Origin of the sequence: Nocardia sp. NPDC050713, from assembly GCF_040654315.1 — a bacterium.
Classification (GTDB): Bacteria; Actinomycetota; Actinomycetes; order Mycobacteriales; family Mycobacteriaceae; genus Nocardia.
In genome coordinates, this window is sequence record NZ_JBFAHS010000012.1 from 39,637 (window position 1) to 95,551 (window position 55,915).

Sequence of the window (55,915 nt, forward strand, 5' to 3'; positions counted from 1 at the left end):
CCCCGAATACCCCCCCGCGCCGGTCCACACCATTTCCGGATGACGCACGGCCCGTTCGCTTTCGACGCTGCCGCCCCTAGCCGCGCACGACCGCAACGGAGGTACGCACTTCGTGCGCTACAGCTTGCTGACGGTGGAGTTGTCCGAGCCCGACACCGCCTTGTACAGCAGGTACAGGCCGAACACCACGGCGCTGATCACCAGGATCGGGAACAGCCCCTTGATCAGCGCGCCGATGATGGCGAGCGCGATCCATACGACCGCGACGACACCGATGATCTTCCACAGCATTTCCAGCCTCCTGGACGTTTCTCCCGAACCGCCCGTCCGGCGATCCGATATCTCCATGCTGGCAGCCGCGAGACCGGAAATCACCAGGTCAGGCGCGATATCCGGGTGTAAATCAGGGTTCACCCCGACACCGCGCGAACGCGGGACGCTCAGTTCGGCAGTCCGGGAGGCGGCGGGGAGACGGTGAGGGTGGGGCGATCGGCGATCTCGGTGAGCGCCTGCGCCCAGCCGTCCAAGCGGTCCGCGGCGTGCCTCAGCTCCGCGACGATGCCGTCGAATTGGTGTGCGACGACAGTGGTTTCGGGCACCGCGAGCACACCGCTGGCCGCGGCGACGACCTGCTCGTATTCGGCGATACCGGATTCCAGCCTGGTCATCGCGAACCGCACGTTGCCGGTGAGAGCGGCGGTGGCCTCCGGATTGGTCCGGCCGACCACGGCGGCGGCGCGCTCCATCTGGACGATGTCGGCCGCGAGCGCGTGCAACGCGGCGGCGCCGGAGGCGGCCGTCTCGATCATCTCGGCGAGTTCTTCGTGGGGCAGCCTGCGCGAGGCGGCGATCTGCGCGGTGAGCCCGTGCAGCGCCCGTTCGGCCTGCATCAGGCGCGCGATCGGGGCGCGGGCGGCCGAGCGCAACGGCGGCTGCTTGCGCGGCAGGAAAGCGGCCTGCGGCAACGGAGTTCGGCGCAGCCGCAGGTAGCGCCGCGCGCTGAGCGCGGCCCCGGTGACGAACGCGACCGCGCCGCCGCCGAGGACGACCACCGCCCAAGCAGGCGCCGAGACGACGACCAGACCGACGGCGCCCGCGGTGGTCAGCCCGGAGACGGTGCCGAGCTGATAGCTGCGCCGCCGGGCGCGGCGGCGTTTACGGAGTTCCCGCTCGCGGGGGTCGGCCCAGCGGCGCACCGCGACGAGCGCGTGTTCGCCCATGTCGCGCAACGTGTCCGGGAGCGGGCCCTGCGGCATCCCGAACGTCGGCTGCGACGGTACCGCCGGAACACCGGTCCTCGGGGGGATTCGCTTGCGAATCATGCGCTTTCCTCACACCGTTCGAGCCGGATCGCAGTCCGGACCGGCCGACGACGCGGCGCACGCGTCGCGGCCGCGGGGTGTCGAGGGCGCCCCTCGGCGATGCGCCGATATCGCGCTGCCCGCGTCCTGCACCCCACTTGTCCTTGCCTGTATCGAGCTGTTACTGCTGGGCGGCCTGGCCCTTGTTCATCTGCGGCTGCGCTGGATTCGCCTGCGTCTGAGCGGGATTGATGGCGGACTGGCCGCCGCCCGCGGGCAACGCCTCGCCGCGCATCGAGGCGCGGATCTGCTCCAGCTTGCTGTGACCGGCCATCTGGATGCTGGCCTGCTGCACCTCGAGCATGCGGCCCTGCACCGAGTTCTGCGCGAGCTCGGCGGCGCCGAGCGCGTTGGCGTAGCGGCGCTCGATCTTCTCACGCACCGCGTCCAGGCTCGGGGTGGTGCCGGGCGCCGACAGTGTCGAGTCCATCTGCTGCAGCGACGCGGAGACCTGCTCCTGCATCTTGGCCTGCTCCAGCTGGCTGAGCAGCTTGGTGCGCTCGGCGACCTTCTGCTGCAACAGCATAGCGTTCTGCTCGACGGCCTTCTTGGCCTGGGCGGCGGCCTGCAGCGACTGGTCGTGCAGCACCTTCAGGTCCTCGACGGACTGCTCGGCGGTGACCAGCTGGGCGGCGAACGCCTCGGCGGCGTTGGTGTACTGGATCGCCTTCTCGGTGTCGCCCGCCGCGGTGGCCTGGTCGGCGAGCATGACGGCCTGGCGCGCGTTGGCGTTGAGCTTTTCGACCTCGTCGAGCTGGCGGTTCAGCTTCATCTCCAGCTGACGCTGGTTGCCGATGACCGACGCGGCCTGCTGGGAGAGGGCCTGGTGCTGGCGCTGAGCTTCCTCGATAGCCTGCTGAATCTGCACCTTCGGATCCGCGTGCTCTTCGATCTTGGCATCGAAGAGGGCCATCATGTATTTCCAGGCCTTGACGAACGGATTAGCCATCGATTGATCCCGCCTCCATCTGATGTACCGCTTGACGCGGCCCGGGTACACGACCCTCGCGCACCCGCTTGTGCCTATCCTCCACCATGCGGCACGTGGACCGGGGCGACCCGGCCCAACCGACGCCTACATACAGAATCTATCCGTTTTCGGCGTCGGCCCGCAGCGTTGCCGGCGGCTGGGCGTCCGGCGTTCTGTTGTCAGTTGTTCCTCACCAGGACCAGCATGTCGGCCTTGGGCGCCGGGATGACGATCCGGGTGTCCTCGGCGATCTGCGGCGGGGCGGCCGACATGGACGCGGACGCCGGAGCCAGCGCGGGCGCGGCCTCGGCGGATTCCGTCGCGGCGGTCGTCTGCTCGGCTTCCGCGGCGGGTGTCGCGGCGGCCTCCGCGGGCTCGCCGACCGGTAGCCCGTCGACGCCCGCCATGATCGTGCTCACATCCCATAAGACCCGAGACAACGGCACGTCCAGTGCGGCGCAGATCGCGGCGAGCAGTTCGCTCGACGCCTCCTTGCGACCCCGCTCGACCTCCGACAGATATCCGAGGCTCACGCGCGCCGAAGTGGACACCTCGCGCAGGGTCCGGTGCTGGGCGAGACGAGCACGCCGCAGACTGTCCCCGATCGCCTCTCGCAGCAGCGTCATCTCGATCTCCTTCGCTCCGAACACCGGGCGCCGCGTGGCGCAGTCGCCTGGCGAGCACCGTTCTTTCTGGCACAACGTCCGGGGGCGCCCGGTTGGTTCCCGGCGGGCGAACTCGTCACGCGAATCCACGCGCCACGCGCTCAGCCGCCCTGAACGCACCGAAGCAGTTCCCGCACCGCGCTCTCGGTCGCGGTGAGTCTGATGGTCCACCGGTCGCCGGACAGTTGCAACCGCATCACCTCGGTATGCCACGGACTGGACAGCCCGAGGAAGACGGTGCCGACGGCGTGACCATCCTGGTCGTCGGGTCCGGCGACGCCCGTCAGGCCGATTCCCCAGTCGGCGGCGCAGCGGGTACGCGCGCCGACGGCCAGCTGTTCGGCGGTGCTCGCCGCCACCGGCCCCTCGGCGGCGAGCAGATCCGCGCTGACACCGGCCAGGCTGCTCTTGAGATCGGTCGCGTACACCACGAGTCCGCCGCGTAGCACCTTGCTCGCGCCGGGCACTCCGGCGATGGTCGCGGCCACCAGCCCGGCGGTGAGGGATTCGGCGGTGGCCACGGTTCGGCCCACCGAGCCGAGGGCGCGCACCAGTTCCGCGGCGGGAACGGACGCGGTCAGCGGATCCGTCATGCCCCGCGCGCCCGGCCTCCCGCGAACCACACTCGCGCGGCCTGCCCGACGTAGTCCAGACCGGTGACGACCGTCAGCAGCACCGCCAGGTACATCAGCGCCATGCCCGCGGTCTCGAAGCCGCCGGACAACGGCAGCAGCAACACCGCGATGGCCAGCGACTGCACCAGCGTCTTCAGCTTGCCGCCTCGTCCCGCGGGAATCACCCCGCGCCGCACCACGAGCAGCCGCAGCAGCGTGACGCCGACCTCGCGCCCGCAGATCACCAGGGTGATCCACCAGGCCAGATCGCCGAGCACGGACAGTCCGATCAGCGCCGCGCCGATCAATGCCTTGTCGGCGATCGGGTCCGCCAGCTTGCCGAAATCGGTGACCAAGCCGTACTTGCGCGCCAGCTGTCCGTCGAAGCGATCGGTGATGGCGGCGAGCCCGAACAGCGCCGCCGCGGCGATCCGCCACGCGGTCTCGTGTCCACCGCCCGCGAAGAGCGCGGCGACGAACAGCGGAACGATCGCGATGCGCGCCATGGTCAGCACGTTCGCGATGTTCATCAGCGGCACGGCGGTGTCGGCCGGAGTGGCCGCCGAGCCACCGGAACGCTCGGCTCCCTGACGCAGGACACCCGCGTCGGGCCAGCGACGATCGATCTCTTCCGGTTGCACGCTCATGCCCTCGCCTCGAGGGCGCGCGATCCGAGGACGGCCACGTCTCCATCCGGTTGCGCTACCCCGGCGCGATGCGGTGAGCGGAACGACAGGATGTGCGGCACATGTTCAGACTATCGGTAAGGGTGCCGACTACTGTGCACCCCATGACCTCTCGGGGACCACTAGGTGGTTCGACCAGCGACGCGAATACCAGCGCGGCCTCCGCCGTGCCCGGCTCCGGCCCGGTTGTGCGACGCGCCCGAACCTCGGACGTCCCCGAGATCAAACGCCTCGTCGACGTCTACGCGGGCCGCATCCTGCTGGAGAAGAACCTGGTGACCCTCTACGAGTCGGTCCAGGAGTTCTGGGTGGCCGAGGTGGACGGGCGCGTCGTCGGCTGCGGCGCCCTGCATGTGCTGTGGGCCGATCTCGGCGAGGTGCGCACCGTCGCGGTGCATCCGGACGCCAAAGGCACCGGGGTGGGCAAGCTCATCGTGCAGCGGCTCGTCGCGGTGGCCAGGGAACTGGAACTGCGCAGGCTGTTCGTGCTGACCTTCGAGGTGGAGTTCTTCGGCAGGCACGGGTTCGTCGAGATCGACGGAACGCCGGTGACCGCCGAGGTGTACGCCGAGATGTGCCGGTCCTACGACACCGGTGTCGCCGAATTCCTCGACCTGAGTTATGTGAAGCCGAACACGCTCGGCAACACCCGCATGCTGCTGACCCTCTGAAGCGCCGACCGAGAAAGCGATACGCCGTGCCGATCTTCGCCGTCCACTACACCTACTCCGAGGCCACCGTTCCTGGCCGTGACACCCACCGTCCCGAGCACCGCGCCTGGTTGTCCGGGCTGGTCGAGGCGGGCACGCTGCTGTCGAGCGGGCCGTACCCGGACGGGTCGGGCGCGTTGCTGATCTTCCGAGCCGCGGACGAGGCGGCGCTGAAGGACCTGCTCGCGCAGGATCCCTTCGCGCGGGAGGCGCTCGTCGACTCGGTGCGCGCCGTGGAGTGGTCGCCCGTCATGGGCGCTTTCGCCGACTGATCGCACGACGCCGACCGATCGCACGACAGAGCCCCGCACCCGTGTCGAGGGTGCGGGCTCTTCGCGGTCTACTCGGCGTCTTGGCGCGCCGCGCCCCGCGTCTTGACGAGGCTGGCGACGGTGGCCACGACCAGCACGCCGATGATCACGCCCAGCGAGACCGGGGTGGAGATCTCCGGCACGCTGACGTGTTCACCGCCGTTGACGAACGGCAGCGTGTTCTCGTGCAGCGCGTGCAGCACGAGCTTGATGCCGATGAACGCGAGGATCGCGGCAAGGCCGTAGGACAGGTACACCAACCGGTCCAGCAGGCCGCCGATCAGGAAGTACAGCTGGCGCAGGCCCATCAGCGCGAACGCGTTCGCGGTGAAGACCAGGTACGGCTCCTCGGTGAGGCCGTAGATCGCGGGGATGGAATCCAGCGCGAACAGCAGGTCGGCGAAGCCGATCGCGAGCAGCGCGAGCAGCAGCGGGGTGACCGCCCTGCGGCCGTCGACCCGGGTGACGAGCTTGTCGCCGTCGTACTCGTCGGTGGTCGGCAGCACCCGCTTCGCCAGCGCGACGATGCGGCTGTCGCGCTTCTCCTCGGCCTCCACCTCGTGCCCGCTCTCGCGCAGAAGCTTGACGGCTGTGTAGATCAGGAACGCGCCGAACAGGTAGAACACCCAGCTGAACGCGCTGATCGCGGCCGCGCCGACGGCGATGAACGCACCGCGCATGACCAGCGCGAGCACGATGCCGATGAGCAGCACCTTCTGCTGGTAGATCCGCGGCACGGCGAAGGTGGTCATGATGATCAGGAAGACGAACAGGTTGTCCACCGAGAGCGCCTTCTCGGTGACGAAACCGGCGAAGTACTCCCCGCCGAAGGTCGAGCCCCATCGCCAGGCGACGAAGCCGCCGAAGGCCAGGGCGAGACTGATGTAGACCGTCGACCAGAAGGCCGACTCGCGGAAGGTCGGTTCGTGCGGCGTGCGCACGTGAGCAAAGAAGTCGAAGACGAACAAGCCGAGGATCACCGCGATGGTGATCCCCCATTCCAGTGCGGTCACCTGCATGCTGCGGCCCGATCGGAGGCGGTAGTCATGACGGCCATCATGCCCGATTTGTCCGTTCTTGTCGGCTAGCGGGTCGGTTGCTGACCATCCTGTCACACTCCCGCGGCAGCCTCGGGCGCGCATAAGACGTGCGTCCAGCGCACCGGACACCGCGTCACAACGATTGCGAGCGCGTTGCGGCACCCTCCGAAATAATTCGCCCGACCAGTCTCGAAAAATCGGTTTCCCCAGGCGGATCGGGGTGTTAGCGTCGAAGACGACGAAGAACCGCTCCCGAAAACCCGAGAGGCACAGGCGATGACAGCGCGAACCCGGCAACAGCGACAGTGGTCGCTCGGCGCCGCGCGCCCGAACGCCGCCCTGCGCCTACTCGACGCCCACTGGATGCGCGTCCGGAGCGGTCCCTGAGTTCTCGACACCCGAGAACCTTTTCGAGGGGCCATTCCGCGGCGATCCGCCGGGAACGGCCCCTTTTCGTATGCGGGGGTAGCTCAACTGGTAGAGCACCGGTCTCCAAAACCGAAGGTCGGGGGTTCGACTCCCTCCCTCCGCGCCGTCCAACTTCATAGTGAACGGCAGCACACGCGAGCCGACTAACGATCTGCTCGCGCACTGAAACTTCTGCTGCCACATGAGTTTCGGCCTCCGGGCCGCACTCCCTCGTAGCCCAACTGGTAGAGGCACCGGCATTAGGAGCCGGGAGTTGCGAGTTCGAATCTCGCCGGGGGAACTGGTTCGCGTACCAGCGAACAAGCGTTTGTAGCTCAGCTGGAAAGAGCGCCTGCCTACGAAGCAGGAGGTCGGAGGTTCGAGTCCTCCCAAGCGCGCTGATGGGGCGTGGTGTAACCCGGCAGCACGGCGGACTCTGATTCCGTTGGTTCAGGTTCGAATCCTGGCGCCCCAGCATCGATGGAGTGTGGTGTAAGGGCAAGCATGGCGGATTTTGGTTCCACCGGTTCAGGTTCGAATCCTGGCACTCCAGTCCCGGCTCACGCAGGCTGGCCGCTGGGCTCTCATAAGGCCCGGTCGCGTTGGTTCGATTCCACGGTGAGCTACAGACGCGCTCGCGCGATCAGCGACGAGGAAACCGGTTCGACGCCGACATAAGGGTCGGATAGTGCGGAAATCGTTGACGGACTGATCGTCCGGCCCGGCGGGATCGCGAGGCACCGCATGCCGCCGTGAAGCTGCTCGAGCAGCAGGATCCGGCCGAGGCGAATAACTTCCGCGACACCGTTCTCGTCGCCGTCGAAGCGGCCGCCCATAGCCAGCCCAGCCCGGCCGTGGCCGCGATGACCCGCAAGATCACCGCGGCCCTCGACGCCGCGTAACGGGTAAGCCCAACCATGCAGCTCGCGACGGGGTCCCGCCGGGACCCCGCCCGGGCTACGGCGTTCACCGAGACGAAGTCGAGGCCGTCGATGCCCCACCGAAGCATCGCGGGCTTTGGTTCCACCGATTCGGGGGTCGAAATATTCGGGTGCGGCGGGCCGGTGGCCGTGCGACAGTCGGTGACTATGGCCGACGACTATCGCACCCTGAACAGGGCGAACTGGGATGAGCGGGCGCCGATGCATGCCGCGTCGCCGGACTATCGGGTGGCGCGGTTCGTGGCGGAGCCGGAGTTTCTCAGTGCGGTGGTGCGTTTCGATATGCCACTGCTCGGTGACGTGCGCGGGTTGCGCGGCGTGCACCTGCAATGTCACATCGGCACGGACACGATCTCGTTGGCTCGACTCGGCGCTCGGATGACCGGTCTCGACTTCAGCCCGGCGTCGCTGGCGCAGGCTCGCGAACTCGCGGAGCGAACAGGGGCCGACGTCGATTTCGTCGAAGCCGATGTCTACGAAGCGGTCTCGGCGCTCGGCAAGGAGCGATTCGATCTGGTGTTCACCGGTATCGGCGCGCTGTGCTGGCTGCCGAGCATCGAAAGGTGGGCGCGGACCGTGGCCGGGTTGCTGCGACCGGGCGGTCGCCTGTTCCTGCGTGAAGGCCATCCGATGCTGTGGACCGTCGACGAGTCCGTCACCGACCGATTGACCCTCGGCTACCCGTATTTCGAGACGCCCGAGCCGATGGTGTTCGCCGACGACAACACTTACGTGGAGACCGACGGTCGCCTCGAGCAGACCACTACCCACGAGTGGAACCACGGCATCGGCGAGATCGTGTCGGCGCTGCTGGCCAACGGCCTCACACTCACCGGACTCACCGAACACCGCAGCGTCCCGTGGAACGCCCTGCCCGGCCGGATGACCTGCGACGAGCACGACGAGTGGCGGCTGATCGAGCATCCCGAGCGCGTCCCGCTCAGCTACACCTTGCGGGCGCGCAAGAGCTGAGACCCACAATCTGAGGGCGGACCCACGCCGCGCGGCCGATCGGGGCCACCAGATCCTCGCGTATGTTCGGTGTGGTCATGGTGACTCTGCTCTTGGCGCTGACCGGCTTCGCCTTCCTCGATTCGCTCGATCTGCTGCTCGTCGGCGTCACGGTGGCGATCGTGTACGACAGCAAGCTCGCGCGCCGGTCCCCGCTGCCGGGCGGGCTGAGTTTCGTCGCGGGCGTGTTCGCGATGACCACCACGTTCGGGATCTGCGCCGTCCTCGGCATCACCTGGCTCACCTCGCTGCTCGGCTTCGAACTGACGCCGACCATCCGCTACTGGGGCGAACTGGTGGTGGGCGTGGTGCTGCTCGTGCTCGCCGTGCTGCCGTCCGGCGCCCGCCGCGACCCGCCCGCGTGGGCGACGAAAGCCCGGCGACGGCCCTGGGTGCTGGCGCTGGTGGGCATCGCCATCGGCTTCGCGCAGGCGCCGACGGCGGTGCCGTATCTCGCGGGCCTGGCCATGCTGTCGGCGCACGATCCGCTGCCGCCGCTGTGGCCCGCGATCATCGTCGCCTACTGCGCGGTCGCGCTACTGCCGCCACTGCTGATCCTCGCCCTGTCCATGCGCGGCACCCCGCGGGCCCGCCGGGTGTATCGCGCGATCGTCCGCGTTCTGACCGAGTACGGTCCGCTCTCGGTGCGAATCATCTTCGGCCTGTTGGGCGCCGCGCTGATCACCGACGCGCTCGTGCATCACGCCCATCTGTGGTGAGGGATCCCTACTCCTCGTCCTCGCCCGGCTCCGCACCCCCGCCACGGATCGACCACAGCAACCCCTCCAGCTCGTCCGGCTTGACGAGCACATCGCGCGCCTTCGACCCTTCGCTGGGACCGACGACGCCGCGAGTCTCCATGAGGTCCATCAGGCGGCCCGCCTTGGCGAAACCGACGCGCAGCTTGCGCTGGAGCATGGAGGTGGAGCCGAACTGAGAGGTGACGACCAGTTCGATGGCCTGGAGCAGCACGTCGAGGTCGTCGCCGATATCGGGGTCGACGTCCTTCTTCTCCCCGGCCTTCGCGGCGGTGACGCCTTCCTGGTACTCGGGCTCGGCCTGGTTCTTGGTGTAGTCGACGACGGCGTGGATTTCCTCGTCGCTGATGAACGCGCCTTGCAGGCGGGTGGGTTTGTTCGCGCCCATGGGCAGGAACAGTCCGTCGCCCATGCCGATCAGCTTCTCGGCGCCCGGCTGGTCCAGGATGACCCGGGAATCGGTGAGCGAGGACGTCGCGAACGCCAGGCGGGAGGGCACGTTGGTCTTGATCAGACCGGTGACCACGTCCACCGACGGCCGCTGGGTCGCCAGCACCAGGTGGATGCCCGCGGCGCGCGCCTTCTGGGTGATGCGGACGATCGCGTCCTCTACGTCGCGCGGCGCGGTCATCATGAGGTCGGCGAGTTCGTCGACGATGGCGAGGATGTAGGGGTAGGGCCGATAGACCCGCTCGCTGCCCAGCGGCGCGGTGATCGCTCCCGACTTCACCTTCTTGTTGAAGTCGTCGATGTGGCGCACCTTGTTGGCCTGCATGTCCTGGTAGCGCTGCTCCATCTCCTCCACCAGCCAGGCCAGCGCGGCGGCGGCCTTCTTCGGCTGGGTGATGATGGGCGTGATCAGGTGCGGAATGCCCTCGTACGGGGTGAGTTCGACCATCTTGGGGTCGATCAGGATCATCCGCACCTCGTCGGGGGTTGCGCGCTGCAGCAGCGAGACCAGCATCGAGTTGACGAAGCTGGACTTACCCGATCCGGTGGAACCCGCGACAAGCAGATGCGGCATCTTCGCCAAATTGGCAGAGACGAATTCGCCCTCGATGTTCTTGCCCAGACCGATCACCAACGGGTGGTGGTCGTTTCGGGTGGACGGCGCTTTCAGCACGTCGGCCAGCCGCACCAGTTCGCGGTCGGAGTTGGGCACCTCGATGCCGACGGCGGACTTGCCGGGGATCGGCGCGAGCAGCCGAACGTTCTCGGTGGCGACGGCGTAGGCGATGTTGCGGGCCAGCGCGGTGATCTTCTCGACCTTCACGCCCGGGCCGAGCTCCACCTCGTAGCGGGTGACCGTCGGGCCGCGCACGAATCCGGTGACCGCCGCGTCGATCTTGAACTGCACCAGCACCTCGGTGATCGCCTCGATCATCGATTCGTTGGCGGCGCTGCGCTTCTTGGGCGGGTCGCCGTCGGTGAGCAGGGTCAGCGGCGGCAGCGTGTAGTCGCCCTCGATCACTCGGTCCGCGACGAACTCGGGTTCCTTGGGCGGCGGCGGGGTCTGGTCCTGCACCTTCGGCGCCGCGCGCTTCTTCGGCTTGGGCGGTTCCGGCGGCGGTTCGGTGGCGATCGGCTTGGCATCGCGCAGCGGCGGCTCGCCCAGCGATTCGGTGACCGCGTCGGATCCGGCGAATTCGTCGGGTGGATAGTTCTCGACCGGGGTGCGGCCGCGGCGCCGAGACGCGGTGCGGTGCGCGGGGAAACCGTCGGCGTCGTACTCGGCGGGGTCGTAGTCGCGTCGCGGCTCGAAGTCGCCGTACTCGTCGCCGCCAGCGGCGGTGCCGAAGTATTCGCGCAGCCGCTGTGGCACCTCGCGGACCGTGGTCCCGGTGAGCAGCAGCACGCCGAAGACGATGGCGAGCAACAGGATCGGCACGGCCAGCCACGCGGTGAGCCCGCCGGCCAGCGGGCCGCCGATCACGTAGCCGACGAAGCCCGCGGCGCGGGAACGACCGTGCGCGTCGGTGGGCGCGCCCGCGGCGAGATGCCAGATACCGAGCAGCGGCAGGCCGACCAGCAGACCGCCGAGCACCAGCCGCGGCCGGATCTCGGGATGCGGTTCCGTGCGCATGAGGACGATCGCGATGCCGGTCGCGACGAACGGCAATGCGGCCGAGGCGGAACCGGACACGGCCCGGATCGCTTCTTCGACCCAGTGCCCGATCGGACCGCCCGCCGAGAGCCATACCGCGGCCGCGATGACGCCGCTCAGCGCGATCAGCGCGAGCGCGATGCCGTCGCGCCGGTGTCCGTGTTCGATCTCGCCCGCCCTGCTGAGCGTGCGGGTGGTGGCGCCGAGACCGCGGGCGAGCATGTTCCAGCCACTGGTGATGCCGCGGCCGAAGACGGCCAACGGCGCGGTGTCGGACTTGCGGCGAACGGGTCTGCGGGCCGGTGTGGCGCGCCCGCGCGGTGCGGAACCACCCCGGGGTGTGGTGGAACGAGACCGCGCCGTGGTGGTCCTCCCCCGGGCCGATCCCGCCCGCGCACGAGGTGTCGTGGTGCTGCGGGGCTTACCTGCCATGGACCCAGGCTAGCCGCAAACGCCCCATCCAGACCATCCGCAACACCCGCATCGCGTGCCTCGAGCGCCCCGAAGCACTATCGGATGCCCCGCTCGAGCACCGGTTCAGACCGACCGGTCGAGTTTCAGCACGGCTTGCACGGCGTCCGGTTCGCCCGCGGTCTCGAGGCGCACCTTGTCGCGGCCGAACGCGTGCAGCACCAGCTCGGAGGGTTTGCCGGTGAGCGTCACCGCGGCGCCGTCGGCCGACTTCACTTCCTCCCTGCGCCCGTCGGGCGTCGCGAGCACCACCGGCACCGGGGATTTGCGATAGGCCATCTTGCCGACCCGGCGCGCCAGGTCCCACAGCTTGGACTCGTCGGCGTCGGTGAGTTCGCGTGGCTCCCAGTCCGATCCGGCGCGGCGCACATCCTCGTGGTGGACGAACATTTCGCTCAGATTGATCGTCGCGTCCACCGGTTTCAGCGGCGACCACCAGGGCGGTCCGGTCCGCACGAGCTCGAGCAACTCGGGAAACGGTTTGCGCGCCACGCGCTCCTGCACCGACTCGAGGTAGCCCGCGAACGGCTTCAGCAGGATGCCGGGTGCGGCGTCGGGGCGGCGTTCCCGAACGATCAAGTGCGCCGCCAGATCTCGCACCGTCCACGTGCCGCAGAGGGTCGGCGCGTCCGGACCGGCGGCCGACATCGCGACGACCAGCGCCTGACGTTCCCGTTGTGCCATGCTCACGTGCCGACCTTATCCGACACCAGGACTGGCTTCCCGGATGGTTGCTAGGTAGCTTGTCACTCGTCCATAAGGGTCGTGGACTCTCAGTTCGAAGGGATTCACCTTGAAGAAGTTCTTCACCGCTGCCGCGGTCATCGTGGCAACGGTCGGTTCGATGCTGGCCACTACAGCACCGGCGCAGGCCGCGTACGGGTACTACGGCGCGATCGCCGTGTCGAGCGACGGCGCCTACGGCATCGCCAACAACTACGGAAGTTACAGCGCCGCAGAGGATGCCGCGGTCGAGGTCTGCGGGTACGGCTGCTCCACCCTGGTCTCCTGGACCAACGGCTGCGGCGTGCTCGCCAGCTCCAACACGCGCTGGAGCGCGTCGGCGCGGCCCAGCTACTCCGAGGCCCGCGCGGCGGCGATGTCGCGCCTGTCCGGCGGCTGGGTCGTCGACTGGCGTTGCACCGCGGGCTACTCGCTGTAAATCCGACACGTCGCGTCGTCCGCTTCGAGACCGCGACACCACTTCACCAGGGGAATATCGTGAAACACCGCTCCATTCGGGCCGCGGTCGCCGTCCTGCTGACCGCTTCGGCGTTCGCACTCGGCGCGTGCAGCTCCAGCAGTGACTCCTCCAGCACGGGCACGAGCACCTCGCCCGCGGGCAAGTTCGAGGAGGGCAAGAACGAGGACAAGGCGGTCGAGGGCAAGGCGCCCGCGACCACCACGGCGCCGAACCTGCCGAAGCCGGCCGCCTCGCTGCTCAACGAGCGCATCAACCGCGCTTTCGATCCGTCGGTGAGCTCCGAGGAGAAGATCAGCTGGATTCAGGACGCCGAGCGCGATCCACAGCTGGTCGACAAGCTGGTCGACGCGGCCAAGCGCAACAAGGTGACCGTCGAGATCACCAATGTGCAGGACCCCAAGGACGGCAAGCTCAAGGCCGACGCGAAGGTCACCATCGACGGGCAGCCGGTGGAGAACGCGTTCGTCGAGTTCGTCGCCGAGGGTAGCGACTGGAAGGTCTCCCACCAGTTCACCTGCAACATCGTGCGCTCGGCGAAGCTGGACTCGGCGGCCTGCCAGGCTCAGTAGACCGGAAACGAAAAGCGCCGGAAGACAATGTCTTCCGGCGCTTTCGCGTTTCGGGATCAGACGGCGATGACGGTGGGCACGATCATCGGACGACGGCGGTAGGCCTCGGCGACCCAGCGCCCGACCACCCGGCGCACGCCCTGGGCGATGCGGTGGGTGTCGGTGACGCCCTCGCCCGCCAGCCGCAGCAGCTCGGCCTCGACGAGTTCCGCGGCGGCGGCCAGCGCGGTCGGGTCGTCGGAGAAGCCGCGACCGCTCAGCTCCGGCGTGCTCACGGCCTTGCCGGTGGTCTCGTCGATGGCGACGGTGATGCTGATGAAACCGCCCTCGCCGAGCACCAGACGATCCGACAGCGTGGACTCGCCGACGTCGCCGACCGACAGGCCGTCGACGTAGACGTGGCCGACCGGCACCCGGCCGACGATGGACGCGATGCCGTCCACCAGATCGACCACCACACCGTCCTCGGCGAGCACCACCCGGTCCTCGGGGACGCCGGTGGCCACCGCGAGCGCGGCGTTGGCTCGCAGGTGCCGCCATTCGCCGTGCACCGGCATGGCGTTGGTGGGCCGGACGGCGTTGTACAGGTACAGCAGCTCGCCCGCGGAGGCGTGTCCGGAGACGTGCACCTTGGCGTTCTGCTGGGTGATGACCGTCGCGCCCAGCCTCGACAGCCCGTTGACCACGGCGAACACCGAGTTCTCGTTGCCGGGGATCAGCGAGGAGGCCAGCACCACCAGATCGTCGGCGCGGATGTGGATCTGCCGGTGATCGCCGCGCGCCATCCGGGACAGCGCCGAGAGCGGTTCGCCCTGCGAGCCGGTGGAGATGAGCACCAGCCGGTCGCCGGGCAGGGTCGCGGCCACGTCGAGGTCGACGACCACGCCGTCGGGCACCGTGAGGTAGCCGAGGTCCTGGGCGATCTGCATGTTGCGGACCATCGAGCGACCGACGAAACAGATTCGGCGACCGTACTTCTGGGCCACGTCGACGACCTGCTGGATGCGGTGCACGTGACTGGCGAAGGACGCCACGATCACGCGGTTGCGCGCCTTGCCGATCACGTTGTCCAGCACGCCGCCGATCTCGCGTTCGGGCGTGACGAAACCGGGCACCTCGGCGTTGGTGGAGTCGACCAGGAACAGGTCCACTCCCTCGTCGCCGAGCCGGGAGAAACCGGCCAGGTCGGTGAGCCGTCCGTCCAGCGGCAGCTGGTCCAGCTTGATGTCGCCGGTGTGCAGCGCGACGCCCGCCGGGGTGCGAATGGCGACGGCGATCGCGTCCGGAATCGAGTGGTTGACCGCGAAGTACTCGCACTCGAACGGACCGTGGATGGTGGTCTCGCCCTCGACGACCTCCATGAGCTTGGGGTGCAGCCGGTGCTCGCGGCACTTCGCGGCCACCAGCGCGAGGGTGAACTTGGCGCCGATGACCGGGATGTCGCCGCGCATGCGCAGCAGGAACGGCACCGCGCCGATGTGGTCCTCGTGACCGTGGGTGAGCACGATCGCGACGACGTCGTCCATCCGGTCCTCGATGGGACGGAAGTCGGGCAGGATCAAGTCGACGCCGGGCTGTTGATCCTCGGGGAAGAGCACGCCGCAGTCGACGATGAGCAGCTTGCCGCCGTACTCGAAAACGGTCATGTTGCGGCCGATCTCGCCGATACCGCCGAGCGCGAAGACACGCAGACCGTTCTTGGGCAGCTTCGGCGGAGTGCCGAGCCGGTCCTGCGCCGCCACCACGGGCGTCGGGGCGGGCGGCTGTTCGCCGCGGCGGCCCTGGCGACCGCGGCCGGATCTGCGGCTCTGGCCGTTCTGCCGTGCTTGCTCCGGCTGCCGTTCCTGCGGGGCCTGCGATCTCTTGGCCTTGTCGGACCTTCTGCCCGACTCCGCACGCGGGGATTCGGCGGGCTCGGGCCGCTGTGGGGTTTCGGCCCGGCGCTGGGCGGCGGTCTCCGGCTGCGCGGCGACTTCAGGTTGCGTGGAGACCTCGGGCTGCGCCGGGGTCTGCGGCTGCGCTGCGGTCTCGGGCTGCGCGGCGGTCTCGGGCTGCGCGGCCACCGGTTCGGCGGCGGGTCTTTCGGTGCGTTCCCGTTCGACGGGAGCGGGTTCGGGCGCGCCCGCGGGGCGGGACGCGGTGCGACGGGGGCGGCGCGGAGTCGTCATGCCGACACCTCCTGTGCTGCGGCGGATTGGTCCCGTAGGTCGTTCATGCCAGCACTCCCGCGGTCTGCAGGTCCGCGGCGAGGCGGTCCAGGGCGTCGGTATTCGGCATCAGCTGCGGCAGTCGCGGCTCGCCCACGTCGACGCCGAGCAGGCGCAGCCCGCCCTTGGTCATCGCGACGCCGCCGAGGCGCGCCATCGCGTGGTTCAGCGGGACGAGTCGCGCGTTGATGTCGCGGGCCCGCGCCACATCGCCCGCCTGGTAGGCGTCGACGAGTTCACGCAGCCGTTCGGGCACCAGATGGCCGATGACGCTGATGAATCCGACCGCGCCGATGGACAGCCACGGCAGGTTCAGGCAGTCGTCGCCGGAGTACCAGGCCAGACCGGTGCTCGCGATCAGCTCGGCGCCCGCGTTCAAGTCGCCCTTGGCGTCCTTGACCGCGACGATGCGGGGATGCTCGGCAAGCGTGCGGATCGTGTCCGGACCTATGGGGATGATGGAGCGCGGCGGAATGTCGTAGAGGGTGACCGGCAGGTCGGTGGCGTCGGCGACCGCGGTGAAGTGCGCGATCAGGCCCTCCTGCGAAGGGCGCGAGTAGTACGGCGTCACCACGAGCAGACCGTGCGCGCCCGCCCGCTGCGCGTTGCGGGCGAGTTCGATGGAGTGGGCGGTGTCGTAGGTGCCCGCTCCCGCGATCACGGTGGCGCGATCGCCAACGGCGTCGACGACGGCGCGCAGGAGGTCGTACTTCTCCGACTCGGTCGTGGTCGGCGATTCACCGGTGGTTCCGGAGATCGCGAGCAGATCGACACCGCGGTCGACGAGACGGGCCGCCAGCGCGACCCCGGCATCGACATCCAGCTTGCCGTCGGCACTGAAGGGGGTCACCATCGCGACACCTACTGTGCCGGACGCGCGCAGCTCCGCTGGCGTCGATTCACCGTTCGTCATGGTCAGAAAGGCTACCCGGTCCACAGGGCACCCTCGACACCCTGACCGGCGATCCGGCTGCCCGCGCGGGTGATTGACCTCCCACCGACGCCGCCGAGACATCAATCTTTCCTTGAATGATGTCATTTTTGACGCCACACTGATGTCATGGATCTGAACAAGTACACCGCGCAGCTGCGCGAGAACCTGGTGGCGGCCGCGGCGCTCGGCGACGAGAAGACCCAGGCCACCGCCGCCGCGCTGGCCTCGGCGACCGAGGCGTCGGCCCGGCTCGTGCTGCTCGCGGCGCTGTCCGAGCTGGCGGGCGAGGTCAGCTCGGCGCTGGAGGACCGCACCGTGCACGTCTCGGTGGATGGCACCGACGCCACGGTCGACGTCCGCAAGAACGCCACCGCCGAGGAGCATCCGACCTTCGAGGAGATGACCGGTGACATCAGCCGCGTCACGCTGCGCTTGGTCGAGCAGATGAAGGCGAAGGCGGAGGAGGCGGCCGCGGCGAGCGGGGTCTCGCTGAACTCGTGGCTGTCCAACGCGGTGCACGGCGCGTTGCGCGACCAGATGCGAGGCTACGGACCCAAGCGCGACGTCTGATCTACAGCAGCGCGGCCAGCTCTCCGCGCTCGCCGATCACCACCTCGTCCAGCTCGAGCCAGTCCGCCATCTCGCGCAGGGCCGTGCGCAGCGCCGCCGCGGTCTCCGCGTTGGCGCGGCCGGGCTCGGCGAACGCGCCCGGCACGAGCAATCGTCCGCTCGCACGTTCGGCGCGCAGGTCGACGCGGCCGACCAGCTCCCCGTCCAGCAAGAAGGGGAAGACGTAGTAGCCGTGCACCCGCTTGTGCTCGGGGGTGTAGATCTCGATGCGGTAGTGGAAGTCGAAGATCCGCTCGGTGCGCGGCCGGAAGAAGATCAGCGGGTCGAACGGGCACAGCAGCGCGGCCCCCTCGACGCGGCGCGGCGTGGCGGCACCGGACCGCAGGTAGGCGGTCTTGCCCCAGCCCGCGACCTCGACCTCTTCCAGTTCGCCCGCGTCGACCAGCGCCGCGATCGCCGGTTCGGTCTGCGAGCGGTGCAGGCGGTAGTAGTCGCGCAGGTCGGTCTCGGTGCCGATGCCCAGCGCGGTGGCGGCTCTGCGGACGAGTTCCACGACGGCGTCGGCCTCCGAAACGTCGCGTGCCAACACCTCCGGGGGTAGCACCCGCTCGGCGAGATCGTAGTGCCGGGTGAAGCCGACGCGCTTGTCGACGGAGAGCTCACCCGCGGCGAAGAGTTGTTCGCAGATCATCTTGGTGTCGCTGAGATTCCACCAGGATCCCTTGGGCCGCGGCTTGTCCAGCTCCAGATGCCGCTCCACCTCACCGGCGGTGGCGGCGCCGACATCCCGGATCACGTCCAGGATGTCCTTGCCCAGCGTCGGATTGCGGTCCAGCACCTTGCGCATCCCCGACCAACGGCCGTGCTGGTACTGCACCATCCGCCAGCGCATCAGCGGCCAGTCCTCGACCGGAATGAGGGCGGCCTCGTGCGCCCAGTACTCGACCAGCCGCCGCGGCCGCTTGGCGCTGTGGCTCCAGGCCGCCTCGTCGAGCAGGGCGCGGTCGTAGCCGCCGATCCGGCTGAACACCGGGGCGTAGTGCGCGCGGACCACCGCCGACACCGAATCGATTTGCAACAGCTGGGTTCTGGCGAGCACGTCGGCCATCGTCCGGCGCGTGACGGCGGCCGGGCGCCGCCTGCCGAACCCCTGCGCGGCCAGAGCCGTTCGCCGCGCGGCCGCCGCACTCATCTTCCGCATATCCGAAGGATGCCATGGGGGTCCGACATTGTTCGGTCGGCGCATTTCTACCCCGAATCCTTCGATGAGGCGCGATGTGTCGAGCGTCACATGTCGCGCGGTCACAGTCTGCACGGTCGCTGTGTCGAAACGGGTGCAAGCAGCTGAAAGGAGCTTTCCCGTGGCCACCATCGACGTTCTCGATTCCTTCATTTCCTACACCGACACCGGCTCGGGGTCCGTGCCCGTGGTGTTCCTACACGGCAACCCGACCTCGTCCTATCTGTGGCGCAAGGTGATTCCGCACGTCACCGACCAGACCAGGGCGCTCGCTCCCGATCTGATCGGCATGGGCGACTCGGGCAAGCCCGACATCGGCTACCGGTTCGTCGATCACGCGCGCTACCTGGACGCCTGGTTCGACGGCCTCGGCTTGGACGAAGTGGTCATCGTCGGCCACGACTGGGGCGGCGCACTCGGCATGGACTGGGCCGCGCGTCATCCCGGCCGGGTGCGCGGCATCGCGCTGATCGAGACCTTCCTGCGGCCGATGGAGTGGTCCGAGATGCCGCCGCTCGGCGCCGAGCTGTTCCGCAAGTTCCGGACCGCCGAGGGCGAGCGAATGGTGTTGGAGGAGAACATGTTCATCGAATTCAATCTGCCGAGGGGTGTGACGAATCTGTCGCAGGAGGTCCACGACGTCTACCGCGCCCCCTACCCGACCCCGGCCACACGCAAGCCGCTGCTGATGTGGCCCAGGGAGATTCCGCTCGGCGGCGAGCCCGCCGACGTGGTGGACATCGTGCGGAACTACGGCCGGTACCTCGCCGAGACACCCGAGATCGCGACGCTGATCATGGTGTTGGAGAACGGCGTCGGCCTCGGCTCGGCGGAGTCGGCGCGGTGGGCGGCAACCACTTTCGCCAGCGCGGAGGTGGTCTCCATTCCGCCCGCCGGGCACCACGCACCGGAGGATCGGCCGCACGAGATCGGCTCGGCGGTCGCCGAGTGGTTGCGCGAGCACGCGCTGGTCTCGGCGGTCGCGCGATCTTGAATCCGCCCGCGCGGTCCACGACGCCCCGGACACTCCTGGGGCGCACCACGGTCATCGCAGGTGCGCCCAGGTCCACGCGGAAACGATCTGATGGAGCTGCACGGCTCCGCGCACGGAAGGGGGTTCACGTACCCGACATTCACGCCGAAAGCCAGAGTCACAGCGGGCTTGCGGGACTGCGGCAGGCTACCGAAGATGACCCGATGAGCAGTGCAGACGTCGCGGCGGGCGACGATCCGGTCGACGACACCGCGACAACCGAGGAAGTCCGGCGCGCGGAAGCGGAATTGGTCGCCCGCGCGGTGGACGGCGATCGGGACGCGGTCTCCGCGATCATCCGGATGCTCCAGGACCCGATCTACCGGCTGGCCCTGCGGATGGTGTGGCGTCCCGCCGAGGCGGAGGACGCCACCCAGGAGATCCTGATCCGCGCGGTCACCCGCCTCGCCACCTTTCGCGGCGAGGCGAAACTGCTCACCTGGGCGTACCGCATCGGCGTCAACTACCTGATCAATCTGCGCACGCGGACGCCGCAGGAGGAGCGCCAGCTCAGCTTGGAGGAGTTCGGCGCCGGTCTCACCGACGGCTTGGCAGCGGAGGACTATCAAGGGCCACAGGCGGCGTTGCTGTCGAGCGAGGTCCGGCTCACCTGCAGCCAGGGCATGCTGCAATGCCTCGCTCGTGCGGAACGCGTCGCGTTCGTGCTCGGCCAAGTCTTCGAACTGAGCTCGCCGGACGCGGCGTGGATCCTCGACATCACTCCCGCCGCGTACCGAAAACGACTGGAGCGAGCCAAGAAACGCCTCGGCGCGTTTCTCGGATCCTCGTGCGGCCTGGCCGACCCGCGGGCGGCGTGCCGCTGTTCGAGACGGGTCGAGAAGGCGGTCCGGCTCGGCCGCATCGATACGGCGGCGCCGCAATTCGCCACCCACCCGGTCAGCCCCGGCGGGCGGACGGTGCTCGAAGCCGAGGAACAAATGATCCGCTTGCACGATGTCGCCGCGGTGCTGCGCGGGCACCCGGATTACGCCGCGCCACGGGAACGGATGGACGCCATCGCCGGGCTGTTGCGGTCGGGGCACTTCCCGCTGCTGACCTGAGCGGGCCAGCCGGAGTGACGCACATCACATGGAAGGGTTGTCGGATCGAGTCGGAAATCGGTGTCCAACCGAAGTGACAGGGCACAACACCGGAAAGGACGCCCCCATGGCAACCATCGACGTTCTCGACTCGTTCCTGCACTACCGCGACACCGGCTCGACCGGGACGCCCGTGGTCTTCCTGCACGGCAACCCGACCTCGTCCTACCTGTGGCGCAACGTGATTCCACACGTCGCCGACCAGACCCGTTGCCTGGCACCGGATCTCATCGGCATGGGCGACTCGGGCAAGCCGGACATCGCCTACCGGCTCGACGATCACGCGCGCTACCTCGGCGCCTGGTTCGACGTGCTCGGCCTGGACGAGGTGATCCTGGTCGGCCACGACTGGGGTGGCACTCTCGCCATGGACTACGGCGCCCGCCATCCGGGCCGGGTCCGCGGCATCGCGCTGATCGAGACATTCCTGCGCCCCATGCGCTGGGACGAACTGCCGCAGGGCTCGGCCGACATGTTCCGCACCTTCCGCTCGCCCGAAGGGGAAAAGGCCGTGCTGGAAGACAATCTGTTCATCGAGTACAACCTGCCCAAGCTCATCGCCGGGCTCACCGAGGCCTATCTCGATGCCTACCGCGCGCCGTATCCGACCCCGGCCTCGCGCAAGCCGATGCTGGCCTGGGCCAGGGAATTTCCGCTCGACGGCGAACCCGCCGACGTCGCGCAGCGGGTCCGCGACTATGGACGATGGATGGCGGAGAGCCCGGAGGTGCCCAAGCTACTGATGCGCGTCGAGCCCGGAGTCGGCCTCGGGTCGCCCGAGGTGATCGCCTGGGCGGCAGAGACTTTCGCCGCCGTCGAGGTCGAATCGGTGGGCCCGGGCGCGCACCACAGCCCGGAAGACCAGCCCGACGCCATCGGACAGGCGGTCGCGAGCTGGCTGCGCAGGCACGCATTGGTCGCGCGGCCCGTCACGGTGTGACAGACGCGGCCCGCCGCGGTGTGAGCAGAGAGGAAGAACGATGCACGAGGCGCGCGAGCCGATCGACCGGCCCGGCGAGAGCACGATCGGGGGCGCGCCATCGGGCACCACGACGGATGCGGCTCGGCGCGCCCTGCGCGCGGCGTCCATGGCTGCGCCGCCTCGCCGGACACGATCGGCTTGCCCGATGAACTCGCCGACGTCGCGATCGAGGACAGGGCGACCGGCCCGGACCAGGAAGAACTGCGGCTGGTCGCGCTGGCCGTCGACGGTGACACGGCCGCGCTGCGCGAGGTGATCGGCCGCTTGCAGGATCCGCTGTACCGGCTGGCGCTGCGCATGGTCGGGCGGCCCGCCGATGCCGAGGACGCCGTGCAGGAGATTTTGCTGCGCATAGTCACTCGGCTGTCCACTTGGCGCGGCGAGGCGAAACTGCTGACGTGGGCCTACCGGGTCGGCGTCAACTACCTGCTGAACCTGCGCAGGCGATCACCGCAGGAACACGCCGAGATCGGCCTGGACGACTTCCGCGACGACCTCGCCGACGGCCTCGCCGCCGCCGACTACCGGGGACCGGAGGCCGCCCTGCTGGCCGAGGAGACGCGACTGAGCTGCACGCAGGCGATGCTGCAATGCCTCGGCCGCGCGGAGCGCGTCGTCTTCGTCCTCTGCGAGATCTTCGAGCTGACCGCCGCCGAGTCCGCCTGGATCCTCGACGTCACCCCGGCGGCCTGCCAGAAACGGCTGGAACGGGCCAAGCAGCGCCTCGGCGCGTTCCTGCGTTCCACCTGCGGACTGGCCGAGCCGAAGACGTTCTGCCGCTGCTCGCGCCGCGTCGACAGGGCCCGCGCCCTGGGCCGTGTCGACCCCGGCAAGCTCGCCTTCGCCACCCACCGAATCAGCCCGGGCGGACGCGATGTCGCCGAAGCCGCCACCCAGCTGCACCGGCTCCGCGACGCCGCGGGCGTGCTCCGCGCCCACCCGGATTACGCCGCGCCGCAAGCGAAGATCGACGCCATCACCGGCTTGCTCACCTCGGGTCGTTTTCCGCTGCTCGAGTGAGCGGGCTCAAGTGGTGACGGTGACCTCGCCCGCCGCGTCGATCTCGGTGCGGCGGGCGGTGGCGGGGGCGTTGGCGAGCACCGTCGCCAGGATGCGGCGGCCCATCGGAAGCACGCGGACGGTGACCGTGCCCGCGTTCGCCGCGTCCAATTCCTTGATCGCGGCGTCGATCACCCGTTGCCGCACCCAGCGCGGCACACCGGCGAAACCACCGTCGTCCAGCAGCACCACCTCCACGCCGCGGGACCGCGCGCCGCGGGCGGCGCTGCTGAGTTCGTCGGTGACCAGCTGGGGCGCGCGCAGGCCGTCGCGCAGTTCGGCTTCCAGCAGTCGGCACTGTTCGCGCTCGGCGGCGGTGAGCTCGACGCCGTCGGCGATGCGCTCCAGAATCGGCCGCGCCACCTTGTCCAGCCTGGCCAGCTGCCGATCGCGTTCGCCGTTCTCCGCGGCCATGGTGGCCTCGGCCGCCGCGCGCATGGTCGCTTCCTCGCGCAGCAGACGCAGTGAGCGCTGGGTTGGTCGCATGATCGCGGCGCACACCGAGACTCCGGCGACCGTCGCGATCGGCACGACGGTCCCGGCGATGAACCCGCCGCGCAGCCCGGCCGTTGCGCCGACGGCAGCGACCACAACGGCCACGCCCGCGACGCCGAGCCACGCGGCGCCGAGCCTGCCGCGTAACACGAGCACCGCGAGCACGTACGAGGAGGCGAACGCCGACCAGACCGGCTTCGACCAGCCCTGCTCGATGTGCGTGGTGGTCAGCGCGGTCGCCACCGGCCCGGACGCGGCCACGAAAACCGTTGCGGGCCATGGCAAGGGATCCACGGGGATGACCAGCACCAAAAGGCCCGCCACCGCGAGCAGGATCAGCCCCGTGACGGCGGCGAACGGCGACGCGTCGGAGAAGTTGCGGACCATGTACAAGACGATGGTCACCTCGAGGATGAGCAGGAACAGCCAGGCCGCCGCGTCGCGCAGACCGAGCAGATCACGCACCCCTAGGTTGGAATCGGCGTCAACCATCGCTACCCCACACCAGCGTCACCGACGTGCCCTCTCCCGGCTGCGATTCGACGAACGCCGCGCCGCCGGGCAGCTGCCGCATGCGCCCCAGGATGCTCACCGAGATGCCGAGCCGGTCCGCGGGCACCCTGCCCGGGTCGAAACCCGCGCCGTCGTCGCGAAAGACCACCCGGATGCCGCCCGCGCTCACCGTGACCGTGACGGTGCGCTGCACCGTGCGCCCCGGCACCGTGCCGTGCCGCAGACTGTTGCGCATCGCCTCGGCCAGCGCGGCGGCGATCGTTCCCGCCGCGTCCACCGGCAGCCGCAGGTCGTCCACTCCCGACCAGCGCCGCGCGCTGAACCCGATGCCCGGATTGACCTCGTGCACCGCCGCGCGCAGGAAACCGACCGCGCCCTGCGCGTTCAGCCGGTCGGGTTCGGTCTCGCCGCCGCGCAATTGGTCGAGCTGGGCGAGTGTGCGCTCGGCTTGCTTGCGCAGCACCGGCGAATCGGTGCCGGTGCGCGAGGCGTCCAGCAACGTCGAGAGCACCGCGTCGTGGATCAGCGCCGCGAAACGGGCCCGCTCCCGGTCTCGCGCCGCGGCGCCCGCCACGGCGGCGGCCCGGCTGCTCGCGATCGCCGACTCCCGGTCGACTCGGGCGGCCGCCGCCCTGGCATAGACCGCGCACCACAGGAACAGCGCGCACAACCCGACCGATCGCGCGAAATCACCGAGCAGCGCGAAGGTCGATCCGTCCGGCACCACGTACTTGTTGGCGACAGCCGCCACCGCGCCACCGACGATCAGATAGCCCACCGCGACCAGCGGCCGCCACGCCAGCGCCGCCGCGAGCACGCCGAGCGCGAACACCCGGTACAGCCACACCGAGGTGGCGTCGGTCGCCGGCTGGCGGTAAGCGAACGGGATCAGCGCCATCGCGACGACGTAGCCGATCGCCGCGGCGCCCGCGACGGACTGGATGACGTACCTGCTCATGCCGACCGACACCACGGCGAGCACCGGGAACAGCCCGAAGGCCAGCACGAACGCGAGCACGGTCCAGCCGAACGGTGCGAAGCGACTCTGATCGGCGATCTCCGGCAGCTCGACCACCGCGGCGATCATCCCCGCGATGCCGAAGGTCAGCCCGAGCCTGCGCAGGATCCGGTCCGAGGCGGCCTCGTCGATGTCGCTTCCGCCCATCACACGCAGCAGTCGCCGCCACCGGCACGCCGACGTCGAGTCGGGGCCGGGTTCGAGTGCGGTCGATGCGGTGTCCAGCGCGCTGGACGGGATCATCCGCGCGGATGCCGCTCGGGAACCGGTAGCCATCCGTCCTCCACGGCGCGCTTGTAGAGGTCGGTCTTGGTCGGGGCGGGACGACCGGCGTCGGCGTACTTCTGGCGGATGCGGCCGAGGTAGTCGTTGACGGTCTGCTCGGACAGACCGGTCAGGCGCGCCACGCGGGAGGCCTTCTCACCCGAGGCGTACAGGGTGAGCACTTCCTCCTGGCGCGGGCTCAGACCGACATCGGAGAGTTGCGGGTCGCCGTCGATGGCGGCGGCCCAGTCGGTGGTGACGACCTGCTGACCCGAGGCGGCGCGCCGCACGGCCGCCACGACCGTCGGGACGTCCTCGGATTTGCGCACCACCCCGAGTACACCGGCGCGGGCCGCGGAACGGACCAGGAAGGCGTTGTCGGCGCCCGTGAACACCAGCACCTCGATGCCGCGTTCGCGCAGCGCGCGCACGTTGTCCTCCGGCGCGGAGCCGTCGGCGAGGCGCAGATCCAGCACCACCAGGTCCAACGCCGGAGCCGGTCCGGCCGCCGCGAGCAGCTCCGGCACCGTTCCGGCCGTACACACCAGATCGAGGTCAGGTTCCGGCGCAAGCATCGCGGCGAGGCCGATCGCGACCGATTCGTGGTCTTCGACCAGCCCGATCCGTCGCACCGCTCTCTCGCCGCTGTCGGCCCACGTCACCCTCGACACTCCCATCCCGAGCAAATCGCCCACAGTCCCCCCGCTACAACGTCACCACGCAGTATGACCGCCGCGCGTGCCCGGTGGTCAGACACCAAAAATCGGGGCCGACAGGTCCGTGGTCACCCACGTCAGCCCATCAGCTGCGCCGCGACGGTCGCCCCCAGCTCCCAGCAGCGCTCGATGTCCTCCTTCGACGGCGGCCCCGAAACCACCACCGGCGCAACCACCTTCACCCAGCCGAGGCCGGTGGTCACCCGGTCGACCCCGCGCTCGGCGCCCTCGGTGCCCTCGTTGCCGTGCAGGTACAGGCCGAACGGGCGGCCCTTCGTGGAATCCAGGCACGGGTAGTAGAACGTGTCGAACGCGTGCTTGAGCGCACCCGACATGTAGCCGAGGTTGGCGGGGCTGCCGAGCAGGTAGCCGTCGGCCTCGAGCACGTCGGGCGCGGTGACGGCCAGTGCGGCGCGGCGCACCACCTCGACGCCCTCGATCTCTGGATCGGTCGCGCCGGACACCACCGCCTCGAACATCGCCTGCATGTGCGGGGACGGGGTGTGGTGAATGATCAACAGTCGGGCCACGTTTCGCTACCCTTCGCGCTGCTCGCGTTCCAGTTTCTCCAGCGCCACCGCGCGGCGCATGGTCTCGCGGGCCCTGGTGCGGTCGCCCGCGTAGTCGTAGGCGCGGGCCAAGCGGTAGGAGACCCGCCAGTTGTCCGGGTCGGCCTCCCATTCCCGCTTCACCTGCTCGAACAGTTCATCGGCCGCGCCGCGCTCGATGCGGCCGGACGGTCGCCGCGCCAGCGTGGAGGTGTCCAGTTCCAGACCCTCCTCGTGGATGCGTCGGGCCAAGTGCTGGTGGGCCAGTGCGGCACGCACGGTGGCGGCCGTGACCCACACGCCGAGAATCGGCAGCAGCAGCACGCCGACGCCCATCGCGATTCCGGCCGCCTCGCCGGAACCGATCAGCGCGAACGCGATTCGACCGAGCAGCAGGAAATAGAACCCCAGCGCGAACACCAGCGCCGCGATGAGACCCACGACGCGGAAGATCTCACCTCGGCCGGCATTGGCCTGCTGTTCGGCGTTCACGGGCATGCCTTCGGCTGCTCGGCGTTCACAGGTCCAGGAACGGATCGAGCCCGACGGTCAGGCCCGGCCGACCGCCGATCTCCCGGACACCGAGCAGCACGCCCGGGGCGAAGGAGGAGCGGTCGATCGAGTCGTGCCGGATGGTCAGCGTCTCGCCCTGGGTGCCGAAGAGCACCTCCTGGTGCGCGACGAGTCCGGCCAGCCGCACCGAGTGCACCCGCACGCCGTCGACGTCGGCGCCGCGCGCGCCCTCCAGTTCGGTGGTGGTCGCGTCGGGGCTGCGGCCCACGCCCGCGCGCTCCCTGGCCTCGGCGATCAGGCCCGCGGTCCGGTAGGCGGTGCCGGACGGCGCGTCGGCCTTGTTCGGGTGGTGCAACTCGATGACCTCGACGGATTCGAAGAACCGCGCGGCCTGCTCGGCGAAGCGCATGGACAGCACCGCGCCGATGGCGAAGTTGGGGGCGATCAGCACGCCGGTCTCGGGACGCTCGGCCAGCCAGCCGCGCACCTCGGCGAGCCGCGCGTCGTCGAAGCCGGTGGTGCCGACGACAGCGTGAATGCCGTGCTCCACCAGGAACTTCAGGTTGCCCATCACCACGTCGGGGTGGGTGAAGTCGACGACGACCTGGGTGCCGCTCTCGGTGAACGTCTCCAGCGCGTCGCCCTTGTCGACCTCCGCGACCAGTTCCAGATCGTCCGCCGCCTGCACCGCCGCGCAGATCGCCTGACCGACTTTCCCGCGTGCTCCGAGCACTCCGACCCGAATGGTCACCGCACCTCCTCGTTCCGCTGGTGTTGCGGCAAGCCTATCGAGGGGTGTGTGGACCGCACCGCCCCGGGTTTCCACCCGCTCGCGCCAGCCGCGTGGCAAAGCTGCGGCGGCGCTGTCGTCCAGCCGCCGATGTGCCATACGGGTCGATCCATCAATCGATGCGCATAGCCCCATATGGCTATGTCCAGGGCTCCCGCTTCGGACAGCAACTCCACTCCCTTGCGGATCTCCCCTAGCTTGCCGCGGCCAGATTTCCGATCATCCGTTCCAAGACCCGCAGGGTGGTAGCGAATTGATCGGGTCCGATTCCCCGCGCCATCGCGCGGCGGCGATCGCCGATGCGGAGGAAGGTGGCGTCGTGGATCGCCCGGCCTGCGACAGTCAGGGCAAGCGCATCGGCATCCGCGGCGATCAGGCCAGCCGACGACAAGGCGCGGATCTCGATGGCCCACTCCCCCTGGGCTTTCCAGAAAGGAGCCAGCGCCTCGCGCAACTCCGCCGCCGAGCGCGGCCCCTCGGACAGCGAATGCAGCAACTGCCAGTGCCGTCGACTCAGCCCGCCCACCGCGAGGTCGTCGTCGAACCGCGCTTCGATCAGGCGGTCGAGTTCCTTCAGCAGGTATCCGATTCTGCGCTCGGTCATCGAGCCCTCCATATACATGTAATATTACATCTAAATGTATTCTGACATGGAGATGAGTTCAATGGAAGAGCGCGATGCGTGCACCGAGGCGGTCGCGGCCGCAATGGTCCGAATCCGGCGCAGGCAGACGCGCGGCGCGCTGGCGGGCGAGAGTCGGGTTCCCCCTGCGGTTTTCCGCGTCCTCGACGCCGTGTCGTCCCTCGAAGACGCCACCGTCGGAGCGCTGGCCCCCGCCCTCGGCGTGGACCAGCCACGCGCGAGTCGGCTTGTCGCCCAGGCCGTTTCGGAGGGCTGGCTGGAGCGGGTCGCCGACCAGCACGACGGCCGCCGGGCGGTGCTGCGGCCGACCGCGCTCGGCGACCGGATTCTCAGCGAAGCCCACCGGCGTCGCGCGACGGCGACCGCAGCCGCGATGGCCGACTGGACCGAGCGCGAACGCGCCGAATTCACAAGGCTGCTAAGCCGTTTCGTGGACGCGATGGATGCCGCGGAAGCTACGCCGCCGGGGTCTTGAGCACCTCGATCAGCGCTGTCACGCTGTGTTCGCGGTGCCCGCGCGCGATCGCGCGGCGCAGCAGTTCCGCCATCGGCGCGTGCCACGACATGTCGACGCCCGCTTCGACACCGATCCGCACGTCGCTGTCGATGGTGTCGTGGAACAGCCCGACCGAGGAACCGAGCTTCGTGTAGTCGCCGGTGTCGATCTCCTCGGCGAGCAGCGGCAGCAGCGACTCGATCATCCGCAGCCACTTGGTGGAGTACGGCACCATCGCGCGGGCTTCGATACCGCGCGAGGCGAGCACCGCGGCGCCCTCGAAGAAACCGAGCAGGGTCGGCAACAGCGTCGCGCCGACGGCCGCCTCGTACAGCGCGGCGAGATCGGGTTCGGCACCCAGGTGGACGTTCTCGCCGCCGAGAACGCCCAGGACGGAACGGTATTCGTCGTACACGCCGCGGTCGCCGCCGTAGTACAGCAGCGTGTCGGCGGCGCCGACGGCCGCGGGCACGTTCTTGATCGCGCCGCCGAGGAACCGCGCACCGTGCGCGTCGGCCCATGCGGCGACATCCCGCGCGCCCGCCGGTGTGCCGCTGTTCAGCGTGATCAGGGCGCGTCCGGCCAGCGCCGCACCCGCCGGGGCGAGCGCGTCCAGGGTGGCCTCGAATCCGGTGAGCACCGAGACGATCAACGGGCTCGCCGCGACCGCCTCGTCGATCGTCGCCGCGTGCGTCGCGCCCAGCGCCACCAGCGGCGCGGCCTTGCCGGGGGTGCGATTCCACACGGTGGTCGGGTGCCCGGCCGCGACGAACGCCGCGGCCACCGCGCTGCCCATCGAACCGAGACCCAGCACGGTCACGGGCCCGCGTGTCTCGTCGGTCATCTTGCCTCCCAAGCTGTTTCGTCCCTTGCGAAGGCGAGTCTGCGCGGGGCCGCGGGTGGCCGACAAGTACCTACTTTTCGGTCGAATACGCACGCCCGGGTAAGGAACGAGCTACCGGCGACGAGGTGGTGACGACCGTCACCGGTCAGTCGAAGACGATCACCTGCCGCAGCGCGTGTCCGGCCGCGAGTTCGTCCATGGCCCGGTTGATCTCGTCCAACCCGATGTGCGCCGACACCAGCCGCTCCACCGGAAGCCGACCCTCGCGCCACATCCGCACGTACTCGGGGATGTCGCGCGAGGGCACCGCGGAGCCGAGGTAGCTGCCGACGATCGAGCGACCCTGCGCCACCAACGCCAACGGGGAGATGCTCGCGCGGGCGTCGGGGGCGGGCAGACCGACGGTGACGGTGGTGCCGCCCGCCGCGGTCGCCGCTACCGCGGTCTCGAACGCGCGCACGTTGCCCGCGGCCTCGATCACCACCTCGGCCTGCACGCCCTGCTCGGCGACCTCCGCGGGGGTGTAGGCGGCGGTGGCGCCGAGATCCTTTGCCAGCGCCAATTTTTCGGGGACGGTGTCGACGGCGATCACGTCCTTCGCCCCCAGCGAGACCGCCACGAGCACCGCGGCCATGCCCACCCCGCCGAGACCGACCACCATGATCCGGTCCGCGGGCCCCGGACGCGCCGAATTCAGCAGTGCGCCACCGCCGGTGAGCACCGCGCAACCGAGCACGGCCGCGACCTCCGGCGGCACGTCGTCGTCGACCGGGACCACCGAGCGACGGTCCACCACGGCGTGCGTCGCGAACGCGGAGACACCGAGGTGGTGATGCACCTCCGCGCCCGCGCGCCGCAGCCGCCGTCCGCCGTTGAGCAGCTCTCCGGCGTTGTTGGCCGCGCTGCCTGGCACGCACGGTGTGCGGCCCTCGCTCGCGCAGCCCGCGCACTCGCCGCAGCGCGGCAGGAAGGTCATCACCACGCGCTGTCCGATCGCGATGTCGCCGTCGCCGGGGCCGACCGCCTCGACGCGGCCCGCGGCCTCGTGGCCGAGCAGCATGGGCACCGGCCGCACCCGGTTGCCGTCCACGACCGAGAGGTCGGAATGACACAGCCCAGCGGCCTCGATCCGCACCAGCAGTTCGCCCGGACCGGGTTCGCCGAGCTCCAGCTCACAGACGTTGATCGGCGCCGACTCGGCGAACGGTACCGGCGCCGCGATCCGCTCCAGGACCGCCCCACGAATCTTCATGGCTGCGACGCTACCGGGCACTGCCCCGAGCGGAGCCAGCACCGCCGAAACTCGGTCGGCGCGAACAGCCCCGGTAACCGGGGGTTGGCGAGACCGGGAATCGACCGCTATCGTCGATCGACGTGACGGTGCTCCTGTAGGCCGCCTTGTACCGAGCCCAGGGTCGGGACCGTCACGATTCGAGGAGAAATCCACTGTCCATTCAGTTCAATCACACCATCGTCGGCTGCCGCGACAATCGAGTTTCGGCGGAATTCTGGGCCGACATCCTGGGCCTGGAAGTAGGCAAGGAGTGGGGTCCGTTCATCGAGCTCCGGATGAGCCACGGCGTCGGTTTCGACTTCGCGGTCGTGCCGGGCGAGGACCCCGAGATCCAACCCCAGCACTACGCCTTCTTGGTCTCCGAGGCCGAGTTCGACGCGGCCTACGCCAAGATCCAGCGCTACGGGCTGGCGCATTGGGCCGATCCGCGCCAGCAGGCGCCCGGCGAGATCAACCACAACGACGGCGGGCGCGGGGTGTACTTCCTCGACCCGAGCGGTCACTTCATGGAGTTGATCACCGTTCCGTACGGCGGTTGGCCGGAGTAGTGGCCTGAAGCCGAGCGCACAGCGTGGGACGTAACCTGGCGGCGTCCGTCGATCGACGCGGCGTTCGCCGCTGGGTTACGGCCGCAGTACGCTCCAGCGGCGGGTGGAATTCCTCGGAGAGGCCACCCGCACGTCATGCGCTCGGCGTGGGTGCGGATTCCGGGACCGGCGGCCACGGATTCGGATTGACGGAAGTCGGTTTGCCGGTGGGATTGTCGTCCCAATCGAAACGCACGCCCACCCACGCCTTCGGCCGGTCGAAATCGGTTTCGCCCGCGGTGAAGCGGGTCGCGGCGAAGGAGATCTCGCCGAAGAAATCGCCCTCGCGGAAATCGGCGGCGCGTCCGGCGATGGTGCTGCGGGCGAAGCTCACCGCGCCGTGGAATTCCGCTCCGACGAAATCGATCTCGCGAGTGCCGCGGCCACGGAGGCGCGGTGCGGCGCCCAGCTTGGCTTCCTCGAAGCTGACGGTCGTGGCGTAGAGCTGTGTCGCGGTGAACGCGAGGTGTTGGCCGGAGAAGACCGCCTCCTCGAAGGAGACGTGCTCGCCGTCCAGGGTCGCCTGCGCGAAGGAGGTCCGTTCGGCCTGGAAAGCGGCTGCCCGCCAGGATGTTCGGGCACCGAGGAAACGGGTTCCGATGAAGCCGGTGCGCGGGCCCGCGAAGGTCGCTTCGTCGAAACGGGTCTGCGGGCTCTTGAATGTCGCTCCGTCGAAGGTGGTTCGCGCCGTACGGAACTCGGCGCTGCCGAAGTGTGCGATCGGAACGGTGAAGAGGGCGTCGCGGAAAGTCACGTGCTGGCCGGTGAAGCGGGCCCGGTTGAAATCGGCCGAGCGGTCGCCGACGAATCGCACACCGGTGAAAGTGGTCCGACGCCCCGCGAATTCGGTCGCCTCGAAGTCGGCGTTCTCCAGAACCGCGCCGGTGAAGTCGAAATCGCATCGCGACCAGGAAGCTTCGCCGTACGGCCGCAGGTGTGCGGCGATCACGCGGACGATGGTGCCGCGCACCTCACGATCGTTGTGCCGCACCCGGTAGACGCGCTCGATCTCGCGACCCGATTCCTGCGCGGTCTCGGCGCGCGAGATCAGATGGTTGGCTCCGTCGTCCGGTTCGTAGGGCAGGCGCAGGTACCCGCACAGCACGTCGACGCACTGCTGCCGTCGCACGGGTGCCGAGAACTCGTCCGCCACACCGGCCATCGCGTAGACACCGGCGAGCCGCACGGCCGGATCCTCGTCGCCCAACTGCCGCGCCGCCGCCCCGAACAGTTCGGCGAACCGGCCGCGCTCCAGATCCCGCTGCCGCCGGTATGCCACGACCAACGCCACCGCGCCGCCGACGCCCGCCGTCACCGACAGCGCGATCTTGGTGAGATCCACCTGATTCGGCGTCTCGGCCTCGGCGCCGAGCCCCAACCACAACAACCACCAGGTGAGCCCGGCGACGGCCAATCCACCGAGCACCGCGGCGAGCACCGCGAACAGCAACGCCGCACGGTGCAACCGGCGCCCCAACCTCCCCCACCATCGCATGAGCTGCATGGTAGCCCGATTGCGGTACGCCGCGCAGCCGGTGGGCTGCCGCGCGGCATGTGAAGCGCGGCAGCGGCTTTCGTATGATGCGGAGGTGGACGTCAAGGACTCGATCGAATCACTGCACGCCGACCTCGCCGCTTGGTTGGGGTCGCCCGCACCGTTCGAGGTCTTCGAACGGTTCGCCGCGGCGCAGCATGAGCAGTTCTCCATGGTCAGCGTTTCCGGCGCGCTCCTCAAGCGCGACGAACTGCTGGCCGGGTTGCGGGAAGCGCGAAATGCGCGGCCCGGATTGCGGATCGAGATTTCCGAGGTCACCGAGCTCGCCCGCTTCGGCGAGCACGCGCCGGGTCCCCACCGCCGCACCTGCTCCCACACACCCGGTGTACGCGTCACATAGCCAGCGCCTGTGTGAGGAGTGCGAACCCTGTGTGGGATGACCCACTTGTGCGGGATGTGGGGAGGGGCGGGTGACTGTAGGGTCTGGTTCGGAGTTACACCGGCTCGATCGCTTTCTCGCGGCTTCCGCGCAGGCCCAGCCCCGCTGCTACCAGGCACGCCATCGCGACCACTCCCACGAACCACGGGAACACCGTCTTCAGGCCCCAGGTCGTCGCGGCCCAGCCTGCCAGGATCGTCGGCAACGCCATCGCCGAATACGCCAGCAGGTAGTACGCCGACATCGTCTCCCCGCGCTTGTGGGGTGGCACGACGTTGGACAGATGCCGTAGCGATCCGCCGAAGCCGAGGCCGAAGGTGGCGCCGAGGGCGACGCCGGCGCCGAGCACCGCGACCCAGCTGTGGGTGGCCAGTGCGGGCACCGTGAGCAGCAGGGCCAGCGCCATGCCGGTGTCGCCGAGGATGGCGGCCCTGCGGGCCGGGATGCCGGTCGCGAACAGCTGGGCGGTCGCGCCGGAGAGGGCGGTCGATGCGACGACCGTGCCGCCGAAGACCAGGTTGTGGATGCCGGTCTGCTGCGCGGCCAGCGACGGGTACAGCGAGAGCAGCACGCCGAGCACCGACCAGGCGGCCATCACGCCGATCGCGGAGAACCAGAAGTCCGCGCGGATCTCGTGCGGCACGGCGGGTTTCGCGATGCGGATGCGGCCGGCCTGCCTGGCGCCGTGCGGTTCGCGCAGGGCGAGCACGCCCGCGGCGATCGCCAAGCAGACGACCGTGATGACGACGTAGGGCGTGCGCAAGGGGTGCGGCGCGTATTGAGCGAGCAGCGCCGAACCCAGGATCGCCACGGCCATACCGACATTGAAGGCGACGCCGCTGAGCTGCCCCGACCGCGCGCCGCGGTGCGGACGCAGGTCGAGCAGCGCGGCGGCGCCCGCCACGACGGTGGAGCCGACGGCGATCCCGTGCAATGCCCTGGCCAGCAACAACATCGGGACCGAGTCGGCGAGCACGAACACCACCAGGCCGGCGATCATGGTGGCGAAAGCGCCGAGCAGCACCGGCTTTCGGCCCACCACATCGGAGATGCGACCGGAGACCAGCACCGCGCCGAGCGCGGCGACGCCGTACACGGCGAAGACGATGGTGGTGGTCAGCGGCGTGAAGTGCCACTGCGTTTCGTAGATCCCGTACAACGGCGCGGGCACGCCCGACACGCCGAGCGCCACGCCGCTGGCGACCAGTACCAGCCCGTAGGCCCAGCGTTGCGTGGTCTGTTCGTCGGCGGCCACTGCCATCGGCGCTGCCATCGATAACCCCGATCAGGTAAGTTTGATATTGATCGAACTCCATCGACCATACAACCCGGTTCGATGATCATCAAACCCCCGAGTGAGGTAGATCATGACCGACGCCACCGAAGCCGCTCCGCCCATCGCACCGCTGCCCACCGTGCTCGGCGCCTTGCAGGATCCGGTTCGCCTGGAGATGGTGCGCCGACTGCGGAACGCCGGTACCGCCGTGCGCTGCGGCGCCCTATACGACGTGATCAACAAATCCACCGCGACCCACCATTTCAAGATCCTGCGCGAGGCGGGCGTCATCGAGCGCCTCCTCATCGATGGCCAGACCTGTCAGCGGCTGCGCACCGAAGACCTCGACGCCGCGCTCCCCGGACTACTCGACGTGGTGGTCGACGCCGCCAATCGCGCCCACGACAGCGCGACAGCCGCGGTGCATCGCTGACGGGCTCGATCGCCCCCGGAGACCAGTACACACGCGGCAGCCCACACGCACCTCTGACGGCTCGGTCGCCCCGCCGAGCAGCAAGGGCGCGACGGCCGAGGCTCCCCGACCACGCCGGACCGTCGGGTCAATCCGACCCGGTGAACGTCTCGGACGCCATCCACAGAAAACTCCACCGGGTCCCCAGCACGGCGAGGGCCAGTAGGGTCAGCAGCACGGTGCAATAGGCCACCGGCCGTCGCCAGTCCCTCGGCCCCGTCAGGAAGACGATCAGCGACTCCGCCAGCAACGTCACCACCACGATGCCGAGTAGCCCCGCGAGTACCGGATAGGCCTCCGGCGCGCGCGCCCACGACCGCAGCACCCCGAGCACGCCGAGCACCACGAATCCGAAGCCGACCACCGCGATGACGGTGAACAGGGCATAGCTGTCCGCGGCGTCGCGGTCGGTCTCGTCGCGGAAGCGGCGCAGCCACCCCGCGAACAGCATCAGATGCGCCAGACTCGCCCCGAGCACCCCGACGATCAGCAGCGCGTAGCCCACGCCCGCCACCACCCGCAACGCCACCGCGCCGAGATCCGCCAGCAGGCTCGCGAAGAACAACACGCACAGGCCGAGCAGCGCTTCGGGGCGGCGCAGCAACCGTTCTCGCAGATAACGCGGCGGCAGCTGCCTACGCAGGTGGCGGAACACCCGGAACCAGGCGACGAGCACGATGACGAACAGCACCGGGGTCACCACTCGCAGTACGCCGGGACCAGCCCACATCGCGAGCGCGGCGACCGCGCACGCGAAGAACCACACCCAGACCGCCAGCCGCAGCAGCGCCCGCCACATGATCTCGGCGAGGAGCCGCCGCGCGGGTGCGTGGTTCGGGCTGGCGCCGAGCAGGCCGCGTAGCGTCGTCACCGCCTTGTCTCGGGTGGAGAAGTCCGCGAACTCCAGCCGGGCGCGCAGTGCGAGCAAGCCGACGTGCGCCGGGTCCTCGGCGAGGCCCCGCTCCACGTGGCGGCGCGCCTCGGCCGAATCCGGCAGGTTTCGATAGCTTTCGGCGGCGTGGGCGAGGACGTCCGCGTTCTGCGGCGCGTAACCACACGCGCTCTCCAACGCCGTGCGAGCCTCGGCACGCATCGCGTCCGTCATCGGCCCACCGACGATGACCCGGGCGAGGACGAGCAGCGCGCCGACGTCGTGCGGCGCGCGCCCCACCCCGGCGCGCGCGTATCGCAACGCCTCGTCTCGCTCGTCTTCGTAGTGGTGAACGAGAGCGGCCGTCAGGTAGGGATCGACCCGGTCCGGATTCGCCGCGATCGCCGCCCGCGCATGGCGCAGCGCCGCCGCGTGATCGTCCAGCCGATACTCGACATCGGCAAGTTCCGCGAGCACCACCGGATCCTCCGGCGCCGCCGCCAGCGCCTCCCCGAGAATTCGCCGCGCCTCCGGCAACCGATCCAGTTCGCGCGCGGCCCGCGCCCGCGTCACCGCCTCCCATGCCGTGCGCATCGACTCCCCCTCCGCAGCATTCGTCGACCGCACGCTACCCGCTCGACTTCAGTACGAGCACGCCGATATCCGAGAAGGCGCCTGCCGCACCACCGCCGCCTCACGAGCTCCGAGCCGCCAATCGGCGATACACACGAGAACCAGCGCCGAGACCAGCACGAGCCACAGTCGATACCAGCCCCACACTCACCAGGGCCAGGCCGCCAATCGAACGACACTCCAGCATGTTCCGAGAAGCAACGTCGAGAACAGGACGAGCCGCGCGACGCCGACACCGCCACGGAGCCGCTGCCGCGGCGGTAGCATCAGCGCCAAGCGGGACTCGAGCTCGAAGGCGATCGCCACTCCGCAGCCGAGCACGACGAGGCGCAGCACACCTGGCCCGGCCCATGCCGAGACCACCGTGACGACGGCCGAGTACACCCATACACACGCGGCCAGACGCAGCAACGCCTGCCACACGAGTTGCTCCAGCAGCACCAGGGCCTCACTCGAACCGGGCCGATCGTCGAGGAGGCCGCGCACGACACGGAAGGCGGTCCGGCGCTGGTGGCGCAGAGTACTCATCCGCGCCTGTGCCAGCAGTAGTCGGGTGTCCTGCGGCGCGAGCGCCAGACCGGCCTCGACCCACGGCCGCGCCATCGGGTAATCGCCAAGGCGCAGGGCGGTTTCCGCGGCGTGGCCGTAGACCCACGGATCGTCGGGTGACCACGCCACCGCAGCCTCGAGCAGGTCCCGCGCCTCGGCGCGGGACAGCCGGTCGGCTCCGCTGTCGGCGATCGCCCGCGCGAGCATCAGCGGGCCGCGCTCGTCGTACGGATCCAGCGTGGCCGCCCGCCTGGCGTGAAAACGAGCCTGATCGTGGTCGCCGATCATTCCGTACAACTCGGCGGCGGTCAGATGAGCGTCCACCCACTCCGGCGCGGCGGCCAGCATCGCGCCCGCGTGGTCCTGGCTCTCGGCCGACCGCGCGACAGCTTACGCGGACGCGGCGGTCAGTGATCGACCAGGCGGCGCACCGCGGCGGGGAGGTCACGGGTGCGGCGGTAGGGTCCGGCGACCGAGGCTCCGAACGGCCGGGCTAGCAGGGTACGGGCGATGGCGGTGACCTCTTCGGTGGTGACCGCGTCGATCCGGGCCAGCGTCTCCGAGACGCTGCGGTGATTGCCGTAGCTCAGTTCGCTGCGCCCGATCCGGTTCATCCGCGACGCCGAATCCTCCAGTCCCAGAACCAATCCGCCGCGCAGCGAGCCCTTGGCCCTGGCGCATTCGGCGTCGGTGATGCCGTGCTCGGCGACCTCCTCGAGCACACCGCGCGCCAAACCGGCCACCTTGCCGAGGTTTTCGGGCTGACAGCCGATGTACACCGAGAACGCGCCGGTGTCGGCGAAGGTGTCCACGCTGGAGTACACCGAGTACGCCAGGCCGCGCTCCTCCCGGATCGCTTGGAACAGACGGGAACTCAGCCCGCCGCCGACGACGGTGTTGAGCACCGACAGCGGCCATCGGCGATCACCCTCGTGGCGGCCGAACGCGCGAACGCCGAACGCGAGGTGCGCCTGTTCGCTGTCGCGGTGGTTCCACTGCAATTCCGGGTCGCCGTGCGGCCGAAACCTGCCCTCCCTGCGCGGCGCCGGTTGCGCCTCCGGATCCAAGCGGCTCTCGAACGCACGGTGCACCAGCTCCACCGTGTGGTCGTGCTCGACATTGCCCGCGACCGCGACGACCATCCGATCCGGCCGGTACCTGCGAACGTGGAAACCCCGCAGCTGACCGGCCTGCATGGCCTCGATGGACTCCACGGAACCGATCACCGGGCGGCCGATCGGATGGTCGCCGAACAGCGCGGTGAGGAAGGCGTCGCCGACCAGGTCTTCGGGGTCGTCGTCGCGCATGGCGATCTCCTCGAGCACCACCTGCCGTTCGACGTCCACGTCCACCGAACGGCACAACCCGTTGAGCACGACGTCGGAGACCATATCGACCGCCAGCGGCAGATCTTCGTCGAGCACGTGCGCGTAGTAGCAGGTCTGCTCCTTGGCGGTGAAAGCGTTCAGCTCACCGCCGACCGCGTCCATGGCCTGCGCGATGTCCAACGCGCTGCGGGTCGGAGTCGCCTTGAACAGCAAGTGCTCGAGGAAATGCGCCGCGCCCGCGACCGTGCGCCCTTCGTCGCGCGAACCGACGCCCACCCAGACGCCGATCGAGGCCGACCGAACACCCGGCACGTGCTCGGTGACCACCCGCAGTCCACCCGGTAGCACCGTGCGCCGCACGCCGGTATCCGCCATCCGCGCCTCGTCCACCCGCCGCTGTAGTGACGAACCCCCCTGCCCGGTCGGGAGCAGGGGGGTTGCCGTCTTCTTCTTCGTCACACCGACAAGTACTACTCGTTTTCGGCGTCGACGGCATCCGTGGCGGCGGACTCCTCGGCGCTCTCGTCGACCGGGATCAGCGAGATCTTGCCGCGGTTGTCGATGTCGGCGATCTCCACGCGCAGCTTGTCACCGACGTTCACCACGTCCTCGACCTTGGCGACCCGCTTGCCGTTGCCCAGCTTCGAGATGTGCACCAGACCGTCGCGACCCGGCAGCAACGAGACGAACGCGCCGAAGGCAGTGGTCTTGACGACCGTGCCGAGGAAGCGCTCGCCGACCTTCGGCAGCTGCGGGTTGGCGATGGCGTTGATCGCGTCGATCGCGGCCTGCGCCGACGGGCCGTCGGTCGCGCCGACGAACACGGTGCCGTCGTCCTCGATGGAGATGTTGGCGCCGGTGTCCTCGGTGATCTGGTTGATGACCTTGCCCTTGGGGCCGATCACCTCGCCGATCTTGTCGACCGGGATCTTGATCGCGGTGACGCGCGGCGCGTACGGGCTCATCTCGTCCGGGGTGGCGATGGCCTCGGCCATCACGTCCAGGATCGTGGTGCGAGCGTCGTGCGCCTGGCTCAGCGCACCGGCGAGCACCTGCGAGGGGATGCCGTCCAGCTTGGTGTCGAGCTGCAGCGCGGTGACGAACTCGCGGGTGCCCGCGACCTTGAAGTCCATGTCGCCGAACGCGTCCTCGGCGCCGAGGATGTCGGTCAGCGCGACGTAGCGGACCTCGTCCTCGCCCTTGTCGTTGGTGACGGTGTCGGAGACCAGACCCATCGCGATACCGGCGACCGGGGCCTTCAGCGGCACACCGGCGTTCAGCAGCGCCAGGGTGGAGGCGCACACCGAGCCCATCGAGGTGGAACCGTTGGAGCCCAACGCCTCCGAGACCTGACGGATCGCGTACGGGAACTCCTCCTGGCTGGGCAGCACGGGGATCAGCGCCCGCTCGGCCAGCGCGCCGTGGCCGATCTCGCGACGCTTCGGCGAACCGACGCGACCGGTCTCACCGGTGGAGAACGGCGGGAAGTTGTAGTGGTGCATGTAGCGCTTGGAGGTCTCCGGGCCGAGCGAGTCGACCTGCTGCGCCATCTTCACCATGTCCAGCGTGGTGACGCCCAGGATCTGGGTCTCACCGCGCTCGAACAGCGCCGAACCGTGCGCGCGCGGCACCACGGCGACCTCCGCGGACAGCGCGCGGATATCGGCGAGGCCACGGCCGTCGATACGGAAACCGTCGGTCAGGATGCGCTGGCGCACCAGCTTCTTGGTGACCGAGCGGAAGGCGGCGCCCAGCTCCTTCTCGCGACCCGCGAAGTCGTCGCCGAGGCGCGAGAGCACGTCGAGCTTGATCTCGTCGATCTTCGCCTCGCGCTCCTGCTTGTCGGCGATGCTCAGCGCCTCGTTCAGCTCGCGCTTGGCGGTGCCCTCCACGGCCTCGAACACGTCGGCCTCGTAGGGCGGGAACAGCGGGAACTCGCCGGTGGGCTTGGCGGCCAGCTCGGCGAGGTCGGCCTGCGCGCGGCACAGGCGGGCGATGAACGGCTTGGCGGCCTCCAGGCCCTCGGCGACGACGGCCTCGGTCGGCGCCTGCGCGCCGCCCTCGATCAGCTCGATGACCTTGTCGGTCGCCTCGGCCTCGACCATCATGATCGCGACGTCACCGGACTCGACGACACGACCCGCGACCACCATGTCGAACACGGCGCTCTCGAGCTGCTCCACGGTCGGGAACGCGACCCACTGGCCCTCGATCAGGGCGACGCGCACGCCGCCGACCGGGCCGGAGAACGGCAGGCCCGCGATCTGGGTGGACGCGGACGCGGCGTTGATCGCCACCACGTCGTACAGGTCCTTCGGGTCCAGGCTCATGACGGTGACCACGACCTGGATCTCGTTCCGCAGGCCGTCGACGAACGACGGACGCAGCGGGCGGTCGATCAGGCGGCAGGTCAGGATCGCGTCGGTGGACGGACGGCCCTCGCGACGGAAGAACGAGCCGGGAATGCGGCCCGCGGCGTACATGCGCTCTTCGACGTCGACCGTCAGCGGGAAGAAGTCGAACTGATCCTTCGGCGACTTGCTCGCGGTGGTCGCCGACAGCAGCATGGTCTCGTCGTCCAGGTAGGCGACGACCGAACCGGCGGCCTGGCGGGCCAGCCGACCGGTTTCGAAACGCACGGTGCGGGTGCCGAAGGAACCGTTGTCGATCAGCGCGACGGATTCGAACACACCCGGCTCGACCTCTACGGCCGAGGACTTGCGTTCAGTTGTTTCGGACATTCTCTTCTCTCAACCTCTCGTCTCGCCGGCTCGAGCGCGCGGTGGCGCGAACCGGCTGTCGTCAGCCGTACCCGGGTACGGACGCGCGGCAACCCTCCTGGCTGCGACGCGCACACCCGGCCGAATCCCCTTGGACGCGGCGACGCGGAGGCGGTCATCGATCGAAGCCCGCCGGCGACGCCGGGAGGCCACTACCGAAGACCGACGCCACGCGGGCGGGTGCATACGGCTGTCCATGTTGTCGTACGACGGGATGCTCTCCACCCCTCATACACAAATAGCCAACGGGGAGATTGTACGTCTCGCCGTTGGCGATGTGACCACCGCCTCTGGTAGGCAGCGTGTCGCCGGGACCCACCGCCTCGCTCGAGGCCGTCGAACCCCGGCTCATCCCCGCGGGCGCGGGGAGCACAGCGCGATCCGGGAGATGGAATCCCGCGGCATTCGCGGTCCGCGCCCCGCGGTCGTTGGACCGCGGGGCGCGGAAGCCGGGAATTACGCCGCGCCGTGGGCGCGGCGGGAGATCACCTGCGCAGACCCAGGCGCTCGATCAGCGAGCGGTAGCGCTCGATGTCGTTGTCCTGCAGGTACTTCGAGAGGCGCTTGCGACGACCGATCAGCGCCATCAGGCCGTGGCGGGTGTGGTGGTCGTGCTTGTGCTTCTTCAGGTGCTCGGTGATGTCGGCGATCCGCTTGGACAGCAGCGCGATCTGCGCCTCCGGCGAACCGGTGTCCTTCTCGTGCAGGCCGTACTCGGCGAGAATCGCCGACTTCTGCTCGGTGGTCAGCGCCACGTGGCATCCACTCCTGTTTCTCAGTTCCGCGTTCGAAGGTTCCGGTTACCCGGGGCGGGCGCCACCGCGGACCGCAGCAAACCCGAGGATCCACCCTACCGGAGCGTCTCGCGCGAACCCAATCGCGGTGCGGGCGCCGGATCGACGTGTTGCAATCGAGCCATGGACCCCGCCGTGCGCGACGTGTTGGACACCCTTGCCCGCGAGGACTACGCGGCGTTACGCCCGCTGCTGCACCCGTATCTGCGGTGGACCGACGGCCCGGACACGATCCGCGGGCGCACCAGGGTCCTCGCGCACATCGCGGCGAATCCGACCAGCGCGCCGCCGGTCTCCTACGAACTGCGCGACGGTCAGATCTACCGCTGGACGGTGCCCACCGAGGAACCCTCCGACACGTCCGACGGCGCTCAGGACACAGCGCTCGACTGAACTCGGGCGACCGACCTAGGACTCGGTGCCCGACGGGGCTTCCGCGTCGACGGCGGTGAGCACCTTGCGCGCGTTCTCGACGTCGCGGCCCATCGCCTCGATCAGGTCGTGCATCGTGTCGAACTTGCGCATGCCGCGCAGGTGCTCGACGAAGTCGACCGCGACGTGCTGGCCGTAGAGGTCGGCCTCGCCGTCGATGACGTACGCCTCGACAGTGCGGGCGCGGCCGGAGAAGGTGGGGTTGGTGCCGACCGAGATGGCGGCCATCGCCCGCTCACCGGGGGTGACCGTGCCGATCGTCGGCCCGGGGCCGAGCACCGTGAACCAGCCCGCGTAGACGCCGTCGGCCGGAATCGCGGCGTGCATGGGCGGGGCGACGTTGGCGGTCGGGAAGCCGAGTTCGCGGCCGCGGCCGTCGCCGTGCACCACCACGCCCTCGACGCGGTGCGGTCGGCCGAGCGCCTCGGCGGCCGCGGCCATGTCGCCCGCGTCGACGCAGGCCCTGATGTAGGTGGAGGAGAACGTCACCGCGTGCTCGGCGAGCAGCTTGACGCCGTCGACCTCGAAACCGAAGCGCTCGCCGAGTTCGCGCATGGTCTCGACCGTGCCCGCCGCCTTCTTGCCGAAGGTGAAGTTGTCACCGACCACGACCTCGGTGACGTGCAGCCGCTCGACCAGCAGGTCGTGCACATAGCGGCCGGGGGTGAGCTTCATGAATTCCTGGGTGAACGGCATCACGCAGAACACGTCGACGCCCAGTTCCTCGACCAGTTCCGCGCGCCGGGTCAAGGTGGTCAGCTGCGCGGGGTGCGAACCAGGCCGCACCACCTCCATGGGGTGCGGGTCGAAGGTCATCAACACCGAGGGGACACCGCGCGCGGCCGCGGACTTCACCGCTCGGCTGATCAACTGCGCGTGACCGCGATGCACTCCGTCGAACACGCCGATCGTGAGCACGCACCGTCCCCAGTCCGCGGGCACCTCGTCGAGACTTCGCCATCTCTGCACGTTCGCAGCCTACGCAAGTCGAGGTCCGAACAGTATTCGGGCGTACCAGATGTCACAGAACGCTTGCCCGCCGTCCACCGGGGCCATGTCCAATTCCCTCGATACTTTCGCGCGCGGCCTGCGATCGAATGGTTCTCGACGCGCCTCCGCCGCGCGCCGTCCATGCGTCTTCGCGCTCGGACACGGTCGCCGCGCGGCGCGAGTCGCGTGGCGGCTTGCGCACGACGCGCTCGTCGACGTAGCCGCCGAGGACGGCTCGAATCGGCCGAGGGCGCATGAACTTCCACTGAATTCTGTCGCGCTCCGCACCGTCGGACGGCATCGACGACCGCGTCCGCGACCTGCGATTCCACGCTCGAAATGGCAGCGGGATGGCCGGTCCGCGACGGGCGGAACACGAGTGGCGAACGAGTTCGCCGCATCCCGGTGTCCGACTGTGTGAATCGCGACGGAAATGCATAAGCTCGGGTATGTGCCCGGTAAACGAGATATCGCCACCCGCCGCGAGCTGACCGACAGCTCCGCGCCGGGCGAGCCGCACGGCAGCACCGCCACGCTGGCGCCGGAGCTGACCTCGGTCGCCCAGGACTACCTGAAGGTCATCTGGACCGCACAGGAGTGGTCGCAGGAGAAGGTCTCGACGAAGCTGCTGGCCGAGCGGATCGGCGTCTCGGCCTCCACCGTTTCCGAAGCCGTGCGCAAACTCGCCGACCAGGGCCTGGTCGAACACGCACGCTACGGATCGATCACCCTCACCGAGCACGGTCGCCGCGCCGCGGTCGCCATGGTGCGCAGGCACCGGCTGATCGAGACGTTCCTGGTCAACGAGCTCGGCTACGGCTGGGACGAGGTGCACGACGAGGCCGAGGTGCTCGAGCACGCGGTCTCCGAACTGCTCATGGCCCGCATCGACGCCAAGCTCGGCTATCCGGACCGCGACCCGCACGGCGACCCCATCCCGTCGGTGGACGGCGCGGTGCCGACACCGCCCGCGCGCCAGCTCAGCGATTTCGAAGCGGGCCAGGCCGGGCGCGTCGCCCGCATCTCCGACTCCGACCCGGACATGCTGCGCTACTTCGACTCCGTCGGCATCGCCTTGGACACCGCCATCGCCGTCGTCGAACGCCGCGATTTCGCGGGCACCATCGCCATCCGCATCGGCGACGGCGACGCCACCACCGACCTCGGTCGCCCCGCCGCGGAAGCCATCTGGCTCACGACCTGAAATCTTGTACGCCTCGCAAGAGGCCAGGCCCTGTAGGCGGCCGTGCCCAGCCGTGGCGCGTGTACTGGTTCGGAGAAGGTTCAGCAGGGCTGGAAGTAGGACTCGAGCCGGGCGGGGACGCCGTCGGCGGCGGCCGTGGACCAGCAGACGTCGTGCGGGAAGGCGACGTAAGTGCGCCAGCCGTCGGCTGTGCGGTGGAGGATGCGCTGGCTGTCGCCGGGGACGTCCCAGACGATCACCGCCCAGGTGCCGTCACATTCGCTGACCGTCGCCCCGTCGGCGGTCAGGTCGCCCACGTCGTCCAGCTCGTCGACGATGGTCTCGGCGGCGCAGGCGGCGGGGGCCGGATCGTTGAAGCGCAGCTGACCGGTCACGACCTGACCGGCCGCCGTGACGAACAACGAGTGCATGCCCTCGGGCACCGGATCGGTGCCGGGCGGTGGATCCATCCGGAACCGGAAGCAGCCGACCGGAACCACGAACATCGCGCGCCCTTCGGCATCGGTGACCGCGTCCCAGCCCGCGATCTCGGTGGCGCCCAACGGAATATCGAGCTGGGCCATATCGCACGGCCGCATCTGACGCACGCTGACCGGAACGTCGGGCACCGCGACGCCGCCGAGCGTTACCGTCTCGATGATCGCGGTGCCGAGCACCGGTGAGGTGGGCGGTCGCGGTGCGGGAGCGGGCGCCGGCGGCGCGGGTCGGGGTTGCGGTGCTTTGGTAGCGGCGGGCGCCTCGGCGATCTCGGGTGTGCGATCGACGGTCGTCGCGCCCATGGTGACGCTCGCCCGCGGACGCTCCGCTTCGTCGGCCTCCCCACCGCATCCCACAACGAGCGCGCAGACCGCGCACACCACCCCGACGATTCCCACCGCACGCATCGCCAAGCCTCCGAGTCGAGCCACTTTACCCGGGTATCGACCGGGAGGAAAGCGCGTTAACGCAGGTCAACAGGGCTGTACGGGGTGTTGTGCCTACGTGTTCCACCCGTAACCAGACCGTGCTCGTGCGGGGCACGTTTGCCGACGCGGGATCAACACCGCGTCGAGCAGACAGACGATATTGGCAGCCCCGCCAATGATGTCGAGCGGGCACTGCCCACCGCGCTGGCGGCCAGGCGATGGCGCAGCGGCGCGCGTCGACGCCGCGGGCAGGGCCGCTAGGCCCTGTCTCGAAGTCCGGCCGGATGCATCCGTGGCTCAGATCGCCGCGCGAGGCGGAGGAGGAGCCGATACCGGAGTGGTATCGGTGGCGACGACAACGCGGCCAGGCGGCGATCTGAGCCGCGGCGCCGGATGGGACTTCGAGACAGTGCCTAGCTCGCCGCGTCGAGGACGCGCACGGTGGTGGGGGCGGCGAGGGGTTCACGGTGTTCGGTGAAGAGTTTGGCGACCAGTTCGCCGCGGCTGGTGACGCCGGCTTTGTCGAAGATCGACTTGAGGTGGTCGCGCACGGTGTGCGGGGAGAGGAAGAGGCGGGCGGCGATGTCGGCGGTCGGCAGGCCGCGGGCGACGAGTTCGGTCACCTCCAGTTCCCTCGGCGTGAGCTCGTAGGCGGCGGCGATCAATTCGGCCACCTCGGCGGGTTTCGCGGGTTCGATGACGAGAGCCGTTGTGCCGGTGCGGCCTTCGGCGTCGCGCAGGCAGGTCGCGTGGCATACCAGCCAGCGCCCTGCGGTCGTGCGGACCCGGATCCGCGAGGCCGCGCCGGTGAGCCGGGCGCGGCCCGCCGTGTTCAGAATCCAGACCGGCAGCGGTAGATCGATGCCCAGCGGCGTCGGCGCGGCGGGACCGGGCGGCATCTCGGCTAGCAGGTCGCGGGCCTCGTCGTTGAGCGACAGCAGTTCGCCGCCCGCGCCGAACAGCAGCAGGCCGGGGGCAGTGGCGGCGGACGGTGGCGTCACCGCTGGAAGCCCGAAGGCTCGCAGCCGCTGCGCCATCGGCGTGCAGAGCGCCTGGACCAGGGTGATATCCGCGGCGCGGAACGGCGGCCGTCCGCGCTCACGGAACAGGCTCAGCTGTCCCCACGGCTGGCCGTCCGCCCGGAACACCGCGCGCAGTTCGTCGTCGAACCCGCGCGGACGCATGAAACCGCGGTACAGCGGGCTCAGTGTCGGCCGGTCGCCCGTCACTTCCCGCAGCCCGGCGACCGGGACCTTCGCCACCGCCAGATCCCGGAACAGATTCACGTGTTCGGCGAAAAGCTCCGATTCCCAATAGGTTCCGCAACCGCCCTCGTGCAGGTTCTCCACCCGGACGGGAGCCGTGGTGAGGCCGTTGACCGGATCGGTCGCCACCCACACCGCGGCGTCGAACGGCGTGATCCGCCGCAGGCGAGCCGAGGTGTCGGCGAACAGCGCGTGCGCGTCGGGCGCGGCGGTGATGCTCGCGAGCAGTGCGTCGAGGGCGGGCGTACCGGTCATGGGTGCCATCGTCCGCTGTCCGTCGCGTGTCCGCCATCCCGCAGATGAGGGGGTGCGCGTCCATCGAAATTCCGGCACCGCGAACCCCTCGATCGCGGGATGTTCCGCACCGCCGATTCCCGCGACGCTGGGCTTTCCCGATCACGAAATCGAAGGAGCCCCATGCACATCGGAATCATCGGAGCGGGCGCGGCCGCCGTCGCGCTGCTCGACGCGCTCGCCGCGGCCGACGACGAACCCAGTGGCGTCACCGTGTTCGACGGCGCGCCCGTGCCGTGGCGGGGTCGTCCGTATCAGCCGGATCTCGACGCGGTTCGAGTGAACGCGCCTCCGCCGATCATGTCGGTGCGGGCGGGCGATCCGGGGCACTACCAGCGCTGGCTGGAGGGACGCGATGTAGCGGGCTACCTCGACGAAGGGCTGGGTCAGCCGCTCGTTCCCCGGGCGGTCTACGGCGAGTACCTCGAGGACACCGCGCGCGCGGCGATCGCACGACTGAGCCGGGCGGGCTGCCCGGTTCGAGTCGTGCGCTCGGCCGTCACCGGATTCTCCCGTGACGAACGCCCGGTGCTGCACACCGCGAGCGGCGAGCGAGTCTCGGTGGACCGTGCTGTCCTGGCGGTCGGCGGCGGAGGTCCGCGCGACCACTACGGGCTCACCGGCGCACCCGGTTACGTGAACGAGCCCTATCCGCTCGCCCGCACCCTGGCCGAACTCCCCGCGGACCGGCACGTCGCCGTGATCGGCAGCGGACTGACCGCGGTGGATATCGCCGTCGCGCTGGCCGCCAACGGTCACACCGGTCCGATCAGCTTGCTCTCGCGCAGCGGTCGGCTCCCGTTCGTCCAGCAGCGCCCGGCCCGGCTGGATCCGGTGCACCTGATACCCGCAGCGGTGCGCGAGCATGCTGCGCACGGCGAACTCCGCTTCGCCCAGCTGGTTTCGCTCATGCGGGCCGAACTCGCCGCGCTGGGACAGGATTTCGACACGCTAGCCGCCGAGATCACCGACGACGAGGATTCGGTCCTTCGGCTGCGCCGCCAGCTGGAGGGCGTCGACGCACCGCACCTCGGGCGACGCCTGCTCGCCATGGTCATCCGCACAGTTGGCCCGACCGCTTGGCCGCTGCTTGCGGAGCGTGATCGAGAGATGCTGCGCTCCGCACATTTCCGCACGATCAACAGCCTGAGCTCCCCGATGGTCCCGCACAACGCGCGTATCGTGCTGCGGCTGCTGGATTCCGGTCAACTGCGGTTGTGCGCGGGTGTCACCAAGATCGAGGCGCGCTCCGGGGGCGGTTTCACCGTGCACGACGGGCGGAGCTGGACCGCGGACACCGTGTTCAACGCGGTCAACCCGCCCGCCTACACGACGCCCACGGAAACCCAATCGCTGATCAGCGCGTTGCTCGCGGCGGGCGCGGCCGAAACGCATCCGGCGGGCGGTCTGCGCGCCGAACCCGGTTCCCGTCGGCTACTGGTCTGCGGCACACCGGATCCGAGCTGGCACGTACTCGGCAATCTCGCGGCCGACTCGATGTTCATCGCCACGAACCCACCGGGGCTGGCGGCCGAGGCGTCGGGACTGGCCCGGGCGCTGCTCGGTGGTCGATCGATCCCGGCTCAGCGGGCGAGTTCGTCCAGCAGGGCGCGGAATTCGGCCGGGGAGAGATAGCCGTCCGCGTCTCGGTCGGCGGCGGCGAGCAGGTCGGCCGCGGGGAGGTCGACGAGGCCCGCGCCGACGTGGCGGATGAGGGATTCGAGTTCCTCGACCGAGATCCGCCCGTCGCCGTTGGTGTCGAACACGCGGAAGGCGGCGTCCGCGTCGGTCACCTCGAGGCGTCCTGTCACCAGTGCCGCGTCGAATTCGGCCTTGGAGACCAGGAAGTCGCCGTTGGTATCGGCCGCGGCGACCAGGCGCTCGATCGCGTCGGCGTCGACTTCCAGCCCGAGCGCGCGGATTCCGTCGGTGATGTCCTGGACGGAGACGAGTCCGTCACCGTCGCGGTCCCACAGCTCGAACGTGTCGACCGATTGTTCACTCATGCCACTGCCTTCCCACGGCCGCCGGCGATTTCGGACGGCGAACCCACGACCACTGTACGGTTCCGTTGTCGGCGTGGGCGTACCTCCGCATCCGCTCCGGCCGTCCGTGGTCTGTCGACGGACTCCGTCCGGCAGCGCCTGCCGTGTTCGGTATTCGCCGCTAGGGAACGGCGACCCGCTCGGCCGCCACCCGCTTCTCATCGGCATCCGCCAGCCAGAAATACACCGGAGGGAAGGCGAATTCGATGACGGTCAGCACGATCTGGAACCAGTGCGGCCACCCGTACACGGCGACGGACAACACCCGCCCGACCGCGCCGAGCAGGAAGATACCCGCCAGCCACCGCACCGCCAGCGCCGGAATCGGCGTGCGGCGCGCGGTCCAGATCCACGCCACGCCGTACCCGACGAAAATGGCGCCGAAGAAGCGACTCTGGCTGTCGGCGGTGACACCGGAGGAACCCATGTCGGGCACCGAGTCGATGCCGAGCGCCAGGTGGAGGAAGCCGATCGCGACGCACGCTACGCCCATCGTCATCGCCAGGATCTTCAGCAGCTTCGCCATGGCTTCCCTTTCACAGGACATAACCCGTTGCCGCACAACGGTCTTGACCTGGAAGATCGCGGCGATGTGCGTCTACTACAAGTGATAGTAGAGTCAGGGTAGACCTGCGTCAACATCCGGAAACCGGCCGAGCCGCGCGGCCTGTCCGATGACCGTCGGCGGCCGGAGTGCCGTCAGTCCACGAGTCCGCGCGGGCGGATGACGAAGACCGGCGAGGAGCGCTTGCCCTTCTCCTCGAGCAGCGCGATGGCGGTGCCGTCGGCGGTCAGCGCGGCGTGCACGCCCGCGATGCCGATCGGATCCAACCACCGTCCGTCGCGCAGGGATTCGGCTTCGCGGTCATCGATCGTGCGGTGCGGGAACGCGATGCGGACCGCCTCGTCGATGCCGAGGTTCAGCGTGGGATCCTCGGCGAGCCGATCCAGCGTTCGCGCGTGTTCCAGGGTGAAGGGGCCGACCCTGGTGCGGCGCAAAGCGGTCAGGTGACCGCCGACGCCCAGCGCGGCGCCGAGGTCGCGGGCCAGCGCACGCACGTAGGTGCCGGAGGAGCACTCCACCACGACGTCCAGATCGACGAAGCCGTCCGAAACATCGCGCCGGGCAAGCACATCGAAGCGTGACACGGTCACCGGACGGGCGGTGAGGCGCACTTCCTCACCCGCGCGGTGGCGGGCGTAGGCGCGTTCGCCGTTCACCTTGATGGCGCTGACGGTGGCGGGCACCTGCTCGATGTCACCGGTCAGTTCCGCGATTCCCGTGGCGATGTCGGCGTCGGTGAGGTGCAGCGCGGAGACGGTCGCCAGGGTCTCGCCCTCGGCATCGTCGGTGGTGGTGGACTGGCCGAGCCGGATGGTGGCGGTGTAGGCCTTCGTGGTGAGCGTCAGCAGGCCGAGCAGCTTGGTGGCCCGTTCGACGCCGAGCACCAGCACCCCGGTCGCCATCGGGTCGAGCGTGCCCGCGTGCCCGACCTTCTTGGTACGCAACAACTTCCGGCACTTGGCCACCACGTCGTGGCTGGTCCAGCCCCCGTCCTTGTCGACGATCAACAGGCCGCCGAGCACGTCGGGGCGCTGTGCCTGGGTGGTCGGCTCGGTCATCAGCCGTGCGCGATCGCGGTCAGGATCAGCCCGTCGGCGATCAGCCAGCGTCCGTCGAACGAGGTGAGCGGCAGCCCGCCGTCGTTGGGCTGGCCCGGCACCAGCAGCTGGCTGCGGAAAGTGCCCGAACCGGTGCCGTCGGCGTTCTCCTCGACGGTGAAGGTGATGTGCGCCTCCTCGAAACCGAGCCAGCGGGTGGTCAGCGGGAACCACGCCTTGTAGGTGGCCTCCTTGGCGCAGAACAGCAGCCGATCCAGGTGCAGGCGAGAATCGATGTCGCGCAACCACTCCCGCTCGGCGGGCAGACTCACCGAGTCGAGCACGCCGTCCGGCAGCGCGCCGTGCGGTTCGGCGTCGATGCCGATCGAGCGGAAGCGCATCTTGTGCGCCAGCGCCGCGGCGCGGTAGCCGTCGCAGTGCGTGAGGCTGCCCGTGATGCCGCGCGGGAACATCGGCATGCCCCGCTCGCCCTTGCCGATCGCGACCGGCGGCTCACCGAGTTCCTCCAAGCACAGCCGCGCGCAGTGGCGGGCGCCGATGAAATCGCGACGCCGCTTCTCCACCGACTGCGCGATGAGATGCTCTTCGGCCGGATGCGGCTTCAGATCCTCCGGATACGCCAACAGCTCGGCCGAGGCCACGCCATTGGGCAGAATGTTCTCGATCATCGGCTCCGAGCCTAGTCGAGGCGAACCTCCGCATGCGCTGCGGTCGTTCGCGGGCCGACGAAGGACTTCATCCGGCTGTCCGGTCGGGCGCACCTCCGCATGCGCGACGAACTCGGTCCGACAGCGCCTGTCAGGGCCGGATCAGACGCCGCGCCTGCGCTGGGCGCGGCTGCGCATCTCGGCCGCGGCCGCCTCCATCTCGGGGGTGACCTTGAAATGACCGCCCCACTTGTTCAGCGTGCCCGGTGGATACTCCGGGGCAGGCAGGATCTGGCGCAGCAGCTTGTCGGGCAGGCCGCGGCGCTGCCATTCGCGCGGGTAGCCGAGCGAGACCTCTTCGAAGCGGACGCCGTCGTAGTAGGAGGTGCGCGGAATGTGCAGGTGCCCGTACACCGAACACACCACGTTGTAGCTGGTGTGCCAGTCGGCGGTCAGGTCGGTGCCGCACCACAGCGCGAACTCGGGATAGAACAGGACGTCGGTGGGCTGGCGGACCAGCGGGAAGTGGTTGATCAGCACCAGCGGCGTCTCCGGCGGGAGCGCGTCCAGCTTGCGCTTGGTGACCTGCACCCGGGCGTGACACCAGGCGTCCCTGGTCAGATACGGCTCCGAGGAGAGCAGGAACTCGTCGGTGGCGACCACGTTGCGCTCGCGGGCGATGGCCAGGCCCTCGGCCTTGGTCTTCGCGCCCTCGGGGAGGAACGAGTAGTCGTAGAGCAGGAACATCGGGGCCAGCGTCACCGCGCCGCCATGTGCCTCGGCGCCGGCCCCGCGCCACACCGGGAACGGATCCTCGGGTGTGACGACGTCCAGGTCGCGGCAGATCGACACCAGGTACTCGTAGCGGGCGACGCCGTGCATCTGCACGGGATCCTTCGCCGTGGTCCACAGCTCGTGGTTGCCGGGCACCCAGATCACCTTGGCGAAGCGCTGGCGCAGCAGTTCCAGCGCCCAGCGGATGTCCTCGGTCTTCTCCCCCACGTCACCGGCGACGATCAGCCAGTCCTCCGGCGAGTCCGGCTGGATCTGCTCCACGATCGGCCGATTCCCCTGATGCCCGACGTGTACGTCGCTCACCGCCATCAACTTGGGTATCACCACACCCACCTTGTCACATCCGAGTGGACCAGCCGCCGCCCGCCTCCGCCAACACGATTCATCCCCGATCGGAACGCGGTGAACGCGGGCGGCATTCCGCAGTGGCCCGAGGCTCGGCGCGGTGATCAGTGGATCCGAACGCCCGGCGCGAAGCCCGCCGCCGCGGTCAATCTGCCGTTGGGTTCGCGGCGGCACGACGCTACGGCGAGTGACACGGACGCGGTAGACCCGGGCGGAACCCGGACGCCGCCGTCGACTACACGTGCGTCCAGTGGATCCGAGCGCTCGGCGCGAAACCCGCCGCCACGGTCAATTTGCCATTGGGCTCGCGGCGGCACGACGCCACGGCGATGTGGCAGGGGCGCGGCAGGTCCGGCGGAACCCGGACGCCTCCGTCGAGCTCGTATCGCATGTTGGTGACCTTCCACGCGCGTGCTTCCGGCTCGTCCGGTGCGAGGGGCGGACGGTCGGGACGCGCCACCACCATCACTTCGGTGATCCCCGTCGGCCACACGAAGGTCAACAGACCCGCACGCTCGGCAAGATCGGTGACCACCGGGATGCCGCTCGGCATGGGATCGTCCGGCACCACTGGCGCGGTGGGCTCGATGCCGGAGCCGGTCGCGGCCCCCGCCTCGAACTCGGCAGACTCACCGGACCCCGCCGACCGCGCGACCGGGCTGGACTGAGCCGAATCCGGCGACCACCCCTGCTCGGCAGTCGAACCGGACCAAGGAACTCCGCTGGAGTCGGCTGTCTCGCCCGACTCGATCGCCGAGCCGGGCAGACCGTCGGCATCCTGCCGAACCGAAGGTTCCTGTGTCGGAGTGCCGGACCGATCGACAACCTCGTGCGGCATCGCCTGCGAATGCCCGCCGGTCGAGTCGGGCCGCCTCATCGGGGCGGGATCACCGGCAGCACCGGCGTCGGCTGCTCCATCGGGCCCGTTTACCGGCGCGGACTGGCTCGTGCTGGCCGGTTGGAGCACCGAGCTCGGCGGCACCGGCGCGGAAGCGGCTGGGGCGGCCGAATCAGACCGGTCCAGCGACTCGGGCTGGGCCGCGTGTTCGCCGTCGGCACGCGCGCCCGGCACCATCGTCGCGCTGGGCTCAGCCGTCGAACCCACGTCGGCAGCCCGACCGTGCCCATCCACCGGCGCGGGCTGACTCGGGGCCGAGCCGGTTCGCTCCAGCAACTCCGGTTGGGCCGAGTTTTCGCCGTCGGCACGCCCGCCCGGCACCATAGTCGTGCCAGGAGGAACCGCGGGAGTGGCCTGGTCGTGGCTGCCCACCGGAGCGGACTGGCTCGCGGAGGCCGGTTGGACGACCGAACCCGGTGGCATGCCGGAACCGGCTGCGTCGGCCGACCCGGAGCGGTCTACCGAGGCGTGCCCCGACACCGGAAGTGGTTGCGCGGCTCGGCCGTGCGTGTCCGTCGAGGCGGTCGGCAACGACCGCGGATCGGGACCGGCGTCCGAACGTGTGGCTTCGGAGTAACTCCCCGATATAGCGGCGGCGACGGCGTACACCGGCACTTCGCCGGGCGGAGCGCCTCCGTCTTCGAGTTCGGTGCCTCCGGTGCGGCCGACCACGCGCCAGGAGCCGTCCGGCTGGAGGCGGGTGACGCGGTAGGCCACGTCGTCGGCCGGAGCGGGCGTCCAGACCACCTGCACGGAGCCGTTCGCCATGCGGGTGGCCGTCACGCGGCCGGGGGCGGGCACGGGGGTGGCGGCCAGCGCCTCGCTCGCGCCCGGGTGGTCGACGCAGGCGGCTTGGGCGGCGCGCAGGGTGCGGGAGCGTTCGGCGGACGGCCCCGCGGCCGCGGCCGCGACCAAGCGGTCGGCCTCGGCGACGGCCCGTTCCGCCTCGGCGAGCAGTTCGTCCAGGCCAGCGGCCGATCCGGTGGGCGGCGGCACGTCGGCGGCGACGCGTCGCAGCTGCCGAAGGTGTTCGAGCGCCTCCACGTAGCGTGTCGCCGCGCGGGCCGCGAGGGCGACCCGCCAGAGCCGGGCCGCGTCGGCGAGCACCCGTTCGACGTCGTCGGACACCGAGCGGATCGGTGTGGTGCCCTCGTTGTGCGGATCGAGGCCCCTGGCCTCGGCGATGTGGCGCGCGGCCTCCTGCGGACGACCGCTTCGCAACGCCGCCCGCGCGGCCTTGAGCGGCTCCTCCCACTGCCGCCGCGGCGGAGCGGGCGCGACGGGTGCCGCCGCTCGGCCCGTGCTCGACGCGGAAGGCGCGGGCGTCGGCCGCGCGGAACCGACTGCGCGCGAACCCAATTCGACGGCCAGGTCTTCGAGCAGTCGTCCCGCGGCGTGCGGGTCCATGCCGAGCGCGATCGCCTCGTCGAGCAGGAACTCGTAGTCCTCCCCCACCAACTCGTCCTCGACCAGCACGGCGGCCCGCACCTTGGGCCGCAGCTCCGCGGTGACGTCCTCGACGATCGAGGCGACGTACTCGGCCACCTCGGGGCCACCGGGCTCCAGCAGGTCCTGCACGTGCACGAGCAGTTCGTCGAGCACCACGCGCATCCGTCCGGGCGGCAGCTCGCGGGACCGGGCGCGCAACGCGTCGGCGCGCAGCCGGATCTCGCCGGTGTGCGTGGCGCGGCTCGGATCCAGCCCGAGCAGCCCGAGCAACGTCGGCGCGGGCGGACCGTCCACCAGGCGCCCCCATTCGGCGAGCAGCCCGCGAATCTGTTGACGCCGTTGGTCGGTGAGTGTGCTGGCGGACGCGGTGGGCCGCGGCGCGTCCTGGATGATCCGGTGACGGCGCAAACGGGTGGCGACCTCGGCGGCGGACAGCCCGCCCATCGCCCCGATCTCCTCCAGCCCTGGCACCTTCGCGGCGGGCACCCCGCCGTGGCGCTGCACCAGCCGGGAGATCGCGGTGTCCAGCATCTCGTAGCGTTCGGCGTCGCGCTGTTCGCGCTCCTGCCGGATCCGGATCGCTTCGGCCCGCCGCGTCGACGCGTCGAGCAGCAGATAGGACAGGTGGTCGTGGCTTTCCACCAGCAATCCGACGAGCACGCGGTACTTCGGATGGTCGCGCTGCCGCTGCCAGAAGCCCCACACCTCGCTCACCCG

Annotated in this window: 56 protein-coding genes and 5 tRNA genes (1 of these 61 cut by a window edge); 24 read left to right on the forward strand and 37 right to left on the reverse strand. The window is 69.7% G+C overall.

Annotated elements, in window-relative coordinates; all coding sequences use genetic code 11:
- Positions 1–117: 117 nt before the first annotated feature.
- The 6 genes from AB0H49_RS21875 to pgsA all read right to left on the reverse strand — a co-directional run bounded on the left by AB0H49_RS21875 (position 118) and on the right by pgsA (position 4,257).
- Positions 118–291 (reverse strand): hypothetical protein, encoded by a 174-nt coding sequence (locus tag AB0H49_RS21875; RefSeq protein WP_169810825.1) that lies wholly within the window; start codon positions 289–291, stop codon positions 118–120.
- A 149-nt stretch (positions 292–440) separates the two neighbouring features.
- Positions 441–1,322 (reverse strand): hypothetical protein, encoded by an 882-nt coding sequence (locus AB0H49_RS21880; protein WP_357253900.1) that lies wholly within the window; start codon positions 1,320–1,322, stop codon positions 441–443.
- Between the two features lie 160 nt (positions 1,323–1,482).
- The gene (locus AB0H49_RS21885; protein ID WP_067782544.1) at positions 1,483–2,310 is read right to left on the reverse strand and encodes a PspA/IM30 family protein; all 828 of its coding nucleotides are present in this window, start codon (positions 2,308–2,310) and stop codon (positions 1,483–1,485) included.
- A gap of 200 nt (positions 2,311–2,510) precedes the next feature.
- Positions 2,511–2,957 (reverse strand): helix-turn-helix transcriptional regulator, encoded by a 447-nt coding sequence (locus AB0H49_RS21890; RefSeq protein WP_357253902.1) that lies wholly within the window; start codon positions 2,955–2,957, stop codon positions 2,511–2,513.
- 140 nt (positions 2,958–3,097) lie between these two features.
- Complete coding sequence (locus AB0H49_RS21895; protein ID WP_354999506.1) at positions 3,098–3,589, reverse strand: CinA family protein; 492 nt, start codon at positions 3,587–3,589, stop codon at positions 3,098–3,100.
- Entirely contained in the window at positions 3,586–4,257 is a 672-nt protein-coding gene (gene pgsA, locus AB0H49_RS21900) for a CDP-diacylglycerol--glycerol-3-phosphate 3-phosphatidyltransferase (RefSeq protein WP_357253904.1), read from the reverse strand. The genes AB0H49_RS21895 and pgsA overlap by 4 nt, the downstream gene beginning before the upstream one ends.
- 143 nt (positions 4,258–4,400) lie before the next feature.
- Here pgsA and AB0H49_RS21905 point away from each other — a divergent pair, with 143 nt between their 5' ends.
- Together AB0H49_RS21905 and AB0H49_RS21910 are read left to right on the forward strand one after the other, a co-directional pair.
- Positions 4,401–4,967 (forward strand): amino-acid N-acetyltransferase, encoded by a 567-nt coding sequence (locus AB0H49_RS21905; protein ID WP_354999504.1) that lies wholly within the window; start codon positions 4,401–4,403, stop codon positions 4,965–4,967.
- Positions 4,968–4,993: 26 nt separating this feature from the next.
- A complete protein-coding gene (locus AB0H49_RS21910) occupies positions 4,994–5,278 on the forward strand; it encodes a YciI family protein (RefSeq protein WP_354999503.1) in 285 nt (94 codons plus the stop codon).
- A gap of 68 nt (positions 5,279–5,346) precedes the next feature.
- On the opposite strand, the gene AB0H49_RS21915 is transcribed toward AB0H49_RS21910, so the two are convergent.
- Complete coding sequence (locus AB0H49_RS21915; RefSeq protein WP_354999502.1) at positions 5,347–6,336, reverse strand: TerC family protein; 990 nt, start codon at positions 6,334–6,336, stop codon at positions 5,347–5,349.
- A 480-nt stretch (positions 6,337–6,816) separates the two neighbouring features.
- Between AB0H49_RS21915 and AB0H49_RS21920 the strand changes: the two genes are divergently transcribed.
- From AB0H49_RS21920 to AB0H49_RS21955, 8 genes are all read left to right on the forward strand, one after another.
- Positions 6,817–6,889 (forward strand) — tRNA-Trp (locus tag AB0H49_RS21920).
- A 103-nt stretch (positions 6,890–6,992) separates the two neighbouring features.
- Positions 6,993–7,066 (forward strand) — tRNA-Leu (locus tag AB0H49_RS21925).
- Positions 7,067–7,089: 23 nt separating this feature from the next.
- Positions 7,090–7,163: transfer RNA gene (locus AB0H49_RS21930), tRNA-Arg, on the forward strand.
- Positions 7,164–7,167: 4 nt separating this feature from the next.
- Positions 7,168–7,240, forward strand: a tRNA-Gln gene (locus AB0H49_RS21935).
- Positions 7,241–7,246: 6 nt separating this feature from the next.
- Positions 7,247–7,318: transfer RNA gene (locus AB0H49_RS21940), tRNA-Gln, on the forward strand.
- Between the two features lie 199 nt (positions 7,319–7,517).
- Positions 7,518–7,667 carry a hypothetical protein gene (locus tag AB0H49_RS21945; RefSeq protein WP_354999501.1) on the forward strand — a complete coding sequence of 50 codons (150 nt, stop codon included), beginning with the start codon at positions 7,518–7,520 and terminating at the stop codon, positions 7,665–7,667.
- Positions 7,668–7,853: 186 nt separating this feature from the next.
- Complete coding sequence (locus tag AB0H49_RS21950; protein ID WP_357253907.1) at positions 7,854–8,678, forward strand: class I SAM-dependent methyltransferase; 825 nt, start codon at positions 7,854–7,856, stop codon at positions 8,676–8,678.
- A 77-nt stretch (positions 8,679–8,755) separates the two neighbouring features.
- Positions 8,756–9,436 carry a GAP family protein gene (locus AB0H49_RS21955; protein ID WP_354999500.1) on the forward strand — a complete coding sequence of 227 codons (681 nt, stop codon included), beginning with the start codon at positions 8,756–8,758 and terminating at the stop codon, positions 9,434–9,436.
- Between the two features lie 7 nt (positions 9,437–9,443).
- Here the strand turns inward: AB0H49_RS21955 and AB0H49_RS21960 are convergent, their stop codons facing one another.
- Positions 9,444–11,801: a DNA translocase FtsK gene (locus tag AB0H49_RS21960; RefSeq protein WP_357254204.1), complete on the reverse strand. Its 2,358-nt coding sequence runs from the start codon at positions 11,799–11,801 to the stop codon at positions 9,444–9,446.
- Positions 11,802–12,116: 315 nt separating this feature from the next.
- Entirely contained in the window at positions 12,117–12,740 is a 624-nt protein-coding gene (locus AB0H49_RS21965) for a TIGR03085 family metal-binding protein (protein WP_357253909.1), read from the reverse strand.
- A 103-nt stretch (positions 12,741–12,843) separates the two neighbouring features.
- Here AB0H49_RS21965 and AB0H49_RS21970 point away from each other — a divergent pair, with 103 nt between their 5' ends.
- Positions 12,844–13,212, forward strand: a complete 369-nt coding sequence (locus AB0H49_RS21970; protein WP_354999498.1) for a DUF4189 domain-containing protein — start codon at positions 12,844–12,846, stop codon at positions 13,210–13,212.
- Positions 13,213–13,271: 59 nt separating this feature from the next.
- The gene (locus AB0H49_RS21975; RefSeq protein ID WP_354999497.1) at positions 13,272–13,823 is read left to right on the forward strand and encodes a hypothetical protein; all 552 of its coding nucleotides are present in this window, start codon (positions 13,272–13,274) and stop codon (positions 13,821–13,823) included.
- A 56-nt stretch (positions 13,824–13,879) separates the two neighbouring features.
- On the opposite strand, the gene AB0H49_RS21980 is transcribed toward AB0H49_RS21975, so the two are convergent.
- On the reverse strand, positions 13,880–15,991 hold the full coding sequence (locus AB0H49_RS21980) for an RNase J family beta-CASP ribonuclease (RefSeq protein ID WP_357253912.1): 2,112 nt from the start codon (positions 15,989–15,991) through the stop codon (positions 13,880–13,882).
- A 43-nt stretch (positions 15,992–16,034) separates the two neighbouring features.
- The gene (dapA, locus tag AB0H49_RS21985) at positions 16,035–16,943 is read right to left on the reverse strand and encodes a 4-hydroxy-tetrahydrodipicolinate synthase (protein ID WP_354999495.1); all 909 of its coding nucleotides are present in this window, start codon (positions 16,941–16,943) and stop codon (positions 16,035–16,037) included.
- Between the two features lie 147 nt (positions 16,944–17,090).
- Here dapA and AB0H49_RS21990 point away from each other — a divergent pair, with 147 nt between their 5' ends.
- Positions 17,091–17,534: a toxin-antitoxin system HicB family antitoxin gene (locus tag AB0H49_RS21990; RefSeq protein WP_357253914.1), complete on the forward strand. Its 444-nt coding sequence runs from the start codon at positions 17,091–17,093 to the stop codon at positions 17,532–17,534.
- 1 nt (position 17,535) lies between these two features.
- Here the strand turns inward: AB0H49_RS21990 and AB0H49_RS21995 are convergent, their stop codons facing one another.
- Positions 17,536–18,735 (reverse strand): crosslink repair DNA glycosylase YcaQ family protein, encoded by a 1,200-nt coding sequence (locus AB0H49_RS21995; RefSeq protein WP_357253916.1) that lies wholly within the window; start codon positions 18,733–18,735, stop codon positions 17,536–17,538.
- A 64-nt stretch (positions 18,736–18,799) separates the two neighbouring features.
- Between AB0H49_RS21995 and AB0H49_RS22000 the strand changes: the two genes are divergently transcribed.
- The 4 genes from AB0H49_RS22000 to AB0H49_RS22015 all read left to right on the forward strand — a co-directional run bounded on the left by AB0H49_RS22000 (position 18,800) and on the right by AB0H49_RS22015 (position 22,909).
- A complete protein-coding gene (locus AB0H49_RS22000; protein WP_354999492.1) occupies positions 18,800–19,768 on the forward strand; it encodes a haloalkane dehalogenase in 969 nt (322 codons plus the stop codon).
- A 203-nt stretch (positions 19,769–19,971) separates the two neighbouring features.
- A complete protein-coding gene (locus AB0H49_RS22005; protein WP_354999491.1) occupies positions 19,972–20,868 on the forward strand; it encodes a sigma-70 family RNA polymerase sigma factor in 897 nt (298 codons plus the stop codon).
- Between the two features lie 106 nt (positions 20,869–20,974).
- On the forward strand, positions 20,975–21,847 hold the full coding sequence (locus AB0H49_RS22010) for a haloalkane dehalogenase (protein ID WP_357253918.1): 873 nt from the start codon (positions 20,975–20,977) through the stop codon (positions 21,845–21,847).
- A 180-nt stretch (positions 21,848–22,027) separates the two neighbouring features.
- A complete protein-coding gene (locus tag AB0H49_RS22015; protein ID WP_357253920.1) occupies positions 22,028–22,909 on the forward strand; it encodes an RNA polymerase sigma factor in 882 nt (293 codons plus the stop codon).
- Between the two features lie 6 nt (positions 22,910–22,915).
- Here AB0H49_RS22015 and AB0H49_RS22020 read toward each other — a convergent pair whose 3' ends face one another.
- The 7 genes from AB0H49_RS22020 to AB0H49_RS22050 all read right to left on the reverse strand — a co-directional run bounded on the left by AB0H49_RS22020 (position 22,916) and on the right by AB0H49_RS22050 (position 28,409).
- On the reverse strand, positions 22,916–23,935 hold the full coding sequence (locus AB0H49_RS22020; RefSeq protein ID WP_354999488.1) for a hypothetical protein: 1,020 nt from the start codon (positions 23,933–23,935) through the stop codon (positions 22,916–22,918).
- Positions 23,928–25,250, reverse strand: a complete 1,323-nt coding sequence (locus AB0H49_RS22025) for an ATP-binding protein (RefSeq protein ID WP_357253922.1) — start codon at positions 25,248–25,250, stop codon at positions 23,928–23,930. The genes AB0H49_RS22020 and AB0H49_RS22025 overlap by 8 nt, the downstream gene beginning before the upstream one ends.
- Positions 25,214–25,900 carry a response regulator transcription factor gene (locus AB0H49_RS22030; protein ID WP_357253924.1) on the reverse strand — a complete coding sequence of 229 codons (687 nt, stop codon included), beginning with the start codon at positions 25,898–25,900 and terminating at the stop codon, positions 25,214–25,216. Before AB0H49_RS22030 ends, AB0H49_RS22025 begins: the two co-directional genes overlap by 37 nt.
- A 131-nt stretch (positions 25,901–26,031) precedes the next feature.
- Positions 26,032–26,484, reverse strand: coding sequence for a flavodoxin family protein (locus tag AB0H49_RS22035; RefSeq protein ID WP_354999486.1), 453 nt, complete (start codon positions 26,482–26,484; stop codon positions 26,032–26,034).
- A gap of 6 nt (positions 26,485–26,490) precedes the next feature.
- Positions 26,491–27,000, reverse strand: a complete 510-nt coding sequence (locus AB0H49_RS22040; protein WP_357253926.1) for a hypothetical protein — start codon at positions 26,998–27,000, stop codon at positions 26,491–26,493.
- 19 nt (positions 27,001–27,019) lie between these two features.
- Complete coding sequence (dapB, locus tag AB0H49_RS22045; protein WP_354999484.1) at positions 27,020–27,766, reverse strand: 4-hydroxy-tetrahydrodipicolinate reductase; 747 nt, start codon at positions 27,764–27,766, stop codon at positions 27,020–27,022.
- Between the two features lie 232 nt (positions 27,767–27,998).
- Entirely contained in the window at positions 27,999–28,409 is a 411-nt protein-coding gene (locus tag AB0H49_RS22050; protein ID WP_357253928.1) for a MarR family transcriptional regulator, read from the reverse strand.
- 52 nt (positions 28,410–28,461) lie between these two features.
- Here AB0H49_RS22050 and AB0H49_RS22055 point away from each other — a divergent pair, with 52 nt between their 5' ends.
- Positions 28,462–28,923 carry a MarR family winged helix-turn-helix transcriptional regulator gene (locus AB0H49_RS22055; protein WP_357253930.1) on the forward strand — a complete coding sequence of 154 codons (462 nt, stop codon included), beginning with the start codon at positions 28,462–28,464 and terminating at the stop codon, positions 28,921–28,923.
- Here the strand turns inward: AB0H49_RS22055 and AB0H49_RS22060 are convergent.
- Together AB0H49_RS22060 and AB0H49_RS22065 are read right to left on the reverse strand one after the other, a co-directional pair.
- Positions 28,904–29,788, reverse strand: coding sequence for an NAD(P)-binding domain-containing protein (locus AB0H49_RS22060; RefSeq protein ID WP_357253932.1), 885 nt, complete (start codon positions 29,786–29,788; stop codon positions 28,904–28,906). The genes AB0H49_RS22055 and AB0H49_RS22060 overlap by 20 nt on opposite strands.
- 145 nt (positions 29,789–29,933) lie before the next feature.
- Entirely contained in the window at positions 29,934–31,040 is a 1,107-nt protein-coding gene (locus AB0H49_RS22065) for a zinc-binding dehydrogenase (protein ID WP_354999480.1), read from the reverse strand.
- 194 nt (positions 31,041–31,234) lie between these two features.
- On the opposite strand from AB0H49_RS22065, the gene AB0H49_RS22070 reads away from it, so the two are divergent.
- A complete protein-coding gene (locus AB0H49_RS22070; RefSeq protein ID WP_354999853.1) occupies positions 31,235–31,630 on the forward strand; it encodes a VOC family protein in 396 nt (131 codons plus the stop codon).
- Between the two features lie 133 nt (positions 31,631–31,763).
- Here AB0H49_RS22070 and AB0H49_RS22075 read toward each other — a convergent pair whose 3' ends face one another.
- Positions 31,764–33,269, reverse strand: a complete 1,506-nt coding sequence (locus tag AB0H49_RS22075) for a pentapeptide repeat-containing protein (RefSeq protein ID WP_357253934.1) — start codon at positions 33,267–33,269, stop codon at positions 31,764–31,766.
- Here AB0H49_RS22075 and AB0H49_RS22080 point away from each other — a divergent pair.
- Entirely contained in the window at positions 33,259–33,564 is a 306-nt protein-coding gene (locus AB0H49_RS22080; RefSeq protein WP_357253936.1) for a hypothetical protein, read from the forward strand. The genes AB0H49_RS22075 and AB0H49_RS22080 overlap by 11 nt on opposite strands.
- 94 nt (positions 33,565–33,658) lie before the next feature.
- Here the strand turns inward: AB0H49_RS22080 and AB0H49_RS22085 are convergent, their stop codons facing one another.
- Complete coding sequence (locus tag AB0H49_RS22085; protein ID WP_357253938.1) at positions 33,659–34,876, reverse strand: MFS transporter; 1,218 nt, start codon at positions 34,874–34,876, stop codon at positions 33,659–33,661.
- Between the two features lie 94 nt (positions 34,877–34,970).
- Here AB0H49_RS22085 and AB0H49_RS22090 point away from each other — a divergent pair, with 94 nt between their 5' ends.
- Positions 34,971–35,312: a helix-turn-helix transcriptional regulator gene (locus AB0H49_RS22090; protein ID WP_354999476.1), complete on the forward strand. Its 342-nt coding sequence runs from the start codon at positions 34,971–34,973 to the stop codon at positions 35,310–35,312.
- Between the two features lie 127 nt (positions 35,313–35,439).
- Here the strand turns inward: AB0H49_RS22090 and AB0H49_RS22095 are convergent, their stop codons facing one another.
- From AB0H49_RS22095 to rpsO, 5 genes are all read right to left on the reverse strand, one after another.
- Positions 35,440–36,816 (reverse strand): hypothetical protein, encoded by a 1,377-nt coding sequence (locus tag AB0H49_RS22095; RefSeq protein ID WP_357253941.1) that lies wholly within the window; start codon positions 36,814–36,816, stop codon positions 35,440–35,442.
- Between the two features lie 186 nt (positions 36,817–37,002).
- The gene (locus AB0H49_RS22100; RefSeq protein ID WP_357253942.1) at positions 37,003–37,752 is read right to left on the reverse strand and encodes a tetratricopeptide repeat protein; all 750 of its coding nucleotides are present in this window, start codon (positions 37,750–37,752) and stop codon (positions 37,003–37,005) included.
- 59 nt (positions 37,753–37,811) lie between these two features.
- Positions 37,812–39,107, reverse strand: coding sequence for a pitrilysin family protein (locus AB0H49_RS22105; protein ID WP_354999852.1), 1,296 nt, complete (start codon positions 39,105–39,107; stop codon positions 37,812–37,814).
- A 95-nt stretch (positions 39,108–39,202) separates the two neighbouring features.
- Positions 39,203–41,473, reverse strand: coding sequence for a polyribonucleotide nucleotidyltransferase (locus AB0H49_RS22110; protein WP_354999473.1), 2,271 nt, complete (start codon positions 41,471–41,473; stop codon positions 39,203–39,205).
- Positions 41,474–41,997: 524 nt separating this feature from the next.
- On the reverse strand, positions 41,998–42,267 hold the full coding sequence (rpsO, locus tag AB0H49_RS22115; RefSeq protein ID WP_067782467.1) for a 30S ribosomal protein S15: 270 nt from the start codon (positions 42,265–42,267) through the stop codon (positions 41,998–42,000).
- Positions 42,268–42,429: 162 nt separating this feature from the next.
- Between rpsO and AB0H49_RS22120 the strand changes: the two genes are divergently transcribed.
- Entirely contained in the window at positions 42,430–42,699 is a 270-nt protein-coding gene (locus AB0H49_RS22120) for a nuclear transport factor 2 family protein (protein ID WP_357253945.1), read from the forward strand.
- A gap of 15 nt (positions 42,700–42,714) precedes the next feature.
- Here the strand turns inward: AB0H49_RS22120 and AB0H49_RS22125 are convergent, their stop codons facing one another.
- Positions 42,715–43,707 carry a bifunctional riboflavin kinase/FAD synthetase gene (locus AB0H49_RS22125; RefSeq protein WP_354999471.1) on the reverse strand — a complete coding sequence of 331 codons (993 nt, stop codon included), beginning with the start codon at positions 43,705–43,707 and terminating at the stop codon, positions 42,715–42,717.
- Between the two features lie 454 nt (positions 43,708–44,161).
- Here AB0H49_RS22125 and AB0H49_RS22130 point away from each other — a divergent pair, with 454 nt between their 5' ends.
- A complete protein-coding gene (locus AB0H49_RS22130) occupies positions 44,162–44,932 on the forward strand; it encodes a metal-dependent transcriptional regulator (protein ID WP_354999470.1) in 771 nt (256 codons plus the stop codon).
- Between the two features lie 80 nt (positions 44,933–45,012).
- On the opposite strand, the gene AB0H49_RS22135 is transcribed toward AB0H49_RS22130, so the two are convergent.
- A complete protein-coding gene (locus AB0H49_RS22135) occupies positions 45,013–45,816 on the reverse strand; it encodes a hypothetical protein (RefSeq protein WP_357253947.1) in 804 nt (267 codons plus the stop codon).
- 434 nt (positions 45,817–46,250) lie between these two features.
- Positions 46,251–47,357: a LuxR C-terminal-related transcriptional regulator gene (locus tag AB0H49_RS22140; RefSeq protein ID WP_357253949.1), complete on the reverse strand. Its 1,107-nt coding sequence runs from the start codon at positions 47,355–47,357 to the stop codon at positions 46,251–46,253.
- Between the two features lie 162 nt (positions 47,358–47,519).
- Between AB0H49_RS22140 and AB0H49_RS22145 the strand changes: the two genes are divergently transcribed.
- Positions 47,520–49,031: an FAD/NAD(P)-binding protein gene (locus AB0H49_RS22145; RefSeq protein ID WP_357253951.1), complete on the forward strand. Its 1,512-nt coding sequence runs from the start codon at positions 47,520–47,522 to the stop codon at positions 49,029–49,031.
- Here the strand turns inward: AB0H49_RS22145 and AB0H49_RS22150 are convergent.
- The 6 genes from AB0H49_RS22150 to AB0H49_RS22175 form a co-directional block, all read right to left on the reverse strand.
- A complete protein-coding gene (locus AB0H49_RS22150) occupies positions 48,980–49,402 on the reverse strand; it encodes an EF-hand domain-containing protein (protein WP_357253953.1) in 423 nt (140 codons plus the stop codon). The two genes, AB0H49_RS22145 and AB0H49_RS22150, sit on opposite strands and share 52 nt — an antisense overlap.
- 160 nt (positions 49,403–49,562) lie before the next feature.
- Positions 49,563–49,967 carry a DUF4345 domain-containing protein gene (locus tag AB0H49_RS22155; RefSeq protein WP_354999465.1) on the reverse strand — a complete coding sequence of 135 codons (405 nt, stop codon included), beginning with the start codon at positions 49,965–49,967 and terminating at the stop codon, positions 49,563–49,565.
- Between the two features lie 173 nt (positions 49,968–50,140).
- Entirely contained in the window at positions 50,141–51,064 is a 924-nt protein-coding gene (truB, locus tag AB0H49_RS22160; protein ID WP_357253955.1) for a tRNA pseudouridine(55) synthase TruB, read from the reverse strand.
- Entirely contained in the window at positions 51,064–51,732 is a 669-nt protein-coding gene (gene npt / locus AB0H49_RS22165) for a 4'-phosphopantetheinyl transferase Npt (protein WP_357253957.1), read from the reverse strand. Before npt ends, truB begins: the two co-directional genes overlap by 1 nt.
- A gap of 141 nt (positions 51,733–51,873) precedes the next feature.
- A complete protein-coding gene (locus tag AB0H49_RS22170) occupies positions 51,874–52,830 on the reverse strand; it encodes a metallophosphoesterase (protein ID WP_354999462.1) in 957 nt (318 codons plus the stop codon).
- 256 nt (positions 52,831–53,086) lie between these two features.
- Positions 53,087–55,915, reverse strand: the 3' portion of a protein-coding gene (locus AB0H49_RS22175; RefSeq protein WP_357253959.1) for a hypothetical protein. The gene runs 147 nt beyond the window's last position; 2,829 of the gene's 2,976 nt are visible here — the last part of the coding sequence; the start codon falls outside the window, past its right edge; it ends in the stop codon at positions 53,087–53,089.

Coding starts and splice junctions, on each gene's coding strand:
- AB0H49_RS21875 (WP_169810825.1), bottom strand. CDS start 291: ATGCTGTGGAAGATCATCGGTGTCGTCGCGGTCGTATGGATCGCGCTC.
- AB0H49_RS21880 (WP_357253900.1), bottom strand. CDS start 1,322: ATGATTCGCAAGCGAATCCCCCCGAGGACCGGTGTTCCGGCGGTACCG.
- AB0H49_RS21885 (WP_067782544.1), bottom strand. CDS start 2,310: ATGGCTAATCCGTTCGTCAAGGCCTGGAAATACATGATGGCCCTCTTC.
- AB0H49_RS21890 (WP_357253902.1), bottom strand. CDS start 2,957: ATGACGCTGCTGCGAGAGGCGATCGGGGACAGTCTGCGGCGTGCTCGT.
- AB0H49_RS21895 (WP_354999506.1), bottom strand. CDS start 3,589: ATGACGGATCCGCTGACCGCGTCCGTTCCCGCCGCGGAACTGGTGCGC.
- pgsA (WP_357253904.1), bottom strand. CDS start 4,257: ATGAGCGTGCAACCGGAAGAGATCGATCGTCGCTGGCCCGACGCGGGT.
- AB0H49_RS21905 (WP_354999504.1), top strand. CDS start 4,401: ATGACCTCTCGGGGACCACTAGGTGGTTCGACCAGCGACGCGAATACC.
- AB0H49_RS21915 (WP_354999502.1), bottom strand. CDS start 6,336: ATGCAGGTGACCGCACTGGAATGGGGGATCACCATCGCGGTGATCCTC.
- AB0H49_RS21950 (WP_357253907.1), top strand. CDS start 7,854: ATGGCCGACGACTATCGCACCCTGAACAGGGCGAACTGGGATGAGCGG.
- AB0H49_RS21955 (WP_354999500.1), top strand. CDS start 8,756: ATGGTGACTCTGCTCTTGGCGCTGACCGGCTTCGCCTTCCTCGATTCG.
- AB0H49_RS21960 (WP_357254204.1), bottom strand. CDS start 11,801: ATGCTCGCCCGCGGTCTCGGCGCCACCACCCGCACGCTCAGCAGGGCG.
- AB0H49_RS21980 (WP_357253912.1), bottom strand. CDS start 15,991: ATGACGACTCCGCGCCGCCCCCGTCGCACCGCGTCCCGCCCCGCGGGC.
- dapA (WP_354999495.1), bottom strand. CDS start 16,943: ATGACGAACGGTGAATCGACGCCAGCGGAGCTGCGCGCGTCCGGCACA.
- AB0H49_RS21990 (WP_357253914.1), top strand. CDS start 17,091: ATGGATCTGAACAAGTACACCGCGCAGCTGCGCGAGAACCTGGTGGCG.
- AB0H49_RS21995 (WP_357253916.1), bottom strand. CDS start 18,735: ATGCGGAAGATGAGTGCGGCGGCCGCGCGGCGAACGGCTCTGGCCGCG.
- AB0H49_RS22000 (WP_354999492.1), top strand. CDS start 18,800: ATGAGGCGCGATGTGTCGAGCGTCACATGTCGCGCGGTCACAGTCTGC.
- AB0H49_RS22005 (WP_354999491.1), top strand. CDS start 19,972: ATGAGCAGTGCAGACGTCGCGGCGGGCGACGATCCGGTCGACGACACC.
- AB0H49_RS22010 (WP_357253918.1), top strand. CDS start 20,975: ATGGCAACCATCGACGTTCTCGACTCGTTCCTGCACTACCGCGACACC.
- AB0H49_RS22020 (WP_354999488.1), bottom strand. CDS start 23,935: ATGGTTGACGCCGATTCCAACCTAGGGGTGCGTGATCTGCTCGGTCTG.
- AB0H49_RS22025 (WP_357253922.1), bottom strand. CDS start 25,250: ATGGCTACCGGTTCCCGAGCGGCATCCGCGCGGATGATCCCGTCCAGC.
- AB0H49_RS22040 (WP_357253926.1), bottom strand. CDS start 27,000: ATGCCCGTGAACGCCGAACAGCAGGCCAATGCCGGCCGAGGTGAGATC.
- AB0H49_RS22050 (WP_357253928.1), bottom strand. CDS start 28,409: ATGACCGAGCGCAGAATCGGATACCTGCTGAAGGAACTCGACCGCCTG.
- AB0H49_RS22055 (WP_357253930.1), top strand. CDS start 28,462: ATGAGTTCAATGGAAGAGCGCGATGCGTGCACCGAGGCGGTCGCGGCC.
- AB0H49_RS22060 (WP_357253932.1), bottom strand. CDS start 29,788: ATGACCGACGAGACACGCGGGCCCGTGACCGTGCTGGGTCTCGGTTCG.
- AB0H49_RS22065 (WP_354999480.1), bottom strand. CDS start 31,040: ATGAAGATTCGTGGGGCGGTCCTGGAGCGGATCGCGGCGCCGGTACCG.
- AB0H49_RS22085 (WP_357253938.1), bottom strand. CDS start 34,876: ATGGCAGCGCCGATGGCAGTGGCCGCCGACGAACAGACCACGCAACGC.
- AB0H49_RS22090 (WP_354999476.1), top strand. CDS start 34,971: ATGACCGACGCCACCGAAGCCGCTCCGCCCATCGCACCGCTGCCCACC.
- AB0H49_RS22095 (WP_357253941.1), bottom strand. CDS start 36,816: ATGCGCACGGCATGGGAGGCGGTGACGCGGGCGCGGGCCGCGCGCGAA.
- AB0H49_RS22100 (WP_357253942.1), bottom strand. CDS start 37,752: ATGCTGGCCGCCGCGCCGGAGTGGGTGGACGCTCATCTGACCGCCGCC.
- AB0H49_RS22105 (WP_354999852.1), bottom strand. CDS start 39,107: ATGGCGGATACCGGCGTGCGGCGCACGGTGCTACCGGGTGGACTGCGG.
- AB0H49_RS22110 (WP_354999473.1), bottom strand. CDS start 41,473: ATGTCCGAAACAACTGAACGCAAGTCCTCGGCCGTAGAGGTCGAGCCG.
- AB0H49_RS22120 (WP_357253945.1), top strand. CDS start 42,430: ATGGACCCCGCCGTGCGCGACGTGTTGGACACCCTTGCCCGCGAGGAC.
- AB0H49_RS22130 (WP_354999470.1), top strand. CDS start 44,162: ATGCATAAGCTCGGGTATGTGCCCGGTAAACGAGATATCGCCACCCGC.
- AB0H49_RS22135 (WP_357253947.1), bottom strand. CDS start 45,816: ATGCGTGCGGTGGGAATCGTCGGGGTGGTGTGCGCGGTCTGCGCGCTC.
- AB0H49_RS22140 (WP_357253949.1), bottom strand. CDS start 47,357: ATGACCGGTACGCCCGCCCTCGACGCACTGCTCGCGAGCATCACCGCC.
- AB0H49_RS22145 (WP_357253951.1), top strand. CDS start 47,520: ATGCACATCGGAATCATCGGAGCGGGCGCGGCCGCCGTCGCGCTGCTC.
- AB0H49_RS22150 (WP_357253953.1), bottom strand. CDS start 49,402: ATGAGTGAACAATCGGTCGACACGTTCGAGCTGTGGGACCGCGACGGT.
- AB0H49_RS22155 (WP_354999465.1), bottom strand. CDS start 49,967: ATGGCGAAGCTGCTGAAGATCCTGGCGATGACGATGGGCGTAGCGTGC.
- truB (WP_357253955.1), bottom strand. CDS start 51,064: ATGACCGAGCCGACCACCCAGGCACAGCGCCCCGACGTGCTCGGCGGC.
- npt (WP_357253957.1), bottom strand. CDS start 51,732: ATGATCGAGAACATTCTGCCCAATGGCGTGGCCTCGGCCGAGCTGTTG.